This window comes from Hydrogenophaga intermedia (genome assembly GCF_023715105.1).
GTDB classification, from domain to species: Bacteria; Pseudomonadota; Gammaproteobacteria; order Burkholderiales; family Burkholderiaceae_C; genus Hydrogenophaga; species Hydrogenophaga intermedia_A.
Window position 1 is genome coordinate 1 of the sequence record NZ_JAMBNO010000024.1, and the last position, 46,960, is coordinate 46,960.

The 46,960-nt window shown below is 68.6% G+C and carries 42 protein-coding genes, 1 pseudogene and 1 riboswitch; of the genes and pseudogenes, 24 read left to right on the top strand and 19 right to left on the bottom strand.

Annotated features, from left to right (window positions below):
- Nucleotides 1–127, top strand: a 127-nt coding sequence (locus tag M3149_RS18795) for an integrase core domain-containing protein (RefSeq protein ID WP_251711062.1), incomplete at its 5' end; no start/stop codon positions are given.
- 62 nt (nucleotides 128–189) lie between these two features.
- Here the strand turns inward: M3149_RS18795 and M3149_RS18800 are convergent.
- From M3149_RS18800 to M3149_RS18810, 3 genes are all read right to left on the bottom strand, one after another.
- Nucleotides 190–1,767 (bottom strand): FG-GAP repeat protein, encoded by a 1,578-nt coding sequence (locus M3149_RS18800; protein ID WP_251711024.1) that lies wholly within the window; start codon nucleotides 1,765–1,767, stop codon nucleotides 190–192.
- A 465-nt stretch (nucleotides 1,768–2,232) separates the two neighbouring features.
- Entirely contained in the window at nucleotides 2,233–3,471 is a 1,239-nt protein-coding gene (locus M3149_RS18805) for an FG-GAP repeat protein (protein WP_251711025.1), read from the bottom strand.
- Nucleotides 3,472–3,628: 157 nt separating this feature from the next.
- Nucleotides 3,629–4,339, bottom strand: coding sequence for a hypothetical protein (locus M3149_RS18810; RefSeq protein ID WP_251711026.1), 711 nt, complete (start codon nucleotides 4,337–4,339; stop codon nucleotides 3,629–3,631).
- 25 nt (nucleotides 4,340–4,364) lie between these two features.
- On the opposite strand from M3149_RS18810, the gene M3149_RS18815 reads away from it, so the two are divergent.
- On the top strand, nucleotides 4,365–6,638 hold the full coding sequence (locus M3149_RS18815) for an ATP-dependent DNA helicase (protein WP_251711027.1): 2,274 nt from the start codon (nucleotides 4,365–4,367) through the stop codon (nucleotides 6,636–6,638).
- Nucleotides 6,639–6,643: 5 nt separating this feature from the next.
- Here M3149_RS18815 and M3149_RS18820 read toward each other — a convergent pair whose 3' ends face one another.
- Nucleotides 6,644–7,966, bottom strand: a complete 1,323-nt coding sequence (locus M3149_RS18820; RefSeq protein ID WP_251711028.1) for a hemolysin family protein — start codon at nucleotides 7,964–7,966, stop codon at nucleotides 6,644–6,646.
- A gap of 9 nt (nucleotides 7,967–7,975) precedes the next feature.
- Between M3149_RS18820 and M3149_RS18825 the strand changes: the two genes are divergently transcribed.
- Nucleotides 7,976–8,812 carry a symmetrical bis(5'-nucleosyl)-tetraphosphatase gene (locus M3149_RS18825; RefSeq protein ID WP_251711029.1) on the top strand — a complete coding sequence of 279 codons (837 nt, stop codon included), beginning with the start codon at nucleotides 7,976–7,978 and terminating at the stop codon, nucleotides 8,810–8,812.
- Between the two features lie 15 nt (nucleotides 8,813–8,827).
- Here M3149_RS18825 and M3149_RS18830 read toward each other — a convergent pair whose 3' ends face one another.
- The 3 genes from M3149_RS18830 to dcd all read right to left on the bottom strand — a co-directional run bounded on the left by M3149_RS18830 (nucleotide 8,828) and on the right by dcd (nucleotide 11,889).
- A complete protein-coding gene (locus M3149_RS18830) occupies nucleotides 8,828–10,279 on the bottom strand; it encodes a DEAD/DEAH box helicase (RefSeq protein ID WP_251711030.1) in 1,452 nt (483 codons plus the stop codon).
- 106 nt (nucleotides 10,280–10,385) lie between these two features.
- Entirely contained in the window at nucleotides 10,386–11,270 is an 885-nt protein-coding gene (gene ypfJ / locus M3149_RS18835) for a KPN_02809 family neutral zinc metallopeptidase (RefSeq protein WP_251711031.1), read from the bottom strand.
- A 52-nt stretch (nucleotides 11,271–11,322) separates the two neighbouring features.
- Nucleotides 11,323–11,889 carry a dCTP deaminase gene (gene dcd / locus M3149_RS18840; RefSeq protein WP_251711032.1) on the bottom strand — a complete coding sequence of 189 codons (567 nt, stop codon included), beginning with the start codon at nucleotides 11,887–11,889 and terminating at the stop codon, nucleotides 11,323–11,325.
- 116 nt (nucleotides 11,890–12,005) lie between these two features.
- Between dcd and M3149_RS18845 the strand changes: the two genes are divergently transcribed.
- The 10 genes from M3149_RS18845 to M3149_RS18890 all read left to right on the top strand — a co-directional run bounded on the left by M3149_RS18845 (nucleotide 12,006) and on the right by M3149_RS18890 (nucleotide 21,709).
- A complete protein-coding gene (locus M3149_RS18845; protein WP_251711033.1) occupies nucleotides 12,006–13,997 on the top strand; it encodes a bifunctional metallophosphatase/5'-nucleotidase in 1,992 nt (663 codons plus the stop codon).
- A 58-nt stretch (nucleotides 13,998–14,055) separates the two neighbouring features.
- Nucleotides 14,056–14,268, top strand: coding sequence for a hemin uptake protein HemP (gene hemP, locus M3149_RS18850; protein WP_251711063.1), 213 nt, complete (start codon nucleotides 14,056–14,058; stop codon nucleotides 14,266–14,268).
- Nucleotides 14,269–14,399: 131 nt separating this feature from the next.
- Nucleotides 14,400–14,993 carry a GbsR/MarR family transcriptional regulator gene (locus tag M3149_RS18855; protein ID WP_251711034.1) on the top strand — a complete coding sequence of 198 codons (594 nt, stop codon included), beginning with the start codon at nucleotides 14,400–14,402 and terminating at the stop codon, nucleotides 14,991–14,993.
- 19 nt (nucleotides 14,994–15,012) lie between these two features.
- A complete protein-coding gene (locus tag M3149_RS18860) occupies nucleotides 15,013–16,374 on the top strand; it encodes a cytochrome ubiquinol oxidase subunit I (RefSeq protein WP_251711035.1) in 1,362 nt (453 codons plus the stop codon).
- A gap of 19 nt (nucleotides 16,375–16,393) precedes the next feature.
- Nucleotides 16,394–17,392 (top strand): cytochrome d ubiquinol oxidase subunit II, encoded by a 999-nt coding sequence (locus tag M3149_RS18865; RefSeq protein ID WP_251711036.1) that lies wholly within the window; start codon nucleotides 16,394–16,396, stop codon nucleotides 17,390–17,392.
- A gap of 124 nt (nucleotides 17,393–17,516) precedes the next feature.
- Nucleotides 17,517–19,241, top strand: a complete 1,725-nt coding sequence (locus M3149_RS18870) for a ShlB/FhaC/HecB family hemolysin secretion/activation protein (protein ID WP_251711037.1) — start codon at nucleotides 17,517–17,519, stop codon at nucleotides 19,239–19,241.
- Nucleotides 19,242–19,260: 19 nt separating this feature from the next.
- Entirely contained in the window at nucleotides 19,261–19,542 is a 282-nt protein-coding gene (locus M3149_RS18875; RefSeq protein WP_251711038.1) for a hypothetical protein, read from the top strand.
- Nucleotides 19,543–19,791: 249 nt separating this feature from the next.
- A complete protein-coding gene (locus tag M3149_RS18880; RefSeq protein WP_251711039.1) occupies nucleotides 19,792–20,733 on the top strand; it encodes a hypothetical protein in 942 nt (313 codons plus the stop codon).
- Nucleotides 20,730–21,017 carry a hypothetical protein gene (locus M3149_RS18885; protein WP_251711040.1) on the top strand — a complete coding sequence of 96 codons (288 nt, stop codon included), beginning with the start codon at nucleotides 20,730–20,732 and terminating at the stop codon, nucleotides 21,015–21,017. Before M3149_RS18880 ends, M3149_RS18885 begins: the two co-directional genes overlap by 4 nt.
- On the top strand, nucleotides 21,014–21,709 hold the full coding sequence (locus M3149_RS18890; protein WP_251711041.1) for a hypothetical protein: 696 nt from the start codon (nucleotides 21,014–21,016) through the stop codon (nucleotides 21,707–21,709). The genes M3149_RS18885 and M3149_RS18890 overlap by 4 nt, the downstream gene beginning before the upstream one ends.
- Nucleotides 21,710–21,748: 39 nt before the next feature.
- Here M3149_RS18890 and guaD read toward each other — a convergent pair whose 3' ends face one another.
- The 9 genes from guaD to M3149_RS18935 all read right to left on the bottom strand — a co-directional run bounded on the left by guaD (nucleotide 21,749) and on the right by M3149_RS18935 (nucleotide 32,130).
- Nucleotides 21,749–23,038 carry a guanine deaminase gene (guaD, locus tag M3149_RS18895; protein ID WP_251711042.1) on the bottom strand — a complete coding sequence of 430 codons (1,290 nt, stop codon included), beginning with the start codon at nucleotides 23,036–23,038 and terminating at the stop codon, nucleotides 21,749–21,751.
- A 90-nt stretch (nucleotides 23,039–23,128) separates the two neighbouring features.
- Entirely contained in the window at nucleotides 23,129–24,226 is a 1,098-nt protein-coding gene (locus M3149_RS18900; protein WP_251711043.1) for a BMP family ABC transporter substrate-binding protein, read from the bottom strand.
- Between the two features lie 113 nt (nucleotides 24,227–24,339).
- Nucleotides 24,340–25,356, bottom strand: coding sequence for an adenosine deaminase (locus M3149_RS18905; protein ID WP_251711044.1), 1,017 nt, complete (start codon nucleotides 25,354–25,356; stop codon nucleotides 24,340–24,342).
- Nucleotides 25,353–26,366, bottom strand: coding sequence for an aromatic ring-hydroxylating oxygenase subunit alpha (locus tag M3149_RS18910; RefSeq protein ID WP_251711045.1), 1,014 nt, complete (start codon nucleotides 26,364–26,366; stop codon nucleotides 25,353–25,355). Before M3149_RS18910 ends, M3149_RS18905 begins: the two co-directional genes overlap by 4 nt.
- A gap of 63 nt (nucleotides 26,367–26,429) precedes the next feature.
- Nucleotides 26,430–27,584: a BMP family ABC transporter substrate-binding protein gene (locus tag M3149_RS18915; RefSeq protein WP_251711046.1), complete on the bottom strand. Its 1,155-nt coding sequence runs from the start codon at nucleotides 27,582–27,584 to the stop codon at nucleotides 26,430–26,432.
- Between the two features lie 89 nt (nucleotides 27,585–27,673).
- Nucleotides 27,674–28,594: an ABC transporter permease gene (locus M3149_RS18920; protein ID WP_251711047.1), complete on the bottom strand. Its 921-nt coding sequence runs from the start codon at nucleotides 28,592–28,594 to the stop codon at nucleotides 27,674–27,676.
- Complete coding sequence (locus M3149_RS18925; protein ID WP_251711048.1) at nucleotides 28,594–29,649, bottom strand: ABC transporter permease; 1,056 nt, start codon at nucleotides 29,647–29,649, stop codon at nucleotides 28,594–28,596. Before M3149_RS18925 ends, M3149_RS18920 begins: the two co-directional genes overlap by 1 nt.
- Nucleotides 29,636–31,180 carry an ABC transporter ATP-binding protein gene (locus tag M3149_RS18930; RefSeq protein WP_251711049.1) on the bottom strand — a complete coding sequence of 515 codons (1,545 nt, stop codon included), beginning with the start codon at nucleotides 31,178–31,180 and terminating at the stop codon, nucleotides 29,636–29,638. Before M3149_RS18930 ends, M3149_RS18925 begins: the two co-directional genes overlap by 14 nt.
- On the bottom strand, nucleotides 31,177–32,130 hold the full coding sequence (locus tag M3149_RS18935) for a LysR family transcriptional regulator (protein ID WP_251711050.1): 954 nt from the start codon (nucleotides 32,128–32,130) through the stop codon (nucleotides 31,177–31,179). Before M3149_RS18935 ends, M3149_RS18930 begins: the two co-directional genes overlap by 4 nt.
- 94 nt (nucleotides 32,131–32,224) lie before the next feature.
- On the opposite strand from M3149_RS18935, the gene xdhA reads away from it, so the two are divergent.
- The 3 genes from xdhA (at nucleotide 32,225) to M3149_RS18950 (ending at nucleotide 36,706) form a co-directional block, all read left to right on the top strand.
- A complete protein-coding gene (gene xdhA, locus M3149_RS18940; RefSeq protein ID WP_251711051.1) occupies nucleotides 32,225–33,712 on the top strand; it encodes a xanthine dehydrogenase small subunit in 1,488 nt (495 codons plus the stop codon).
- Complete coding sequence (xdhB, locus tag M3149_RS18945) at nucleotides 33,709–36,021, top strand: xanthine dehydrogenase molybdopterin binding subunit (RefSeq protein ID WP_251711052.1); 2,313 nt, start codon at nucleotides 33,709–33,711, stop codon at nucleotides 36,019–36,021. The genes xdhA and xdhB overlap by 4 nt, the downstream gene beginning before the upstream one ends.
- 106 nt (nucleotides 36,022–36,127) lie before the next feature.
- Nucleotides 36,128–36,706: a mechanosensitive ion channel family protein gene (locus tag M3149_RS18950; protein WP_251711053.1), complete on the top strand. Its 579-nt coding sequence runs from the start codon at nucleotides 36,128–36,130 to the stop codon at nucleotides 36,704–36,706.
- Nucleotides 36,707–36,709: 3 nt separating this feature from the next.
- On the opposite strand, the gene M3149_RS18955 is transcribed toward M3149_RS18950, so the two are convergent.
- Both M3149_RS18955 and M3149_RS18960 read right to left on the bottom strand, forming a co-directional pair.
- Nucleotides 36,710–37,537, bottom strand: coding sequence for an SAM-dependent methyltransferase (locus tag M3149_RS18955; RefSeq protein WP_251711054.1), 828 nt, complete (start codon nucleotides 37,535–37,537; stop codon nucleotides 36,710–36,712).
- A gap of 10 nt (nucleotides 37,538–37,547) precedes the next feature.
- The gene (locus M3149_RS18960; RefSeq protein ID WP_251711064.1) at nucleotides 37,548–38,888 is read right to left on the bottom strand and encodes an APC family permease; all 1,341 of its coding nucleotides are present in this window, start codon (nucleotides 38,886–38,888) and stop codon (nucleotides 37,548–37,550) included.
- A gap of 178 nt (nucleotides 38,889–39,066) precedes the next feature.
- A riboswitch (TPP riboswitch) is annotated at nucleotides 39,067–39,177 on the top strand.
- Nucleotides 39,178–39,254: 77 nt separating this feature from the next.
- Between M3149_RS18960 and thiC the strand changes: the two genes are divergently transcribed.
- From thiC to M3149_RS19000, 8 genes and pseudogenes are all read left to right on the top strand, one after another.
- Nucleotides 39,255–41,144 (top strand): phosphomethylpyrimidine synthase ThiC, encoded by a 1,890-nt coding sequence (gene thiC, locus M3149_RS18965; protein WP_251711055.1) that lies wholly within the window; start codon nucleotides 39,255–39,257, stop codon nucleotides 41,142–41,144.
- Between the two features lie 3 nt (nucleotides 41,145–41,147).
- The gene (locus tag M3149_RS18970) at nucleotides 41,148–42,227 is read left to right on the top strand and encodes an FAD-dependent oxidoreductase (protein WP_251711056.1); all 1,080 of its coding nucleotides are present in this window, start codon (nucleotides 41,148–41,150) and stop codon (nucleotides 42,225–42,227) included.
- Nucleotides 42,220–42,429, top strand: coding sequence for a sulfur carrier protein ThiS (thiS, locus tag M3149_RS18975; RefSeq protein WP_251711057.1), 210 nt, complete (start codon nucleotides 42,220–42,222; stop codon nucleotides 42,427–42,429). Before M3149_RS18970 ends, thiS begins: the two co-directional genes overlap by 8 nt.
- 3 nt (nucleotides 42,430–42,432) lie before the next feature.
- Nucleotides 42,433–43,239, top strand: coding sequence for a thiazole synthase (locus tag M3149_RS18980; protein ID WP_251711058.1), 807 nt, complete (start codon nucleotides 42,433–42,435; stop codon nucleotides 43,237–43,239).
- 5 nt (nucleotides 43,240–43,244) lie between these two features.
- Nucleotides 43,245–44,312, top strand: coding sequence for a thiamine phosphate synthase (locus M3149_RS18985; protein ID WP_251711059.1), 1,068 nt, complete (start codon nucleotides 43,245–43,247; stop codon nucleotides 44,310–44,312).
- 25 nt (nucleotides 44,313–44,337) lie between these two features.
- The gene (locus M3149_RS18990) at nucleotides 44,338–45,231 is read left to right on the top strand and encodes a universal stress protein (RefSeq protein WP_251711060.1); all 894 of its coding nucleotides are present in this window, start codon (nucleotides 44,338–44,340) and stop codon (nucleotides 45,229–45,231) included.
- Between the two features lie 2 nt (nucleotides 45,232–45,233).
- A pseudogene (locus M3149_RS18995) lies at nucleotides 45,234–45,476 on the top strand (DUF1653 domain-containing protein); the annotation flags it as partial.
- A gap of 6 nt (nucleotides 45,477–45,482) precedes the next feature.
- Entirely contained in the window at nucleotides 45,483–45,755 is a 273-nt protein-coding gene (locus M3149_RS19000) for an oxidoreductase-like domain-containing protein (protein ID WP_435370764.1), read from the top strand.
- On the opposite strand, the gene M3149_RS19005 is transcribed toward M3149_RS19000, so the two are convergent.
- Nucleotides 45,712–46,803, bottom strand: a complete 1,092-nt coding sequence (locus tag M3149_RS19005) for a PA0069 family radical SAM protein (RefSeq protein ID WP_251711061.1) — start codon at nucleotides 46,801–46,803, stop codon at nucleotides 45,712–45,714. The genes M3149_RS19000 and M3149_RS19005 overlap by 44 nt on opposite strands.
- Nucleotides 46,804–46,960: the final 157 nt, after the last annotated feature.

Consider the following 46,960-nt stretch of genomic DNA (forward strand, 5'->3'; position numbering starts at 1 on the left):
AGAGCGCACCGCCTGGCTTCCATCCTTCTTGAGCTACTACAACACCCGCAGGCCTCATTCGGCCCTCGGTCATCGCCCTCCGGCTTCCCGCCTCGGTGGGAATAACCTATTGCAACTCAACACCTAGGTCGCAGCCAGCGCCGGCGCCTGCGCCGCAGCGGACTGGCCGCTCAAGGCGCTGCAGCGCGTTCAGTAGATGAAGATGGCGCCCCCCAGATCGTCACGGGCTTCCGACCCGACGGCGATGAAATCGCCTTCGCGATCAACGGCGAGAGACAGGCCCAGGCGGGCGTCGATGGTGGGGGTGGGAGCTTTCAAGCGGGCTTTGAGCTTCCACTCGCTCGCGACGTACTGGTACCGATAGACCGACCCCGATCCGGCGCGGCTGTCACTGGTGTCAGCGCTTGTTTCCGCAGGCCGTTGCAAGCCCGCCAGGGCACTGCGATCACCAGGCACACCCACCGACAAGTGCTGTCCGTCCGGACCGTTCAGCGCGACCACGCTGCCGAAGCGGGCGTACCTCGCGGGATTCTCGGCATTCAGCGTGGTATGGCACATCCAGGTGGTGCCGGCGCGTGACATCAGATGAACGATCCCGGCCTCCGGCACACCCTCTGCAGAAGCACCGGGATCGCCGATGGCGAGCAGGTCTCCCACGCGATTCAGGGACACCGCCGCACCGAAGCGGCGCTGGGTCGGTGCTGGCGATGCGGCTTGGTTGACGCAGGTGCTTTCATCGGTACTGGGGTACACCTCGTACTGAAACGCCCAGGACGCATCACGCTGGAACACCTGGACCGAACCGCCATTGGCGGCGCCGCGCGACGAGCCGGGCGCCCCCACCGCCATGTGCGAACCCACACCGCTGAACGCGATGGAGGACCCGAAATAGCTGCGCGAGCGAGCGTCCGGCGATGCACCTGCCAGGGTATTCACGGGCTTCACATAACGCTGCAGCGCCCACGCCGTGCCAATGCGCACAAAGCCGTACACCGCACCAAAGTCATACCCTTCGGTGGACGCACTGGCGTCAGCGTACTGATCCACGGCATCGGTGGCGTTGAAGCTGCCTTGCGCTTTGCTGTCTTCGAACGGCGCGCCCACAGCCATGAATTGGCCTATCGCGTCCATGGCCAGGGCACTGCCGAACGCGTCGTCACGTCCGGGGTTGGGTGGATAGATCACACTGCGAAAGGTCAGCACGTTGTCCGGCTGCAATTCGTAGAAGTACACCGCGCCGGCGTCGTGGGCTTGCACACCGGGGATGTCCGGCACCGTGTCGTCGCCGGGAGCACCCACTGCCAGCCAACGGCCGTCCTGCGAAAGGGCCAGGCTGTGGCCGAAACGGTCACCCACCGCGCCCGCGCCCTTGGTGAGACTGGGCAAGGCCACCCATGCGTTGCTGCTGTCGCGCGTGAACACTTTGACCATGCCCGCAGTCCCGTTGGCCTCGGGAATGCCCAGCACCAGAATCTCACGGGTGACGTCGCGCCTCGCGTAGGCCATCGACTCCACGGCCACCCGCTGGGCCATGCCCAGGCCGGCGATCGATTCGATGGAAGTGGCCAGATTGCCGGTCACCTTGAGGTCGGCGGTGACGGTGCACGAACTTGCGAGCGTCGAGGTGCAGGGGTGCACGCGAAAGGTCTGGTGCAGCAGGTCGGCCAGACTCAGGTTTGACAAGGCGTGGGTTTGTGTCGGCGCATCCACCGACGTCAGGATTCCCATGGACGCGGGCCCGAAATCACCATCGCGGTCGCCTTCCACGCTGTAGCGGGTGGCACCGCTCCAGGCGTCCCAATCGATGCGCAGGGACCGGTTCGCCAGCGCCGTGAGCGTGGCGGTCCAAGGCGGTGGTTCGGTGTCCGTGCCACCTGTGCCACCTGTGCCACCTGTGCCACCTGTGCCACCTGTGCCACCTGTGCCACCTGTGCCACCGCTACCGCCTGTACCGCCCGTGTTCAGACCCGAACCAGCGCCCGCGGACGCGGTGCCCGTCGGTTCTTCACCGCCCCCGCCACACCCTGCAAACAGGGCCACGGCCACGAGCCATGCAAGGTGCCTGCCCTTTGCCCACCCGATGAAAACGTTCATGTCCGCACTCCGTTGCATGGCCCCACGATAGGGGGGCAACCTGCGTCTGCCCATCGTGAGATTGTTCTAGGACGGGCCGGCTGTACGGCCGATGCAGCCGGGCCGACATCGGGCGTGGTGCCCGTGCCAGTGCACGTATCAGGCGGGGGAGAACAAGTGCACTGCGCCAGCGGCGGGCAACGGCGCCATGGGCCAGGGCCAGCGGCTGCGGGGTTCGAAGCGCGAACCCACGGCCAGCGTGCTGCCGTCCGGCGACAGTGCGATCGCCGAGCCGAAGGGCCGATCGTGCGATGGGCCGGGCAGCAGCGACGTCATGGCCTGCCACTGCCCGTGCTGGCGTCGAAAACGGTAGATCGTTGCCGCGTCGCCCGCGGCGATCGCGGCCAGGGTGCCGCCATCGGCCGAGAGCGTCAGGCGCTGCCCCAGCGCGGGGGCGTCAGGGGCCGCCCGCAGATGGGCCTGTGGTGTCCAGCCTGTGGCTGGGGTATGCGCGTGCACGTCGATGCGGCCCTGCGCATGGGCCACGGCCAGCGTCTGCCCGTCGGCGGAGAAGGCCAGCGCGAGCGCCGGGTCGTGCTCCGCGGGAGGCGGGCTCAGGGCATCGAGCGCCAGCGCCCAGCCGTCGCCAGCGGGTTCGAACAATCTCACCGCCGTGGCCCCGTTGGCCAGGGCCAGCAGGCGACCGTGGCCCGCGAGCGCGACGCGGGGAACGACTTCGGCACCGTCCGCAGCCCGGTGCGTCACCACACCGTCCAGAGCCCAGCGACGGGCGCGCCAGGTGAACACATGCGCCTGGGCTTGCGCGGCCGGACCCACCGCCGCCACGGCCAGCTCCGCACCGCTGTTCGAAAGGTCCATATCGACACCAAAGCGCTCGACGCCCTCGGGCGCCTGCAGGTGGGCCACCGGGGTCCATTGCGACCCGCTGCCCCGGAACACATGCACGCTGCCCAGCCCTGCACCCGGCTCGAAAGGCGCAGAGACGGCGATCGTCTGTCCGTCGTCGGACACGGCGACCGCGAAGCCGAAGCCACCGCCGGACGTGGGCGTGGATGCCTTCAGGTAGGCGATCTGGCGCCAGCCATCCCCATCGCGCTGGAACACATAGGCCGCTCCTGCGCCAGGCAACGCGTTGTCGGCACCGTCAGCGCTGCTGCGGCTGGCCTCCAGGTCGGCGCCGACCACGAGCACCTGCCCGTCGCGCGACAGCGCCACCGCAGAGCCGAACAGATCACCGCCATCACCGTTGTGCGACTGCACCCGCGCCAAGGCGCCGGGTGGCGACGACACCGCCGTGCGGGCCGAACCGAACGACCAGAGGGCAACCAGAACGAGCAACTTGAGGGCGATCAGTGCCCGAAGCGAGATGGGAGTCATGAGGAAAGCGGTAACGTGTTTGGACGGGGCTGCGCAGGCACAAACGCGCATCCTCGCGAGCCAACCCATGGCTCGCCATACCGCAATGGCGCTAGAAGCCGCGCGCCGTCGTCCTGGCAGTGACATTTGTCACGCTGGCGAACGCACTCAGCCCAGGTCAGAGCAAGGCTTGCAGCGGTTCGTCGGCGGGCACCGGCGTCGCTTGCGCCAGCGCGAGCCATACGTGGTGCGGCAGGGCAGGCACCGCACGCCGCGGCGCATCGCGCAGCACCTGCCAGCCTTCAGGTGCTTCAAGCAGCACGCCGCACTCGGGGGGCACGTCCCCGGCGTCGCCGATGGCGCGGCCTCGCGCGTCGCGCCCAAGCACGTACCACACCGCGCCAGCCATGCCGAGGTAGGCCTTTCGCTTGTTCTCGCGCCGCAGATCGGCACGCAGGTCGGCTCGACTGACCTTGATCTCGTGCACCACGGGCTCGAGCCAGTCCGCACGCGAACTGCGACGGATCGAGAACACATCGGGGCTGGCCAGGACCCACTCATTGCCACCATCGTCGCGCGCTAGCGGTGCACGCAGCGACAGGCCGCACCAGGCAATCCGGCCCTCGCGGCGCTGGGCCTGCGCCACGCGCCATACCAGTTGCTCGTGCGCCTCGCGCCGGGCACGGTTTCGCTGCTGTGCGTGTGCCAGCAAAGTGATGCCGGCGTCTGTGACTCGCAGGGTCTCGCGGCCGACGGCGTCGAAATGCCGTTCAAGAAACCCACTGGCGAGCAGGTCGACCTCGATCGCATCGTGGCAGGGCCAGCCGGCCGAGCGATGCATTTCGCGCAAGCGCTGGTGGTGCGTCCGGGTCAGGGGCAAGGCGTCCATCACGCCCCGTATGATGCCTCGCGCTGTGACCCCGAGACCACCCGATCCTGCCGACGAACTGCCCCGCGTGGGTGTTCGCAGCCTGTGCGCGTTCGCCGCGCGTGTGGGCGACCTGGACCACCGGTTCACGCCGGCGCCCAGTGCACTGGCCGGCATCGAGGGGCATGCCACGGTGACGGCGCGCCGGCCCGCGCACTACCAGCGCGAGCGCACGCTGGCAGCAGCTTGCGCGGGGTTGTGGCTGCAGGGTCGCGCCGACGGATGGGATCCGTTGGCCCAGCGCATCGAGGAGATCAAGACGCATCGTGGCGACCCGGTACTCGTCGCCGACAACCAGCGCGCCCTGCACTGGGCGCAGGCCATGGTCTATGGCTGGCTGCTGTGCGAAGCCGAGTCGCTGGACACGATCGAGGTGGCGCTGGTTTACTTTGACGTCGACAGCGCGCGCGAGACGATGCTTACGCAGCATTGCACACGCGAGGCATTGGCCGCGCACACGCAGGCGCTGTGCGAGCGCTACGCGCAGTGGGCGCATCAGGAGCAGCAGCATCGGCGCGCACGCGACGCCGCGCTGGCGCGATTGCCATTTCCGTTCGATGGCTATCGCGCCGGCCAACGTGAACTCACCGAAGCGGTGTTTCGCGCGCAACGCGCCGGACGGCACTTGCTGGCACAAGCGCCCACGGGCATTGGCAAGACAGCCGCGACGCTGTTCGGCGCGCTGCGCGCCATGCCGCTCAACGCAAGCGACCAACTGCTGGTGCTCACGCCAAAGGGCACCACGCGAACCGTGTCGCTCGACGGCCTGCGCGCACTCGGTGCACAACCCCTGCGTGTGCTCGAACGCATGGCGCGCGACAAGACCTGCGAACATCCCGACAAGGCATGTCATGGCGAAGACTGCCCGCTGGCGCGCGGCTTCTACGACAGACTGGCTGCGGCGCGCAGCGCTGCCGTGCAGCGTGGCTTTCTCGGCCGCGAAGCCTTGCGCGAGATCGCGCTGGCGCACGGCATCTGCCCCTACTACCTGGCGCAGGAGATGCAGCGCTGGGCCGACGTGGTGGTGGGCGACGTCAACCACTGGTTCGACCTCAACGCACAGGCGTGGGCCATGGCGCAAGCCGAGGGCTGGCGCGTGCAGTTGCTGATCGACGAGGCGCACAACCTGGTCGAGCGCGCGCGTGCGATGTACAGCGCCGAGCTCGATCCGATGCGCTTTGCGGCCTGGCGCGCGCAGGCACCGCGCACGCTGACCGTAACGATGAACGCGTTGCACCGTGCCTGGGGCGCTCTGGCGCGCGACTGGGCTGGCGACACCACGATCGGCGATGAGCTGCCCGGCGAATTCGTGCACGCCTTGCGACGCCATGTGAGCGTTCTTGTCGATTTCCTGGCGCAGCACCCGCAGGCGGGCGTCGCACTGCAGCCCTGGTTGTTCGAGGCCTTGCACTTCCTGCGCGTGGCCGATCGTTTCGGCACGCACTCGGTGTTCGAACGCAGCCCCGGCATCGCTGCGCGCCGCGGTCGTCCGCGCCCGCGGCTGGCGCTGCGCTGCCTGCTGCCGGCCGAGCTGCTGCGCCCGCGCTGGGCCGCTGCTCACGCGGCCACGATGTTCTCGGCCACGCTCGCCCCCATGGCCCACGCGCAACGACTGCTCGGACTCGACGAGCGCACCGCGCAGATCGACGTGCCCTCGCCCTTCAGTGCCACGCAGTTGTCGGTGCGCATTGCGCACGGCCTGTCCACGCGTTGGGTCGATCGCGCGCGCACGCTGCCGCGGCTGGTGGATGAGCTGGTGGCCCAGGTGCGTGCCACGCCTGGCAAGCACCTGGCCTTCTTCAGCAGCTTCGATTACCTCGAGCAAGCGCTGGCCGCCTTCCAGGCCGCGGCCCCCGAGGTGCCGGTGTGGGCACAAGCGCGCAGCATGGACGAGGCGGCGCGCGCGGCCTTCCTCGCGCGCTTCACGCCGGGCGACACGGGCCTGGGCTTCGCGGTGCTGGGCGGCGTTTTCGCCGAGGGCATCGACCTGCCGGGTGAGCGGCTGGTGGGCGTGAGCGTGGCCACGCTGGGCCTTCCCCCGCCCGATCCGCTGACCGAAGCGCTGCGGGAGCGGCTGGAAAAGGCCGGGGGCGCCGGCTGGCGGGATGCCTACCTCATCCCCGGCCTGCACAAGGTGGTGCAGGCCGCGGGCCGGCTCATCCGCACGCCCGAGGACCGCGGCGCTCTGCTGCTGCTGGACCGCCGCTTTGCCGACGCCGAGGTGCGCGCGTTGCTGCCCGCCTGGTGGGGCCTGGGCTGAACCGCTCAGCCGTCATCGCCGTTGAATTCGCTGTCGGCATCCACCGGCGCCGGTGGGCGCGTGACGAGCACGCGGTCGATGCGCCGGCCATCCAGCGCGAGCACCTCGAAGCGCCAGCCCGCGCCGTCCACGTGCTCACCGCGCTGCAGCAGGGTGCCTGCCATTGCGTGCATCAGGCCAGCGACCGTGGCATAGCGGCCCCGGTCTTCATCGGGGAAGGCGTCGATCTCCAGCCGCGACTTGAGCTCGGCCACCGGCATCGCGCCCTCGATCTCCCAGGCGCCGTCCTCGCGCTGGCGCGCCCACGCATCCACCGGTCGCTCGGGTGAGAGCTCTCCGGTGATGGCCTCGAGCATGTCCCGCGGCGTGAGCAGGCCCTGCACCACGCCGTATTCGTCGACCACGAACACCATGCGCGTGGCACGGGCGCGAAACTGCTCAAGCAGTTCCATGCCGGTGAGCGTCTCCGGCACGAACACGGCCGGCTCCACGTGTTCGCCGATCGGCCCCGCTTCGCCGCGCGCTTGCAGTGCCAGCAGCTGCGGCACGTGAATCACACCCACCACGTCCTCCAGGCCGTTGCGGCACACCGGATACCAGGAATGGCCGCTGCCCCAGGCCTTGCGCAGGGCCTCGTCGACGCCGTCGCGCGCGTCCAGCCATTCGATCTCCGAGGCCGGCAGCATGATGGAGTTGATCTGGCGCTCATCGAGGCCGAACACATTGCGCACCATGCGGTGTTCCTGCGCCTCGATGATGCCGGCATCGAGGCCTTCGGCCAGGCTGGCACGGATCTCCTCTTCCGTGACCACCTGCGCCGCAGCGTTGTCCACCCGCAGCAGTTTGAGCATCCATTGCGTGGTGTGCGTGAGCAACCAGACGAATGGTTTCGCGCCGGTGGCCACCGCAGCCATCGGGCGCGATACCCAGCGCGCCACCGCTTCGGGGTAGAGCTGGCCGATGCGCTTGGGCACCAGCTCGCCAAAAACGATGGTGATGAAGGTGATCACGGTGACCACGATGGCCGTGGCCAGCACGCTGGAGGTGGTGTCGTCCAGCCCCATGCCGAGGAACCACTGGCCGAGGTCGTCGCTGAACGCGGCCTCGCCCACGATGCCGTTGAGCATGCCGATGGAGGTGATGCCCACCTGCACCGAAGAGAGGAACTGCGTGGGATTCTCGAGCAGCACCAGCGCCGTGCTGGCGCCTTTGTCCCCTTCCTCGGCCATGGCGTTGAGCCGCGCCTTGCGGCTGGAGGCCAGCGCCAGCTCCGACATCGCGAACGCGCCGTTCAGCAGGGTGAGAAAAACGATCAGGACAATATCCATAATGCCTGTATGTCACTGTATCTGATAGGCGATGTGCAGGGCTGCGACGAGGCACTCGGTCGACTGCTCGACACGGTGGGCTTTTCGCCCAGCCGGGATCGCCTCGTGGTGATGGGCGATCTGGTCAACCGCGGCCCCGCTTCGCTGGCCGCCATGCGCCGCATCATGGCGCTCGGGCACAGCGCGCAGACGCTGCTCGGCAACCACGACCTGCACCTGCTGGCCACCGCCCACGGCGTGCGCAAGCCGCACCGCCACGACACGCTGCAAGAGATCCTCGCCGCGCCCGACCGCGATGCCCTGCTCGACTGGCTGCGCCAGCGCCCGCTCGCGCTGATGGAGCGCGGCTGGCTGCTGGTGCATGCGGGCGTGCTGCCGCAATGGAGCGCCACCGACGCGCTCGAACTCGCCCACGAGGTCGAGACCGTGCTGCAGGGGCCCGACTGGGTGGACTTCCTGCACCGCATGTACGGCAACACGCCCGCGCGCTGGGTGCCCACGCTCGACGGTGCCGACCGGCTGCGCCTGATCGTCAACGCGTTCACGCGGCTGCGCTTCTGCACGCCGGACGGGACCATGGAGTTCGCCACCAAGAGCGCCGCGGCCGCGCCGCCCGAGGGCCACCTGCCCTGGTACGCCGTGCCCGGCCGACGCACGGCCGACGTGCCCGTGGCATTCGGCCATTGGTCGACGCTGGGCAGCCTGCGGGAGCCGAACCTGCTGGCACTGGACACCGGCTGCGTCTGGGGCGGCTGCCTCACCGCAGCGCGCATCGGCACGGTGCGTGGCGAGTTCGAATGCATCGAGGTGCGCTGTGCGCAGGCGCAGGCGCCGGGCGCCGACTGAAGCGCCCGCTCTCGCTCAGCCGCCCTCGGCGGGGCTGGGTGCCTTGAACAGCGCGGGCACCTTGCGTCGCGTCTTGATGTTGGGCGACACGCTGCGCGGTGCCGCGCTGCGTTGCGCGGTCTCCCACGCGGGCGGTGCGTCACCGCTGGCCTTGGCCTCGTAGGGCTGGTCGAACAACGGGTCGGCCGGGGCGCGGGGTGCGCGCGGTGCTGCGGGTGGGCGCGGCGCACGTGCCTCGCGCACCGGCTGCTCACGGCCGGCCGGCTCGTCGCCCCGCTGCCACGCGCGCTGGCCGTCATTGAAGCGGCCCGCCGGACGGCGGTCGGCTTCGAGCTCAAGCGCCTCGATCTCAAGCTTCTTGCCCAGCAGCTTTTCGATATCGGCCACCAGCCGGGTATCGCGCGCGCTGACGAACGACACCGCCAGCCCCGAGGCCCCGGCGCGGCCGGTGCGCCCGATGCGGTGCACGTAATCCTCGGCGTTGAACGGGATGTCGAAGTTGAACACCGCGGGCACGTCCTTGATGTCCAACCCACGTGCAGCCACGTCGGTGCACACCAGCAGATCGACGGTGCCCTGCTTGAACGCGTCGAGCGCCTTCAGGCGCTCGTCCTGGCTCTTGTCGCCGTGCAGCGCGGTGGTGTTGAGGCCGTCGCGCTCAAGCGAGCGCGCCAGGCGCGCACAACCCAGCTTGCTGTTGACGAACACGAACGCCTGCTTGAGATCGCGCTCGCGCAGGATCTGGCGCAGCGTGGCGCGCTTGTCGTCGTCGTCGACGCGGTAGAAGTGCTGCTCCACGGTGGACGCGGTGGCGTTGGAGCGCGCCACTTCCACGGTGATCGGGTCCTGCAGGTAGCTGTTGGCCAGGCGCTTGATCTCGGGCGAGAACGTGGCCGAGAACAGCAACGTGGTGCGCTGCTTGGGCAGGTAGGAGAGGATGCGCTGCAGATCGGGCAGGAAGCCGATGTCGAGCATGCGGTCGGCCTCGTCGAGCACCACGTACTCGACCTGGTTCAACACGCAGTTCTTGGCTTCGATGTGATCCAGCAGGCGCCCCGGCGTGGCCACCAGCACCTCCACGCCCTTCTTGAGCTCGGCGGTCTGGGGCTTCATGTCGATGCCGCCGAACACCACGGTGCTGCGCAGCTGCGTGTACTTGGCGTACAGCTTGACTTGCTCGGCCACCTGGTCGGCCAGTTCGCGCGTGGGCAGCAGCACCAGCGCGCGCACCGGGTGGCGGGCGGGCGAGGTGGAGGCGTTCTCGTGCTTGAGCAGGCGTTGCAGCAACGGCAGGCTGAAAGCCGCCGTCTTGCCGGTACCGGTCTGGGCCGCGCCCATGACGTCGCGCCCGGTGAGCACCTGCGGGATCGCCTGGGCCTGGATGGGCGTCATGGTCTCGTAGCCCATTTCGGCCACGGCCCTCGCGAGCGCCGGCGCGAGGTTGAGTTCGGAGAAGCTTTGGGTCATGTCGGGTCGGTGGGTGACCCACCCCGGCAACGCCAGGGCAGACCACGAATTAGCCCGCTATTGTCGCATCCGGGCCGTTTTGAGGCGCCAACACCCACCGGAACGCTCAAAGTGTCGCCGCCTTGAAGGTATCGCAGGCGCGGACATCGCCCGTTTCCAGCCCCTTGTGGAACCAGCGCTGGCGCTGCGCGCTGGTGCCGTGGGTGAAGCTGTCGGGCACCACGTGGCCCTGGCTCTTGCGTTGCAGCGCGTCGTCGCCGATGGCCGCGGCGGCGTTGAGCGCCTCCTCCACGTCACCCGGCTCGATCACGCCGCCCGTCTTGTGGTTGTGGTGCGCCCAGATGCCGGCGAAGCAATCGGCCTGCAACTCCAGTCGCACCGACAGGGCGTTGTATTCGCGCTCGCTCACCCGCCGGCGCGCCTGCTCCATCTGGTCGGTGATGCCCAGCAGGTTCTGCACGTGGTGGCCGACCTCGTGCGCGATGACGTAGGCCTGCGCGAAGTCACCCGGTGCGCCGAGCTGGCGGCGCAGCGTGTCGTAGAAGCTCAGGTCGATGTAGACCTTCTGGTCGCCCGGGCAGTAGAACGGCCCCATGGCCGACTGCCCGGTGCCACAGGCCGTGGGCGTGGCACCGCGAAACAGCACCAGGCGCGGCTTCTGGTATTGCACACCGGCCTGCTGGAAGATCGGGCCCCAGGCGTCTTCGGTGCCGCCCAGCACCGCCGCCACGAAACGGCCCATCTCGTCGTTAGGCGCTCCGGTCTGCCCTTGCTGTTGCTCGACAGGGGCTGGCGCCTGCAGGCCGCCGCCGTCGAGCGCGCCGAGGATGGTGAGCGGGTTGATCCCGAACAGCCAGCCCGCGATCAGCGCGATGACGATGGTGCCGAGCCCGATGCCCCGCCCGCCGCCGATGCGCGGCATGCGCCCGCCACCCGGACTGTTGCGGCGGTCTTCGATCTGGTCGGACTGCCGGTTGTTTTCCCACTTCATCGCGCGCCTCCTGGGCCGGTGGACCGGCATGGGCGCGATGGTAGGCCAGCTTTCAGGCCTTGGGCAGCGTGACCCCGACCTGGCCCTGGTACTTGCCGCCGCGGTCCTTGTAGGACACGTCGCAGACCTCGTCGCTCTCGAAGAACAGCACCTGGGCGCAGCCCTCGCCGGCGTAGATCTTGGCCGGCAGCGGTGTGGTGTTGCTGAACTCCAGCGTCACGTAGCCTTCCCACTCGGGTTCGAACGGCGTGACGTTGACGATGATCCCGCAGCGCGCATAGGTGCTCTTGCCCAGGCAGATGGTGAGCACGTTGCGCGGGATGCGGAAGTACTCCACCGTGCGCGCCAGCGCGAAGCTGTTGGGCGGGATGATGCAGTGGTCGCCATGGAAGTCGACGAAGCTCTTCTCGTCGAAGTTCTTGGGGTCGACCACCGTGCTGTGGATGTTGGTGAACACCTTGAATTCGGGCGCACAGCGGATGTCGTAGCCGTAGCTGCTGGTGCCGTAGCTGATCACCCGCCGGCCATCGACCTGGCGTACCTGCCCGGGCTCGAAGGGTTCGATCAGGCCGTGTTGCTCGGCCATGCGGCGGATCCACTTGTCGCTCTTGATGCTCATGGGGCGCGATTGTAGGCAGCAGCGCGGCGCCTTACCCGAGTTGTCATCGGGCCTACACGCGAGTGACATGGGGCGCCACAAGACTGCGCGCGTCCTCAACCTTCGCTTCTGCCACCATGACGCCCCACTCCAGCTTGCGCCGTCGCGCCATGACCAGTCTTGCCGCCACCCTGGCCTCTGCCTTGCTCATCGCCTGCGGCGGCGGCAGCGACGCCGCGCCGCCCTCGCCCGCCAGCCCACCGGCGCCTGCCGCCGCCTTCACGCTGCAGGTGCTGCACGTGGCCGACATGGACAGCGGCGGGGACCTGGTGACCAATTCCAAGGGTCTGTCGGCACTGGTGAACACCTTCCGCGCCGCCTACCCGTCCAACACGGTGTTCCTGTCCTCGGGCGACAACTTCATCCCGGGGCCGTTCTTCAACGCGTCCGACGACGCTTCTCTCGCGCCCGAACTGGGTGCGGCGGGCGCCGGCCGCGGCGACATCGAGATCCTCAACCTCATGGGCCTGCAGGCGTCGGCCGTGGGCAACCACGACCTGGACCTCGGCACCAACTTCTTCAACGCGCTCATCAACGCCGGTGGCGGCTGGCGCGGCGCGCAATTCCCATACCTCTCGGCCAACCTCGACTTCAGCACCGACAGCAACCTCAACGCGCGCGTGGTGGCCGATGGCGGCGACGCTGCCACCCAGGCCAACCGCCTGGCGGGCAGCACGGTGATCACGGTCAATGGCGAGCGCATCGGCATCGTGGGCGCCACCACGCCCACGCTCGCCAGCATCACGTCCACCGGCAACATCACCGTGCGCCCGGCCGGCACCGATATCGATGCCCTGGCGGCCGAGATCCAGCCGAAGGTGGACGCACTCACCGCGACCGGCATCGACAAGGTGATCCTGCTCGCGCACATGCAGCAGATCAGCGTGGAGCAGGCCTTGGCCACGCGCCTGCGCGGGGTCGACCTGATCGTGGCGGGCGGCTCCAACACCCGCCTGTTCGACGCCGACGACCGCATCCGCCCCGGCGACACCAGCCAGGGCACCTATCCGCTGCGCTACACCTCGCCCACCAGCGAACCGGTGCTGGTGGTGAACGTGGACGCCGACTACAAGTACCTCGGGCGCATCGTGCTGCCGTTCGACGGCGCGGGCCGCATCATCCCCGCCCGCCTGGACGCCGCCCTCAACGGCGCCTGGGCCACCGACAGCGACGGCCTGTCGCGCGCCGGCACCAGCCTGGCCAACGCCACGGCGGGCGTGGTCACCATCGCCGACAAGATCGCCGCGGTGATCGCCGCCAAGGACGGCAACCTCTTCGGCGCCGCCAGCGTGTACCTCGAAGGTGACCGCAGCTTCGTGCGCAACGAGGAGACCAACCTCGGCCATCTCAGCGCCCAGGCCAACCTGCGCTACGCCCGGGCCAATGGCGAGCCGTCCACCGCGGTCTCGCTCAAGAACGGCGGTGGCATCCGCGCCTCGATCGGCGCCTTCGACATCGCGCCCGGTGCCACCAGCGGCACCAAGGGGCCCACGCGCGCCAACGCTGGCGTGGGCAAACAGGCCGGCGACATCTCCCAGCTCGACATCGAGTTCGCGCTGCGCTTCAACAACGGTCTGAGCGTGCTCAGCGTCACCGCGGAAGAGCTCAAGGCACTGCTCGAACACGGCGTGGCCGCCCTCGGCAACCAGGGTCGCTTCCCGCAGGTGGCAGGCCTGCGCTTCAGTTACGACCCGGCGCAGCCCGCGGGCTCGCGCATTCGCACCCTGGTTGTGGACGACCCGGACGGCAGCGGCCCGATCAACACGCCCGAGGTGGTCTACAGCGCCGGTGCGCTCGCCGTGGCGCCCGGCACCGCCTACCGCCTCGTCACGCTCGGTTTCCTGGCCGATGGCGGCGACGGCTACCCGTTCGCAGGGCTGTCGGCCCCCAACCGCGTGAACCTGCTGGTGGGCAGCGGCTTCACCGCGCCGGGCAGCGAGCAAAAGGCCCTGGCCGATTTCCTGATCGCCACCCACCCGCGCGCCACCCCCTACGCCGAGGCCGACACCCCGGCGGCCCAGGACACGCGCATCCAGAACCTCTCGCTGCGCGCCGAAGCCCTGCCCTGAAGACACTTCATCCGCGAGCATCGGGCCTTCGGGCCCCTTGTTAGCGTCTTGGATGGGAATGGTTCGCATTTGTGTTTATACTGGTGATGTGAACCGGAACGCCTCACCCACTGCGCCCCCCCCAGCACCCACCGCGACGCCGGCATCCCTCGCCCCGCGCGTCGCGTTCGCAACGCTCAGCGACGGGCGGCGCGAGGTCTACATCGAGCATGCCGGGCAGGTATACCGCCTCAGCCTCACCGCGCAGAACAAGCTGATCCTCACCAAGTAGGCATCGCGTGCCGGCCATGCCCTGTCCGGTTGTCGACGGCCGGGCGACAACGGCTGGATGACCCTGCACCGCAGTTTCCCAATTTTCAGTAATTCCTGAAATTTCAGGCCGATGCGGCTACAGTGCCGACCATGCCGCTGCAAGACCACCTCCCACCCCTCAACCGCGAGTTCGTTGCCCACTTCGGGGAGATGGGCAGCCGCTGGGGCATCAACCGCACCGTGGGGCAGATCTATGCCCTGCTCTACCTTTCGTCCGAGCCCCTGTGCGCGGACCAGATCGCCGAGACGCTGGAGTTCTCGCGCTCCAACGTGAGCATGGGCCTGAAAGAGCTGCAGGCCTGGCGCCTGGTGCGGCTGCGCCATTTCCCGGGCGAGCGGCGCGAATTTTTCGAGGCGCCAGCCGATGTGTGGGAAATCTTCCGGGTGCTGGCCGAAGAACGCCGGCGCCGAGAGATCGAGCCCACGCTGTCGATGCTGCGCACCGCGCTGCTGGAGACGCCGGGCAATGACGCCGAGCGGCACGCGCAGCAGCGCATGCGCGAGATGCACGACCTCATCGACCGCCTGATGACCTGGTTCGATGACGTGCAGAAGCTTGCGCCCGAGACGGCCTTGCAACTCATGGGTATGGGCGCTACGGTGACGCGTGTGCTCGAACTCAAGGACCGACTGACCGGCAAGGGCGCGGCCGCACGCGCCGCGCGGGAAGACAAAGCCGCCTGACTCCACGAAAGATCGCCCGATGGACCTCGACACCCTGCTGCTCTCGCGCATCCAGTTCGCTGCCAACATCAGCTTTCACATCCTGTTCCCCACCATCACCATCGCGTTGTGCTGGTTCCTGCTGTTCTTCCGCATTCGCTTCGTGCAGACGCGCGACGAGGCCTGGGAGCAGGCCTATTACTTCTGGACCAAGGTGTTTGCGCTCACCTTCGCGCTGGGCGTGGTCTCGGGCATCGTGATGAGCTTCCAGTTCGGCACCAACTGGCCCGGCTTCATGGAGAAGACCGGCAACATCTCCGGCCCGCTGCTGGGCTACGAGGTACTCACCGCGTTTTTCCTCGAGGCCAGCTTCCTGGGCATCATGCTGTTCGGCCGCGGCCGGGTGAGCGAACGCGTGCACCTCATCGCCACCTCGCTGGTGGCACTGGGCACCACGCTGTCGGCGTTCTGGATCCTGAGCCTGAACTCGTGGATGCAGACGCCCGCGGGCTTCGAAATCGTCAACGGCGAGTTCGTGCCGACCGACTGGCTCGCCATCGTCTTCAACCCCTCGTTCCCCTACCGGCTGGCGCACAAGCTGCTGGCCTCGGCGCTCACCGCCTCGTTCCTGATCGCCGGCCTGTGTGCCTGGCAACTGCTCAAGGGCTCTGCCACCCGCGGCACGCACAAGGCACTGCGCACCGCCGCGTTCGCCGCGATCATCGTGGCGCCGCTGCAGATCTTCGTGGGCGACCTGCACGGCCTGAACACGCTGGAGCACCAGCCGGCCAAGATCGCCGCCATGGAAGGCATCTGGGAAACCGAGAAGGGTGCGCCGCTCACACTGTTCGGCATTCCCGATGAAGAGGCCGGTACCACGCACTTCGCGGTCAAGATCCCCAAGCTCGCGAGCCTTATCCTGACGCACGAGTGGGACGGCGAGATCAAGGGCATCGCCGATTTCCCCGACACGCACCCGCCGGTGGCGCCGGTGTTCTACGCCTTCCGCGTGATGGTGGGCATGGGCTCGCTGATGCTGCTGGTGGCGCTCTGGAGCGCCTGGAAGCTCTGGCCGCAGCGCCACGCCACGCAGACCAGCCTGCCGCGCCCGCTGCTGTGGACGCTGGCCGGCATGACCTTCTCGGGCTGGCTGGCCACACTCGCGGGCTGGTACGTCACCGAGATCGGCCGCCAGCCTTTCATCGTCTACGGTGCGCTGCGCACCGCGGACGTGGCCACGCAGATCGCGCCGCCCTACGTGGCCGTCACGCTCACCGCCTACCTCATCGTCTATGGCCTGCTGCTCGTCACTTACGTGGGCGTGCTCAAGCACATGGCGGAAAACCCGGTGAAGCCCGCCCCGGAAGCGCCCCAGGGCGAACTCGGCAAGGCCGGCGTCTGAACACGCGGAGACACACACGATGACCTGGGCCGAATTCCTCCCCCTGTTCTTCATGGCCGTGATGGGCCTGACCCTGCTGGCCTACGTGGTGCTCGACGGCTACGACCTCGGCGTCGGCCTGCTGCTGCCCCTGGGCACCGACGCGCAGAAGGACACGATGATCGCCAGCATCGGCCCGTTCTGGGACGCCAACGAAACCTGGCTGGTGCTGGGCGTGGGCGTGCTGCTGGTGGCCTTCCCCAAGGCACACGGCATGGTGCTGCAGGCGCTCTACCTGCCCGCGGCCATCATGCTGATCGGCCTCATCCTGCGCGGCGTGGCATTCGACTTCCGCGTCAAGGCGCCGATTCAATACAAGGCCTTCTGGAATGGCGCCTTCTTCACCGGCTCGCTGGTGGCCAGCATGGCGCAGGGCTGGATGCTGGGCAGCTACATCACCGGTTTCGACAACGGCGGCATCGGCTGGCTGTTCAGCCTGGGCATCGCCATCACGCTGCCCGCGGCCTACACACTGCTCGGCGCGGGCTGGCTGATCATGAAAACCGAGGGCGACTTGCAGCGGCGCGCGGTGTACTGGGCGCGGCGCGTGCTCTGGCCCATGGGCGCCGCACTGCTGGCGATCTCGGCGGCCACGCCGCTGGTGAACGCCGCCGTGTTCGACAAATGGTTCGGCGTGCCGCAGATCTTTGCGCTGCTGCCGGTGCCCCTGATGTGCGCCGCCGCCTTCTTCGCGGTGCGCTGGGTGGTCACGCGCCCGAACGTGGTGGACGCCGGCTACGGCTGGCTGGTGTTCGTCAACACGGTGCTCATCTTCGTGCTGGCGTTCTTCGGCCTGGCCTACAGCATCTTCCCGGACATCGTGATCGGCCGCCTCGACGTGTGGGAAGCCGCCGCAGCCACGGGTTCGCTCACTGTCATCTTCATCGGCGTGGCGATCACGCTGCCGGTGATCGTGGCCTACACGATCTTCATGTACCGCGTGTTCTGGGGCAAGGCGCGCGAGCTGAGTTACAGCTAGATCGCGTCCGTCATCAAACGTGCACAAGCGCACACCTGACCCGCTGATCTAGTGCGAACGCTGTAGCGACAAGAGCACCCGCGTTTTCTACGCTGCCTGTTGGTTTTCGACACAACAGGCAGGGATGGGATTCGATCGGTTCATTGCGCGCGCTTGCACCGCGGCGCTGGTGTGCATGGCAGCGCCTGGCGCTGCGTGGGCACAAGCCCCTGGCGACCTGGGCGACGCTGCAGCACGCGACAACGCAGAACAGCGCCGCGCTGCGGAGCGTGAGCGCCGCCAGCGCGAGGCGCTGCAACCGGGTGTCGATGTGCTCGGCCCGCCCGCGACGGCCCCCGACGCCCGCGATTGGCCAGCACACGAGTCGCCTTGCTTCTTCATCGAACGCGTGCTGCTTCGGGGTGATGCAGCGGCCTCGTTCGGATGGTTGCTGATCGATCTGCAGGATGGTCCTGACGCCGCTGTGGGGCGCTGCCTCGGCACGCAAGGCGTCTCGCTGGCGGCGGCACGCGCGCAGCAGTGGCTGATCGAGCGCGGCTTCATCACCTCACGCATCCTGCTCGAATCGCAGGACCTCTCGCAGGGTACGCTCGCGCTCACGCTGCTGCCCGGGCGCATCAGCGCCATCCGCCTTGCTGAGGGAACGTCGACGCGCGCCACGCTGCACAACGCGCTGCCGGCGCGGGTGGGCGACATCCTCAACCTGCGCGAGATCGAGCAAGCGCTGGAGAACCTGCGGCGTGTGCCCACGGTGCAGGCCGACATCCAGATCGCCCCGGGCGCCGAGCCTGGCCAGAGCGAATTGATCGTCCGCTGGCAGCAGGCGCTGCCGCTGCGTTTGAACCTGTCACTGGACGACGGCGGCTCCCAGGCCACGGGCCGCTACCAGGGCAACGCCACGCTCAGCCTCGACCACGCACTGGCGATCAACGACCTGTTTTATCTCTCGTTGGGGCGCGACCTGGGGGGCGGCATGCCAGGCACGCGTGGAACGCGCAACGCCAGCCTGCACTACGCACTGCCCATGGGCCACTGGGCCCTGGCACTCAACGCCAGCCGCTACCGCTACGTCCAGACCGTGGCCGGGCTGAACCAGGACTATCGCTACAGCGGCCGCGGCGCGCAGCAGGACGTCACGCTCTCGCGCGTGGTGCGCCGCAACGGCGCCAGCAAAACCTCGCTGCAGCTGCAGGTCTTCGCGCGCCAGTCGGCCAACTTCATCGACGACACCGAGATCGCGGTGCAACGCCGGCGCACCGGCGGCTGGGAGCTCGGTGCGCAGCACCGCCACCACGTTGGACGTGGCGAGCTGAATCTGAGTGCCGCCTTCAAGCGCGGCACCGGGGCCTTCGGCGCACGTCCCGCGCCCGAGGAGGCGTTCGACGAAGGCCGCTCGCGGTTTGCGTTGGTGAGTGTGGACGCCGGGTGGTCACAACCGTTCGAGGTGGCGGGCCTCTCGCTGCGCTGGCGCAGCCACTGGCGCGGTCAGCGTGAGCGCACGCCGCTCACCCCGCAGGACCGCTTCGCCATCGGCGGGCGCCACAGCGTGCGCGGCTTCGATGGCGAACGCAACCTGCTCGGCGAGCGCGGCTGGTGGTGGCGCAACGAGTTGAGCGTGCCGCTGGGCAACACGGGGCAGCAGCTCTATGCGGGCATCGACCAGGGCCGCGTGGGCGGCCCCAGCGCGCAGTGGCTGGCTGGCCGGCGACTGGCCGGCGCGGTGCTGGGCCTGCGCGGTGGCTGGGCAGCGCTGCAGTACGACGTGTTCGTCGGCACGCCGCTGCACCGGCCAGCGGGATTTCAGGGTGCGGGCTCGACCGCCGGTTTCCAGCTGCACGCGAGTTTCTGAGCACAGGGAGAACCAGCGCATGAACCGGGGTCGATACAAGGAAGCGGTATCAACTGCCTTCGAGGGATACAAGCGTGAGATGAGTACCGTGAGCATTGCCGCTGAGGAGGGGCCAAATCCGCTCGTCACGCTGTGCGAGAACGTCTTGAAGACTCTTGGACAGCGACCAGGTCGAATTTACGAGGGACGGCATGATGACATCACCGTCATTACCCCCGTTGTGGACGCCGCAAGGGCCATGGGAGAGGCGGCATCCGACACACTCAAGAGCAAATTGCCACCTGCTGCGCCACAAGCGTAGGCTCTATGAGCGCCGTTGGTGCGATGCGGCTGGACATCGGCGAATCGCGCAGCAACCGCCACGCCGGCACCCAGGCCGGCACATTCGCGTGGACCAAGCCACAAATCACCGAGAACCGCGGCCAGTTCGGCGGGGGAGTGCGTGGCAGCACACGCACTGGTGGGCGGCCTCAGCGGGGGCGCGGGCGGGGCAGCTGGCGCTGGGCTGGGCTCGCTCTCGGCCAACACGCTCAATGAACTCACCGCGGACATGCCCGATGGCGTCAGGCAGCTGGTGGGCGCGGGCCTAGCCGCGGGCATCGGCGTCATCGCCGCTGGCACTGCGGGCGCCGCTGCGGCGTTCAACGCGGACGTGAACAACCGGCAGTTGCATCCGGGTGATCGCGAGCTGGCCAGGGACCTCGCCCGAAAGAGCGCGGGAAAGTACTCGGTGCAGCAGATCGAGGAGCAGATGCGCCTGATGGGCAACCGGGCCTACAACGCTGAGCCCAACACCGCCGAGGTGCTCACTGACATGAACGCCATCGTGGATAGCCTCAACAAGGACCCGGGCATGCCCAAGACCAGCGATGGCCGCGCGGTGGTGGAAGTACCGGGCCAGCCCAACGCGCAGATTCAGCAGTTCATCATGAGCAACACCACGGACAACGCGGGCTACATTCCGGGCGTGTCGCCTTATGTGGGCAGCAAGACCGAAGGCCAATCTCTGCCATACGGGTCGAATACACCAGCGACGACGGCCGCGCGCTGCGCCAACGGCGATCTGGCGTGTATCTCGGGGGTGGGGGCGCAGCAGTCGAGCATTCCGGAGTTGAGTGATGCGGCGAGAAATACGATCGCCAGTGGAGCGGAGGCTACAAGTCGGGCAGCAGGGGTTGTGGCGGCTGGGGCAACGGCTGTTGCTGCACGGGGAGGGCCCTACGGGAGGCCTGCCCAAGCTGCAGCGGTAGGAGCTACGGCCATTGGCACCGCGGCGGACGCAATTGGGCAGATCGTGCGCCCAAATGTTGGGGAGGCATTGCAAGACGCCATGCTCACCACATTTCAAGAATGGGCAGATAGAAAAATGCCAGGAATCGCACCCGCAACGAATGAAGTAGTCGAGGCGTGGAAAGCTTCTGGAAGTTCTAAGTCGCTTGATTCCTGGGTCAACGAACAGTGGAAAGCGTTTCTTGAAAGGACCGCGAAATGAGGCTTCGACTGCTCAACAAAGGGCGACTGACGGGAGTGGGCACGCTCGCGTGTGTAATTCTTTCCGCTGCTCTACTCGCGTACACGTTCTTCGTAACTGAAATCCGTTGGCTCGGTGTTGCAAGCCTGATTCTGGCGTTGGTGCTTCTGGGTATTGCCGGCCTTAGCAATTCAGCAGCCTCAGTGGGAATTCCACCACCGTTCGAAAAAGACCCGCTCGGCTGGCGCAAGGCAAAGAGGACCTACGAAGAGCCACAAAGCCCAAACAAGCCGAACGAGCATTGAAAACCGCCCGCACTGGCGACGCCGAGAGCGGCATCGCGCCGATCTTCGACAAGGAGCGGGTGAAGGATGAAGTCGATGCCCAGGTGCACATCACCAAGGCGTTCGGGCAGCAGGCGAGCAAAGCGATCGGCGATTACGCGGGCAAGAAGTACAACGAGCTCAAGGACACCGACCCCGAAGAAGCCGCCAAGTGGGCCGAGGGCGGCACCTACCGCGTGGCAGCGCACACACTGGTGGGTGGCCTCTCCGGGGGTGCGGGCGGCGCAGCGGGCGCTGGGCTGGCTTCGCTCTCGGCCAACACGCTCAATGAATTCACCGCGGACATGCCCGATGGCGTCAGGCAGCTGGTGGGCGCGGGCTTGGCCGCGGGCATCGGCGCCATCGCCGCTGGCACTGCGGGCGCCGCTGCGGCGTTCAACGCGGATGTGAACAACCGGCAGTTGCACCCGGGTGAGCGCGAGCTGGCCAGGGACCTCGCCCGAAAGAGCGCGGGAAAGTACTCGGTGCAGCAGATCGAGGAGCAGATGCGCCTGATGGGCACCCGCGACAAGGTCTGGTTCGAAGGGCTCTACAGCCAGGGCGAAGGCGGCGAGGTGAGCTTCGCGCAATACAAGCTCGCGGTGCAGACCTACGTGCGCTTTCTGGCCGACCCCGAAGGCAAGACCATCGAAGTGGCGTTTCCGGATCGGTGACGGATTGCGGACATGGGCAGGCCCAGCCCGCTCAACCTGTCAACGCGATTGGCCTGCCACCACCGTGCGCTGCACCACCCGGTCATCGCCCAGCACGATCAGCGCAAACAGCAACTCGTCCAGGCTGTCGGCCTGCGCCGTCTTGCGCGCCAACAGCGGCGTGGCCTGCGGGTCGAGCACCACGAAGTCCGCCTCGCAGCCGGGCAGCAGGTTGCCGACCACGCCGTCGAGCCCGAGCGCACGCGCCGCGCCCGCGGTGTGTTGCCACCACAGCTGGCCGGGCGTGAGGCTCAGGCCGGGTTTGGTCTGGCCTTCGCGGCCCACCACGTAGGCCGCGAGCATGGTGCGAAAGGGCGAGAAGCTGGTGCCGCCGCCCACATCGCTGGCCAGGCCGTAACGCATGCCGGCGGCGTCAGCGGCCTGATAGTCGAAGAAGCCACTGCCGAGGAACTGGTTGCTGGTGGGGCTCACCGCCGCCGCAGCGCCGGCGCGCGCCATGTGCTCGCGGTCGGCGCGGTCGAGGTGGATGCAGTGCGCGTAGATCGCGCATTCGCGCAGCAGGCCGAAGTCGTCGTAGACGCCCAGGTAGCTGCGGCTGTCGGGGAACAGCTCGGCCGCCCAGCGCACCTCGTCCAGGTTCTCGGCCACGTGCGACTGGATCCACACGCTCGGGTACTTCGCGGCCAGTTCACCCGCGCCGCGCAGTTGCGCGGGCGTGCTGGTGGGTGCAAAGCGCGGCGTGATGGCGTAGCCCAGGCGGTCCACGCCGTGCCAGCGCTGGATCAGCGCCTCGGTGTCGATCAGGCTCTGCTCGGTGTCGTCGCGCACGCCGTCGGGGCTGTGGCGGTCCTGCAGCACCTTGCCGGTGATGAAGCGCAGGCCGCGTGCCTGGGCCGCTTCGAACATGGCGTTCACGGACGACGGATGCGAGGTGGCGAACGTGAGCGCGGTGGTGACGCCGTTGCGGGCGAGTTCGTCGAGGAAGAACTCGGCCACGCCGCGCGCGTAAACCGGGTCGGCGAAGCGCGCCTCGTGCGGGAAGGTGTAGTTCTCCAGCCAGGGCAGCAGGCCCGCAGCGGGCGCGCCGATCACGTCGGTCTGCGGGTAGTGGATGTGCAGGTCCACAAAGCCCGGCGCGATGAGAAAGGGCCGCAGATCTTCCACCGCCACACCGGGGTAGCGGTCGATGAGGGCAGCATGCGCCCCTGCGGCCCGCACCACGGCACGGCCTTGGGCATCGGGGCCGATGACCAGCAGGCCGTCGTCGTCGTACAGGGGTTGGCCGCTGGCGTCGTCGAAACGCAGCAGCCGGGCGCGGTAGGCTTTCATGGGCGCGAGCTTATCGCTGGGCGCGCGCGGCAGCATATGACAGCGCCGATGACGGCCATCGCAGACCGCGACGACGCTCGGCGGCGGCCATCAGCGGCCGAGCTTGCCCTGCACGCCGTCCACCAGCCAGCTCATCTCGAGGATCTGCGCGTCCGTGAGGGCCTGACCGGGCGCGATCACGACCTTGCCGGTGTTGTCGCGCACCGCCTTGCCCTTGGCGGCGAACACCGGCAACCGGCCCGCGGCCATGTCGGCCTGGCGCGCGTTCACCTCTTTCTGCACCGCTTCGGGCACCTTGCGGCCGAAGCCCTCCACGCGGATGAAGCCCGCGCCCACACCACCCCACACCTGCTCGCTGCGCCAGCTGCCATCCAGCACCGCCTGCACGCGGCGCGTGTAGTAGTCGTCCCAGCGGTGCGTCACGGCCACCACCTGGGCGTCGGGCGCCACGCTGCGCATGTCGGAGTGGTAAGCCACGGCAAGGCGGCCGCGCTCCTGCGCGGCCACCATCACGGCGGTGCTGCCGGTGTGAAAAGCCAGCACCTCGACGCCCTGGTTCATGAGCGTCATGGCCGCATCGCGCTCGCGCGGCGGGTTGAACCACTCGCCCAGGAACACCACCTTCACCGTGGCCTTGGGGTTCACCGATCGCATGCCCAGGGTGAAGGCGTTGATGCCCTGGATCACCTCGGGAATGGGAAAGCCCGCCACATAGCCGGCTTGCGTGGCCATGCGGCCTGCGGCCACGCCCGCCAGATAGCGGCCCTCGTAGTAGCGCGCGTTGGCGGTGGCCACGTTGGGTGCGGCCTTGTAGCCGGTGATGGATTCGAACTTCACGTTCGGGAACTCGCGCGCCACCTTCAGCGTGGGCTCCATGTAGCCGAAGCTGGGCGTGAAGATGATCTGGTTGCCCTGCTGCGCGAGATCGCGGATCACACGCTCGGCGTCGGCGCCTTCGGGCACGTTCTCCACATAGGTGGTCTGCACCTTGTCGCCCAGCGTGGCCTGGACCGCCAGGCGGCCGATCTCGTGCTGGCGCACCCAGCCCGCGGCGGTGAGCGGCGCCACATAGACGAAAGCCGCCTTCACCGGCGGGGTGACGGGCTGCTGTGCGTGGTTGATCGGAGAGAAAAACAAGGCGGCCAGAGCCGGCGCAAAGGCGCGCCAGGCCGCGAGGTTTTTGTACATGGTGTTCCTCGACATGGCTTCCGGTGAATGAAAAACGCGAGCCGGGGAAGCACCGGCTCGCGTGGGGCGTATTGTAGATTCACCGCAGAGCACGCGGTGAATCGAGCCAGCATTCACCGCACGAGCGCCTCCAGCCGGGCCAGGTGCTTCGCACGCGTGGCGGCGTCGATGAAGCTGGCCTCGAAGCTGTTGCGCGCGAGCGTGATCACGTCGTCGCGCGAGAGGTTCAGTGCCCCGACGGTCTGCACGAAGTTGGCGTTGAGGTAGCCGCCGAAATAGGCCGGGTCGTCGCTGTTCACCGTGGCGCACAGGCCGGCGTCCAGCAGCCTCTTCATGGGGTGGTCGCGCAGATCGTTCACCACGCAGAGCTTCAGGTTGGAGAGGGGGCACACGGTGAGCGGCGTGCGCCGGCGCGCGAGTTCGGCCACCAGCGCGGGGTCGTCCAGGCTGCGCACGCCGTGGTCGATGCGCTCGGCCTTCAGGTCATCGAGCGCCTCCCAGATGTAGGGCGGCGGGCCCTCCTCGCCCGCGTGCGCCACGATGCGCAGACCGAGCTCCCGGCAGCGCGCGAACACGCGCGAGAACTTGGATGGCGGGTGGCCAACCTCGCTCGAGTCGAGCCCGACGCCGATGAAATGCGCGCGGTGTGGCAGTGCGGCTTCGAGCGTGGCAAAGGCGTCTTCCTCGCTCAGGTGGCGCAGGAAACACAAGATGAGCGCGCTCGTCAGGCCGAACTCGGCCTGCGCCTTGTCGCAGGCGCGCTTGAGGCCCGCGATGACCACGCCGATGTCCACGCCACGTGCGGTGTGGGTCTGCGGGTCGAAGAAGATTTCGGCGTGTACGACGTGGTCAGCATGCGCGCGCTGCAGATAGGCCCAGGCCATGTCGAAGAAATCGGCCTCGTGCAACAGCACGCTGGCGCCCGCGTAGTAGATGTCGAGAAAGCTCTGCAGGTCGGTGAAGGCATAGGCCTGGCGCAGCGCTTCCACACTGGCGTAGGGCAGCTTCACGCCGTTGCGCTGCGCGAGCGCGAAGATGAGCTCGGGCTCGAGCGAGCCTTCGATATGGATGTGCAGTTCGGCCTTGGGCAAGGCTGCGGCGAGTTGGGCAGGGGACAGGGACACGTTCAACAGGTTCCGAGGGTGATGGCCAGACGTTGCAGGTGGCGACGATAAGCGCTGCTCACGCGGTCGGCCGGGCCGTGCACTTCCGTCACGGGGCCGGTGCGGCCGATCGGCAACGCCTTGGGTTGTTGCGACTCCACCACCGGGCGGTCCTGCGCGAAGACGGCATCCTGGAATTCCACCAGCGATTCCACGCTCGCAGGGTCGTTCTGGGTGGCCATCACGAACCACGCGGTGCAGGCCTCGTGGCCGTCGGGGCGGATGAAGAGCGCTATGGCGTTGCGCACCGGGTCGCCGACGCTCGCGTCCTTGCGCAGCACGGCGGCAAAGGGGTGCGGCACGGTGTAGCCGTAGTCGATCCAGGCGCCGCCCTCGGCCTCGGCGTACGCGCGCGGTTGCCAGGCCCGGGCCCCGTTCACGTGCAGCCCCGCGCCGTCCTCCGTCACCAGGCCCACCTGCACCTGCGCATGGCCGCGCTCGCCGAGCCAGCCCTCGTGCACGAAGCCGAAATGGCTCAGGTCGAGGAAGTTCTCCACCAGGCGCGGTGCGCTGGTGGCCACGCTGTAGGGGCCGCAGACAACGCGCCGCCACGCCGGGTCGTCGGCTTCGGCAAACGGTGGTGGCGCATCCAGCGGCGGCGCCAGGGGCACATCGCCGGCCTGCAACCGCACCCAGATCAGGCCGTGCTGCTCGCGCGCCTCGAAGGCCGTCGCAGCATGGCCCGCGGGCGGGTTGAAGTCGGGCGCGGCGGGTACGTGCCGGCAGCGCCCACCCTCCTTGCCGCCGCCGAACTGCCAGCCGTGGTACGGGCATTCCAGCCGCGGCCCATGCACGGTGGTGAGCACGCGCCCGAGCGAAAGCCGCGCGCCGCGGTGCGGACAACGATCCAGCCAGGCATGCACCCGGCCGTGGTCACGCCACAGCACCAGCGGCTCGCCCAACAGGCTGGCGGCCAGCGGCGCGTCGCGCAGCATGTGCGCATCGGCCACCGGGTGCCAGAGTTGTCGTTCGATCATGAGCGTGATTCAAACAAAAAGGGCTGCACGCCGGCAGCCCTCCGGTCACCGAGCGGTGTCCATTTATTGCGGTACTTTGCCTTCCACGCCCTTGACGTAGAACTTCACACCGCCCAGGAAGGCGTCGTCGGCCTTCTGGTCCTTGGCCAGCACTTCCTTGCCGCTCTGGTCGACGATGGGGCCGGTCCAGGGGTGGAAGCTGCCGTCCTTCAGGCCGGCCTTGATGGTGTCGATCTTGGCCTTGATCTCAGCCGGCACGTCGTCGGCGATGGAGACCAGGTCGATCGCGCCTTCCTTGTGACCCCACCACACGCCGCCGGTGGTCCAGGTGCCTTCCAGGGCATCCTTGGTGGCCTTGATGTAGTACGGCGCCCAGTTGATGATGGCCGAACCCAGGTGGGCCTTGGGGCCGTAGGCGGTCATGTCCGAATCCCAGCCGAAGGCACGCTTGCCGGCCTTCTCGGCGGTCTGCAGCACGGCCGACGAATCGGTGTTCTGGAACAGCACGTCGGCGCCGCCGTTGAGCAGCGACGTGGCGGCCTCGGTTTCCTTCGGCGGGTCGAACCAGCCGTTGACCCAGACCACCTTGGTCTTGATCTTCGGGTTCACCGACTGCGCGCCCATGGTGAAGCTGTTGATGTTGCGGATCACCTCGGGGATCGGGATCGAGGCCACCACGCCGAGCGTGTTGGTCTTGGTCATCGCGCCCGCGATCACCCCAGCCATGTACGCGCCCTCGTAGGTGCGGCTGTCGTAGGTGCGCATGTTCTCGGCCGTCTTGTAGCCGGTGGCGTGTTCGAACTTCACGTCCTTGAAGTCGGCAGCGACCTTGAGCATGGGCTCCATGTAGCCGAAGGTGGTGCCGAAGATCAGCTTGTTCCCGTTGGCCGCCATGTCGCGGATCACGCGCTCGGCGTCGGCACTCTCGGGCACGCTTTCCACGAAGCTGGTGACCACCTTGTTGCCGAACTCGGCCTCGATCGCCTTGCGGCCGTTGTCGTGCGCGAAGGTCCAGCCACCGTCGCCCACCGGGCCGACGTAGGCGAAGGCGATCTTCAGCGGCTCGGGCGCGGGCGCCGGGGCGGCGGCCGGGGCCGGCGCGGGGGCTGCGGCCGGGGCAGCCGCCTCCTCCTTCTTGCCGCAGCCGATGAGCACGGCGCCGGCCAGCGCGCTGAGTGCGGCGGCCTTGATCAGGGATCTCTTGTTCAGGTCGGTCATGGTGTCCTCGGGTTTGGAGGTGGGTGGTGAGCGGAGGCGGTTTGGCCCGGTCGATGGTTTACCCAGCAGGGTATCCAGACAGAAGCAAATTATGAACCGGGGTAGAACGGTTTCCCGATCGACGACGGCATGTTGATGCGGATCCACGTCGGGTTTCGCGAGATCAGCACCAGCACCACCACCGTGGCCAGGTAGGGCAGCATGGTGAGGAACTGGCTCGGCACCTGTACGCCGATGGCCTGCAGGTGGAACTGCAGCATGGTGACGCCGCCGAACAGGTAGGCGCCCAGCAGCACGCGCGCGGGCCGCCAGGTGGCGAAGGTGGTGAGCGCGAGCGCGATCCAGCCCTTGCCGGCGATCATGCCCTCCACCCACAGCGGGGTATAGACGGTGGCCACGTAGGCGCCCGCGAGGCCGCACAGGGCGCCACCGGCCATCACCGCCATCAGGCGGATGCGGCGCACCGGATAGCCCAGCGCGTGCGCCGATTCGGGGCTTTCGCCCACGCTGCGCAGCACCAGACCGGCGCGCGTGCGGTAGAGGAACCAGATCAGTCCCAACGCGATGGCCACGCAGCCATACACCATGGGGTGGTGGCGAAAGAGCGCCGCACCGAGCACGGGGATGTCGGCCAGCACCGGAATGGCCCAGCGAACCTGCTCGGGCAGCGTCTCCTGCACGTAGCGCGTGCCCGCAAAGGCCGAGAAGCCGGCACCGAACAGGCTGAGCGCCAGCCCGGTGGCGTACTGGTTGGTGTTGAGCCAGATCACCAGCACACCGAAGATGGCCGCGAGCAACGCGCCCGCACCCATGCCGGCCAGAAAGCCCAGCGCCGTGCTGCCGGTGTGCACCACGGTGGCGAAACCGGCCAGCGCGGCGCACAGCATCATGCCTTCGGCGCCCAGGTTGACGACGCCCGCTTTCTCGTTGATGAGCAGGCCCAGCGAAGCGATGGCCAGCACGGTGCCCGCGTTGAGCGTGGCGGCAAAGAGCAGCGCGTAGGACTCCATCACTTGCTCCACTTCAAACGATAGGCGATCAAGGTGTCGCAGGCCAGCAGCGAGAACAACAGCAGGCCCTGGAACACGCCGGTGATGGACTTGGGGAGGCCCAGGCGCGACTGGGCGAGTTCACCGCCGATGTAGAACATGCTCATGAGCAGCGCCGAGAACACGATGCCCACCGGGTGCAGCCGTCCCACGAAGGCGACGATGATGGCCGCGAAGCCGTAGCCCGCGGGCACGTAGGGCGTGAGCTGGCCGATCGGCCCCGCGACCTCGAATGCACCGGCCATGCCGGCCGCGCCACCCGAAATCAGCAGGGCCACCCACAGCGCCTTGCGCGATGAAAAACCGGCGTAGCGCGCGGCCATCGGCGCCAGGCCGCCCACGATTTGCGCATAGCCCGAGACGGTGCGGAACAGGAACAGCCACACGGCGGCCACGCCCAGCAGCGCGAACAGCAGGCCGATGTTCACGCGCGAGCCGTCCATCAGGCGCGGCATCTGCGCCACGCGCTCGAAGGTCTTGGTCTGCGGGAAGTTGTAGCCCGCCGGGTCCTTCCAGGGGCCGTAGACGAGGTAGTTCAGGATCTGCACGGCCACATAGACCAGCATCAGGCTGACCAGGATCTCGTTGGCGTTGAAGCGGTCGCGCAGCAGCGCGGTGATGCCGGCCCACAGCATGCCGCCCACCATGCCGGCCAGGATGACGGCGGGCACGATCCACACACCCGTGGTCTTGTCCGCCATCAGCGCGACGCCACCCGCGAAGATGGCGCCGATGATGTACTGTCCCTCGGCACCGATGTTCCACACGTTGGAGCGAAAGCACACCGCCAGGCCGAGGGCAATGATGAGCAGCGGGGTTGCCTTCACCAGCAGCTCGGAGATCGCGTAGCCGCTCTTGATGGGCTCCCAGAAGAAGATCTGCAGCCCGCGCACCGGATCCTTGCCGAGCGCGGCGAACAGCGCGATACCGATGACCACGGTGATGAGCAGCGCCAGCAGCGGCGAGGCGTAACCCCAGAAAGGGGATGGCTGGGGGCGGACTTCAAGCCGCAGCATGCGTGGTCTCCTGGTTGTTCTTGTCGTTGTGGTCCCACAGGCCCGACATCCATTCGCCGATGCGCTCCACCGTGGCATCGGCGCGGTCCAGACTGGGCGAGAGCCGGCCCTTGGCGATGACGTGCAGGCGGTCGCTGATCTCGAACAGTTCTTCGAGTTCTTCGCTGACCACCAGCACCGCGCAACCGGCGTCGCGCAACGCCAGGATGGCGCCGCGGATCTGCGCCGACGCGCCGACGTCCACGCCCCAGGTGGGCTGGCTCACGATCAGCAGCTTCGGGTTTGCCTCGATCTCGCGCCCGACGATGAATTTCTGCAGGTTGCCGCCCGAGAGCGATTTGGCCGCCGCGCCCGGCCCGTTGGCCTTGACCTGGTAGCGCGCGATGATGGCCTGCGCCTGCGCCTTGAGTGCGCCCACGCGCACCCAGCCCAGCGGGCCCACGGCGTCGCGGCGCGACAGCAGCAGGTTCTGCGCCAGCGAGAGCGTGGGCACGGCGCCGCGGCCCAGGCGTTCCTCGGGCACGAAATGCAGGCCCAGTGCGCGCCGCCGCCCCGGGCCCAGGCGCGCCACGTCCTGCGCGCCCAGCAACACGCTGCCGGCGGGTGCGCGCGTGTCCTCGCCCGACAGCGCGCGCAGCAGCTCGCCCTGGCCGTTGCCGGACACGCCCGCAATGCCCACCACCTCGCCCGCGCGCACCGTGAGCGCGATGTCGGCGAGCGCAGTGCCGAAGGGGTCGTCGCTCGCGAGCGTGAGGCCGTTGACCCGCAACACGGCCTCGCCCGCATGCAACGGCCGGTGTTCGAGTTCGGGCGGCTCGGCGCCGATCATCAGGCGGGACAACGAGGCGTTGGATTCCTCACGCGGGTCGCACACGCCGGTGACCTGGCCGCCGCGCAGCACGGTGCAGGCGGTGCACAGCGCCCTGATTTCGTGCAGCTTGTGGCTGATGTAGAGGATGCTGCAGCCTTCGCTGGCCAGTTGCTTGAGCGTGAGAAACAGCTTTTCCACCGCCTGCGGCGTCAGCACCGAGGTGGGTTCGTCCAGGATCAGCAACTGCGGGTTGGTGAGCAGCGCGCGGATGATCTCGACCCGCTGCATCTCGCCCACCGAGAGCGTGTGCACCGGGCGCTCGGGGTCGATAGGCAGGCCGTACTCGTCGCCTTTGGCGCGAATGCTCGCCGCCACCTCCGCCAGGCTCAGGCTCTTGTCGAGTCCGAGCCACACGTTCTCGGCCACGGTCAGCGTGTCGAACAGGCTGAAGTGCTGGAACACCATGCTGATGCCCAGCGCGCGTGCCATCTGCGGGTTGCGGATGTGCACCGGCTGGCCGTTGAAGAGCACGGCGCCTTCGTCGGGCTTGACGGCGCCGTAGATGATCTTCATCAACGTGGATTTGCCGGCGCCGTTCTCGCCGAGCACAGCGTGGATCTCACCAGGCTGCACCGTGAGCGAGACGCCGTTGTTGGCCACCACGCCGGGGTAGCGCTTGGTGATGCCGGTGAGTTGAAGTCGGTGGCTTGAAATCGTCATGCAGCGGCTCGCTGGGCTTCGGGCGCGCGCAGCGAGGCGGCGACGGATTTGATCTGCTCGCGCAGCCAGCGCGCCGCGTTGGACGCGTGGGTGCGCTCGTGCCAGAGCTGGTAATACATCATGCGCGGGAAGGCAACAGGCGGGGTCAGGATGGTCACGGGCAGGCCGCCCACGTAGCGTTCGCAGTACTGACGGCCGGTGGTGAGCACAAGCAAGCTGCCTGCCACCATGGCCGGGATCAGGCCGAAGTGCGGGCAGCGCGCGCTGATGCGGCGCGCCAGGCCCAGGCTGGCCAGGTGGTCGTCGATGAAGCCGCGCGCCCCCGGGTGGGTGGGCGTGGGCGCGATGTGCTCGGCCGCGAGCCAGGCGGCCTCGTCCCAGCCCCGGCGCACCGCCGGGTGGTGGTTGGCCACCAGGCACACCACCTCGTCGCCGAACAGGCGGCCCAGGTGCAGGTCGTCCGGCGGCTGCGTCCAGTTGCCGATCACCACGTCGACCGCGCCCTGCGCCAGGTGGGTGCGGTAGTCGGCGTCGCGCGAGAGCGGGTGAATGTCGATCACGCAGTTCGGTGCCGCGGCCTTCACCTGCGTCACGAGCTGCGGGAGGAAAAAGGGGTCAAGGTAGTCGCTCGCCGCCAGGCTGAAGGTGTGGCTGGCGGTGGCCGGATCGAAGGCGCGCGCGTCGGAGAACAGCACCTCGGCGCTGCGCAGGATGGCCGCGGCCGGCTCGATCATGCGCAACGCGGCCTCGGTGGGCACCATGCCGGAGCCCGAGCGCACCAGCAGCGGGTCGCCCGCCAGCTCGCGCAGTTTCTTGAGCGCCGCGCTCACCGCGGGCTGGTACATGCCGAGCTTGATGGCCGAGCGCGAGACGCTGCGTTCGGTGAGCACGGTGTGCAGCACGCGAATCAGGTGCAGGTCGATGCGGTCGAACATGGGCCCGTATTTCATGACGGTCTCATCCGCAGTGGCATCGTGGACAGGGCATCGGCGACATATGCAAACCCATATGATGCCCTGAACCCCGGTGGGTATGCTGACGCGCATGAGCCTTTCCATTCCCAGCCAGCCCCTCACGTTCTGGCGCCGCGGCCAGCCCGTGACCCTGCCCGCCGTGCCCGCCGACCGCCCCCTGCTGCAGGTGCTGCGCGAAGACCTGCACTGCACCGGCACCAAGGAGGGCTGCGGCGAGGGCGATTGCGGCGCCTGCACCGTGGTGCTGGGCGAGGCCGTGGCGGGCCGGCTGGCGCTCAAGGCGGTCAACGCCTGCATCAAGATGGCGCACGCGGTGCACGGCCAGGCCGTGTTCACGGTGGAAGACCTGGCCGCGCCCGACGGCGCCCTGCACCCGGTGCAGGAGGCCCTGGTGCAGTGCCACGGCAGCCAGTGCGGCTTCTGCACCCCGGGCTTCGTGATGAGCCTGTACGCGCTGTACGAAACCACCGGCGGCGGCCAGGGCGTGACGCGCGAGTCCGCGCAGGCCGCCCTTTCAGGCAACCTGTGCCGCTGCACCGGTTACCGGCCGATCCTGGACGCCGCCGAACGCATGGGCGAACTCCCCTGCCCCGACGCCAGCCGGCTGGACGAAGCGGCCGTGTTGCGCGGCCTGCGCACCCTGGGCCCGGCGCCGGTGGACGGGCCTTATCAACGCCCCACCACGCTCGAGGCCTTGCTCAAGGCACGTGCCGCGCACCCCGGCGCCCAGGTGATCGCCGGCACCACCGACGTCGGCCTGTGGATCACCAAGCTGCACAAGCAGTACCCGCAACTGCTGGACGTGACCGGCGCGGCCGAACTGCGCCGCGTGGAAACCTACCCGCACCACATCGCCATCGGCGCGGGCGTGAGCCTCACCGACGCTTATGCCGCGCTCGTGGCCGAGCGCCCACAGCTTGGATCCTTTGCCCGCCGGTTCGCCGGCCTTCCCGTGCGCAACGCCGGCACGCTGGGCGGCAACGTCGCCAATGGCTCGCCCATCGGCGACTCGATGCCGTTGTTGATCGCGCTGGGCGCCAGCGTTGTGCTGATGCGCTGGGATGCGAAGCGCCGCGCCATCGCTCACCGCGAACTCCTGCTCGAAGACCTCTACAGCGGCTACCGCCAGAACGTGATGCGCGCGGACGAGTTGCTGTGCTGGGTGAAGGTGCCGCGACCCACGGCAAGCGAGTTTCTGCGCGTGGACAAGGTGAGCAAGCGCTTCGAGGACGACATATCGGCCGTGTGCCTGGCGGTTCGCTTGCACATCGAACACGGCGTGGTGCGGGAAGCCCGCATCGGTGCCGGCGGCGTGGCCGCCACGCCGGCGCGGGCACGCCAGACCGAAGCCGCGCTGCGCGGCCAGCCCTGGAACGCCGACACCGTGATGGCCGCCGCCGCCGTGCTGCGCGCCGAGTTCCAACCCATCAGCGACATGCGCGCCAGCGCCGACTACCGCCGCGCGGTGCTGGGCAATTTGCTGCGCCGGCTCTGGCTGGAACACCGGGGCGTCAAGGGCCTCAGGCTGGAAGCGGCGGATCTGGAGGCACTGTCATGAACGCGCCCGATACTGCCCTGCTGAAACAACCCGCCGCGGCTGGCCTGGCCGCTGGTGTCTCACGCGCCCACGAAAGCGCCCGCGCCCAGGTGGCCGGCGCCGCCACCTACATCGACGACATCCCCGAGGTGCGCGGCACCCTGCATGCCGCACCGGTGTGCTCGCCGGTGGCGCATGGCCGCCTGCTCGGCATCGACACCGCGGCCGCGCTGGCGATGCCTGGCGTACGCGGCTTCGTCGGCGCCGACCAGGTCCCCGGCGACAAGATCCTCGCCGCGTTCGCGCACGACGAGCCGGTGTTCGCGCAGGGCACGGTGCAGTTCGTTGGCCAGGTACTCGGCCTGATCGTGGCGGACGACGTGATGACCGCGCGCCGCGCCGCGCGGCTGGTGACACCGCGCATCGAGCCGCTGCCGGCGGTGCTCACGGTGCATGAAGCGCACGAACGCCAGAGCTACGTGCTGCCCCCCGTGCGCGTAACGCGCGGCGATGCGCTCGCCGCGCTCCAGCGCGCGCCCCACGTGCTCGACGGCGAGTTCGAGGTCGGCGGGCAGGAACACTTCTACCTCGAAGGCCAGATCGCCTATGTGCTGCCGCTGGAGCAGAACCAGTGGTGGGTCTACAGCAGCACCCAGCACCCGGGCGAGGTGCAGCACTGGGTGTCGCACGCGCTGGGCATCGCCAGCCACGCCGTCACCGTGGAATGCCGGCGCATGGGTGGCGGCTTCGGCGGCAAGGAAACGCAGGCCGGCCACCTGGCCGTGTGGGCCGCCATCGCGGCCAACCACCTGGGCGCGCCCGTGAAGCTGCGACTGGACCGCGACGACGATTTCCTGATCACCGGCAAGCGCCACCCGTTTGCATACCAGTACCGCGTGGGTTTCGACGACACCGGTCTGCTCAGCGGCCTGCAGTTACAGATGCTGGTGAACTGCGGCTTCAGCGCCGACCTCTCCGGCCCGGTGGCCGACCGCGCCATCTTCCACTGCGACAACGCCTATTTCCTCGAAGACGTGGCGGTGGACTCGTTCCGCTGCAAGACGAACATGCAGAGCCACACCGCGTTTCGCGGCTTCGGTGGCCCGCAGGGCGTGATCGCCATCGAGCGCATCCTGAGCGACATCGCGCGCCACCTCGGGCTGGACCCGCTGCAGGTGCGGCTGCGCAACCTCTACGGCACGGGCCAGCGCGACGTGACGCACTACGACATGAAGGTCGAGGACAACATCCTCGAGCCGCTCATGAGCACGCTGGCGCAAACCTCGAACTACGCGCAGCGCAGCGCCGCCATCGACGCCTTCAACGCGAAGAGCCCGGTGATCAAGAAGGGCATCGCGCTCACGCCGGTGAAGTTCGGCATCAGCTTCACCGCCACGCTGTTCAACCAGGCCGGTGCGCTGGTGCACGTGTACACCGACGGCAGCGTGATGGTGAACCACGGCGGCACCGAGATGGGCCAGGGCCTGAACACCAAGGTAGCGCAGATCGTGGCTGACGAACTGGGCGTGCCGTTCGAGCGCGTGCTGGCCACCGCGGCCGACACCAGCAAGGTGCCCAACGCCAGCGCCACCGCCGCCAGCAGCGGCACCGACCTCAACGGCCGCGCCGCCCAGTTCGCCGCGCGCAATGTGCGCGACAACCTGGCCGCCTTCGTCGCCGGGCTCGACGGCTGCGGCGCGGGCGCGGTGCGTTTCGCGGGTGGCCAGGTCATCACCCCCAAGAGCACACGCACCTTCGAGGCCGTGGTGCACGCCGCCTACGCCAACCGCATCCAGCTCTGGAGCGACGGCTTCTACCGCACGCCCAAGATCCACTACGACAAGACCACCATGAAGGGACGCCCCTTCTACTACTTCGCCTACGGGGCCGCCTGCAGCGAGGTTGCCATCGACACCCTCACGGGTGAGAGCAAGGTGCTGGCGGTCGACATCCTCCACGACGTGGGCCACAGCATCATCCCAGCCATCGACATCGGCCAGATCGAGGGCGGCTTCATCCAGGGCATGGGTTGGCTCACCACCGAGGAACTGGTGTGGAACGCCAAGGGGCAACTGCAGACCCACGCCCCGAGCACCTACAAGATCCCCACCGCGGGCGATTTGCCGCCGCGCTGGAAAGTGGCGCTTTGGCCCGAGGCCAACCGCGAGGACAACGTGCACGGCAGCAAGGCGGTGGGCGAGCCGCCCTTCATGCTGGCCATCAGCGTGCACGAGGCGCTGCGCGACGCGGTGGCGCGCGCGGGCGGCAGGCCCGACGACGTGGACGCGCCGGCCACATCAGAGGTGGTGCTGAGGGCCCTGGGCGGCTGACAATGGTGGGGGTGGTCGCGGAACATCCGCGACCGCAACGCCTCCATCAGGCTTTGCGTACCCGGCCTTCTGCGAGGCCCGTCCTGCCACCCGCATGCTCAAACCCATGAAATCCGTCCTGCCCGACTGGGCCCACCCCTGGATCGAAGCCATCACCGTCGGTCTGCAGATCGCGCTGATCATCCTGATCGCGATGCTGCTGCGCTCGCTGCTGCACCGCTTCATCACGCGGCTGGCGGCCGACAAGAACCTGCCGCTGGAGTTCAGCGTCGGCAGCAAGCGGCTGGTCACGCTGGTGCTCACGGTCGCCGCGTTGCTGTGGATCCTGGACCGCATGGGCGTGTCGGCCGGCCTGATCTGGACCGCCTTCACCGGCTTCATCGCCGTCGCTGCCATCGCTTTCTTTGCGGCCTGGAGCGTGCTCTCCAACATCTTCTGCTCGGTGCTCATCTACACCTCGCGGCCATTCGGCCTGCACGACCACATCGAGATCCTGGAAGGCGGCGACAAGCCCGGCCTGGCCGGTGAGGTGATGGACATCACCCTGGTTTTCACCACGTTGAAGGAGGACGCGCCCGAGGGTCAGGAGCCCACCTACCTGCGCGTGCCCAACAGCCTGTTCTTCCAACGCACCACGCGCCTGAAGCGCAGCCAGCAGCCGCTGGTGGGGTCGGTGCTGGACTGAACATCAGCGTCGCGTGGCGCGCCAGGGCTTGCCGTCCACCGTGCCGCGAATGCGCGAGCCGTCCACCTCGCCGCTGAAGCGCTGCCCGCCGACCACGAAGCCGATGCGCGCACCGTTGACATGGGCCTCGCTGATGGGCCGGGCGCTGCCCGCTTCGCGCAGCGTGCCCGCGATCTTCTGGAAGGTCTGGGTGAGCACGAGTTCGCTGTCACCGAAACGCCAGGTACCGGCCACCTTGGCGGGCACGGTCCACTTGTAGGCATTGCAGTAGGTGCTGCAGTCCTCCTTTACGGCCACGGTTTCGTCGGGCTCCCAATCGCCCATGCCGAAGGAGTTGGAGACGATGCGCGTGCCGGGTTTCATGTCGAGCAGCGTGGGGCGCAGCCGCATGTTCAGGTCGGGCAGCAGGAACATCGTGATCACCGTGGCCTTGGAGAAGTCGGACTCGAAAATGTCCGCCTTCTCGAACGTGGCGCGATCGCTCACGCCGGCGCTGGCCGCAGCGCGCTGCGCGTAAGCCACAAGGTCGGGGTTGTATTCGATGCCGTGCGCGGTGGCCCCGCGTTGCGCGGCCGTGATCACAAGGCGCCCGTCGCCAGAGCCGAGGTCGATCAAGTGGTCCCTGGGCGTGAGTTTCGCCAGTGCCAGCATGCGCTCGACCAGGCTTTGCGCGGTGGGCAGCCAGATCACGTCCTTGCCGGGCTGGCCTTCGTCGGGCACGTAGTCGGCAGCGGCCGCACCGGGCGGCTCGCTCAGCTGTGACCAGGCCGGGCTTGCGCACGCCATCAAGGACAGCGCGGCGGCGGCAAGGGAGCGGCGATGCAGGTTCATGGGTTTCTCCTCAGGTCGGCGGGTTGGAACGCGTCGCGCCCGGTGCATCGCGCGCGACAGCGCGATGCTTGGGAGAACGCTGGAAGTACAGCACCGGGATTCCCGACGCCAGCACGGCCAGGCCGATCCACGCGGCCGCGCCGGTGTACACGAGACTGGCGTACAGCATGTACAGGCAGGTCAGACAGAAGATGGCGGGTGTGAGCGGGTACCAGGGCACGCGATAGGGCAGCACCCGCAGCGGCTCGCGCCAGCGCAGCACGAACAGCGCACCGCCCACCAGGAGCAGGAACGCCCAGAACACAGGAGCGGTGAAATCCACCATCGCCTTGAAGCCGTCGCGCGTGAAGGCACCCACCGCGATGAGGACGAGCGCGAGCGCGCCCTGCACGATATGCCCGTTGGCGGGCGAGCGCCCGCGTTCGTTCCACACACCCAGCCAACGCAGCGCGGTGATGTCGCGCCCCATGGCGTGGAACGCGCGAGCCCCGGTGAAGATGGTGGCATTGAGCGTGGAGATCGCCGCCACGACGACCGCCAGCGTGACGATCAACTCGGCCGATGGGCCCGCAGCGGCACGCATCATGTCGGTGGCCACCGCATCGGAGGCGCGCAGGCCGTCGAGCCCGAGCACCGAGAGCAATGCGAGATTGGTCAGCACGTAGAACGTGACCAGCACCAGGGTGCCGATGGTCAGCACGCGCGCGATGTTGCGGGGGGCATCGCGCAACTCCCCACTGAGGTAGGCCGCCTCGTTCCAGCCACCATAGGTAAGGAGCACGAAGATCATGGCCACGCCCAGTGCCGCAGTTCCTGGCGGCACCGCCAGGGTCCCGTGGTTTGGGGGCGCAGTCGGGCCGACAAGCCCGAACACGATGATGGCGGCAATGATCGCCAAATGCAGAAAGGTGACCACGATCTGCAGGTTCTTGCCTTCGGCCGTGCCGATGGCATTCACCCCCGTCAGCACGATGACGGCAAGCGCCGCGTACAGCGCCGACCCATGCGGGCCCAGCGGCATCACCTGCGTAAGGTAGTCACCCAGCAGAAAGGCAACCGCCGCAATGGCGCCCGTCTGGATGACGGTGCAACGCGCCCACCCGAACAGCATGGCGAGGGGCCGTCCGTATGCCCGCGACAGGAAGTGATACTCGCCCCCGGTGTCGGGGTGCGCGGCCGACAACTCGGCATAGCAGAGCGCGCCCACCAGTGTGACCGCACCGCCGATCACCCAGACCAGCATGAACATCCACTCTGAACTCACGCTGTTGGCCACGATCGACGGCGTGCGAAAGATGCCGATGCCCACCACCAGGCCGACGAGGATGATCACGGCGTCGAACACCGACAGCGTGGCGCGCGATGGGGCTGCGGCCTGGACGCCCTTGTGCGCGCCCGGCTCTGCCTGTGCGGGAAGCGACAAGCGTGTCTTCTGACTCGGGTTGTGGGTCTGACAAACCCGCAGGTGGAGCGCGTCTCGGTCAATTGGTTACGTCAATCGCGTCGCGTCGGCGATCGGCGTACACTTCGCGGCTGCTCCGGGGTGCACAGACGTTGGTCTGGCGCTGAGATGGCCTGACGGCCGAACCCGTGAACTTGATCCGGCTAGTACCGGCGAAAGAAGAGCGTTGCCCGACGGCCCCATACCGTCCGGCGGTCCTCCGGAGCAAACCACCACTGCCGTGTGTTTGTTTGCCGCCACCCAGGAGACCGCCCCATGAACGCCCCCGACAAGTTCGCTCCGCTGCTCACGCTCACCCGCGAGCCCTTCCCCGCGTCCACCAAGGTGTTCGTGCCCGGCACGCTGCCGGGCGTGAACGTGCCCATGCGCGAGATCGCGCTCACCAATGGCGAGCGCGTGACGGTGTACGACACCTCGGGCCCCTACACCGACCCGACGGTGGCGATCGACGTGAAGAAGGGCCTGGCGCCACTGCGCGCGGCATGGATCGAAGCGCGTGGCGACACCGAGACCTACAGCGGCCGCGAGCGGCAGGCGGTGGACGACGGGGTGAAGCACGAAGCGCGCGAGGCCGAGCGCATCGATGCGCTGCGGGCGGAGGCGGCTGCGCTGCAACGCACACCGCGTCGCGCGAAATCGGGTGCCAACGTCACGCAGATGCACTACGCCCGCCAGGGCATCGTCACGCCCGAGATGGAATACATCGCCATCCGCGAGAACGGCAAGCGCGAATGGATGCAGGAATACCTGGGCGACGCCGAACGCGAGGTGCGCCTGCGCGGTAACCCGATGGGTGCGCGCATTCCCGAGATCATCACGCCCGAGTTCGTGCGCGACGAGGTGGCGCGCGGGCGCGCCATCATCCCGGCCAACATCAACCACCCCGAACTCGAGCCGATGATCATCGGCCGCAACTTCGGCGTGAAGATCAACGCCAACATCGGCAACTCGGCGGTTACCTCCAGCATCGAGGAAGAGGTGGAGAAGCTCGTGTGGTCCATCCGCTGGGGCGGCGACACGGTGATGGACCTGTCCACCGGCAAGAACATCCACACCACGCGCGACTGGATCGTGCGCAATTCGCCGGTGCCCATCGGCACGGTGCCGATCTACCAGGCGCTGGAGAAAGTGGGCGGCGTGGCCGAAGACCTCACCTGGGCCATCTTCCGCGACACGCTGATCGAGCAGGCCGAGCAGGGCATCGACTACTTCACCATCCACGCCGGCGTGCGCCTGCCCTTCATCCACCTCACCACCAAACGCCGAACCGGCATCGTCTCGCGCGGCGGCTCCATCCTCGCCAAGTGGTGCATCACCCACCACAAGGAGAACTTCCTCTACACGCACTTCGAAGAGATCTGCGAGATCATGAAGGCCTACGACGTGAGCTTCTCGCTCGGCGATGGCCTGCGCCCCGGCAGCGGGGCGGATGCGAACGACGAGGCGCAATTCGCCGAATTGCGCACGCTGGGCGAACTCACGCAGATCGCCTGGAAGCACGACGTGCAGACCATGATCGAAGGCCCGGGCCACGTGCCCATGCATCTGATCCAGGCCAACATGGACGAGCAGTTGAAGCACTGCCACGAGGCGCCGTTCTACACCCTGGGCCCGCTCACCATCGACATCGCACCCGGCTACGACCACATTGCTTCGGCCATCGGCGCGGCCATGATCGGCTGGATGGGCACCGCCATGCTGTGCTACGTGACGCCCAAGGAACACCTGGGCCTGCCCGACCGCGACGACGTGAAGCAAGGGATCATTGCCTACAAGATCGCCGCACACGCGGCCGACATTGCCAAGGGCCACCCCGGTGCCCGCGCGCGCGACGACGCCATGAGCAAGGCGCGCTTCGAGTTCCGCTGGCGCGACCAGTTCGCGCTTGGCCTCGACCCCGACACGGCAGAGGCCTACCACGACGAAACCCTGCCCAAGGATTCGAGCAAGGAAGCACACTTCTGCTCCATGTGCGGCCCCAAGTTCTGCAGCATGAAGATCACGCAGGACGTGCGCGATTACGCCGCGCAGAAGGGGCTGGACGAGGCCGCGGCGCTGGAGCGCGGCATGGCCGAGAAGTCGGCCGAGTTCAAGGCCGCGGGCGGCGAGTTCTACGTGCCGCTCGATTCGATCAAGAAAGGCTGAACGGTGGCGCGCATCGGCATTGCGGGCGCGGGCGTGCTGGGCCGTCTGCTGGCCTGGCGGCTCGCGCGCGCCGGCCACGCGGTGAGCGTGTTCGACCCCGCGGCAGGCCCGCAACCGCCGGTGGTGGGGCAGATCGGCGCCAGCGCGCCGCATGCGGCCGGCTTCACCGCGGCCGGCATGCTGAGCCCCATTGCCGAACTCGACAACGCCGATGCCGGCATCGCGCGGCTGGGCTGGCGCTCGCTACCGATGTGGCGTGTGATCGGTGCGGCGTTGGGTGGTGCCGAACCGCTGGTGCGCGTGAACGACAGCCTGCTGCTCGCGCACGGCAGCGACCGCGGCGCCGCGCAACGCGTGCTCGCGCGGCTGGACGCACTGCCCGAAGCGCCGCGCGCCGAGGTGCTGACCGCCGCGCAGCAGCACGCCCTGGAGCCCGCGCTGGCCACCGGCCTGCTCGCCTGGCGGCTGCCCGGTGAAGGCCAGGTGCTGCCGCGCGAAACACTGCTCGCACTCGCGCAACAGGCCGAGGGCGTGCGCTGGCACTGGGGCACGCCGATCACCGACGTGTCTTCCGGTCGGCTGGTGCAAGCCGACGGTGCGGCGCACCGTTTCGATCTCGCGATCGACACCCGCGGTCTGGGCGCGCGCCCGCAAGTCGCGCTGCGCGGCGTGCGCGGCGAGGTGGCGTGGCTGCACGCACCTGGCGTGGTCCTCTCGCGCCCGCTGCGCCTGCTGCACCCGCGCCACCGCGTGTACCTGGTGCCGCGCCCGGGCGGGCGCATCGTGGTCGGCGCGAGCGAGATCGAAAGCGAAGACCGCTCGCCGGCCAGCCTGCGCAGTGTGCTGGAGTTGCTGAGCGCCGCACACAGCGTGCTGCCCGAGCTCGCGGAAGCGCGCATCGAACACCTGGAGAGCAACCTGCGCCCCGCGCGCGCCGACAACGCGCCCTTCATCGAACACGCCAGCGGCCTGCTGCGCATCAACGGCCTGTTCCGCCACGGCTGGCTGATCGCGCCCGCGCTGGTGGACGACGCGCTGGCTGCCGCGCACATCGCGGCGCCGCTGGAGACCACCCATGCCTGAACCGACGATTCGATTCAACGACCAATCCCGGCCCTGCCCCGCCGGCCTCACGCTGACGACGCTGCTGCAACGCGAAGGTGTGAACGCCGAGCGCGTGGCCACCGCGGTCAACGCACGCTTCGTGCCGCGCGAGGCACGCGACGCCACGCCGCTGCATCCCGGTGACGAAGTGATCACCTTTGAAGCCATTGTGGGAGGCTGAACCATGTCATTGCCCGAACCCCAGGCCTGGACCGTATACGGCGAAACGCTGCACAGCCGATTGATGATCGGCACGGCGGGCTATCCCTCGCCCGCGGTGCTGCGCGACGCGATTGCCGTCAGCGGCGCGGGCGTGGTCACCGTCGGCCTGCGCCGCACCCTGGCCGCGGCCGGCGACAACGGCTTTCTCGCCGAGCTGCTGAAAGACCTGAGTGCACGCGGCGTGCACCTGCTGCCCAACACCGCGGGTTGCCGCAGCGCGCGCGAGGCGGTGGCGCTGGCGCACATGGCGCGCGAGCTCTACGGCACGCGCTGGATCAAGCTCGAGGTGGTGGGCGACGAGCACACGTTGCAGCCCGACCCCTGGGGCACGGTGGAGGCCGCGGCCGAGCTCGTGCAGGCCGGCTTTGCCGTGTTCCCCTACTGCACCGACGACCTCGTGACCTGCCAGCGCCTGCTCGACGCCGGCTGCGAGGTGCTGATGCCCTGGGGCGCGCCGATCGGCTCGGGTCAGGGCCTGCTCAACCCCTGGGCGCTGCGCACGCTGCGCGCGCGCCTGCCCGGTGTGGCGCTGGTGGTGGACGCTGGCATCGGCGCCCCCTCGCACGCGGCGCAGGCGCTCGAACTCGGCTTCGATGCCGTGCTGCTCAACTCCGCAGTGGCGCACGCGCGCGAACCGGTGGCCATGGCGCGCGCCTTCGGCGACGCGGTGCGCGCCGGGCGCCTGGCCTTCGAGGCTGGGGTGATGGCGCCGCAGGACATGGCCGTGGCCAGCACGCCGGTGGCGGGGCGGCCGATGTTGATCGGATGAGCGCCATGGCCCACGACACCTTGCGGCTCACCGCCGCCGAGGCCGCGGCGCGCCTGGGGCTACCGCCCGGGGTGCACGACGCGCCCGAGCTCGCCCGGCGCCTGCGCGAACAAGGCGCGCTCGCGGTGGTGATCACCAGCGACCCGCACGACCCACGCGATCGACACGACTGGCTCGACACGCCACACGCGCGCGGCTGGCTCACGCGGCCGCATGGGGGTCCGTCGGACCACGCGGCGCGCTTTCAGGATGCGCTTGCACAAGGTTGGGTCGCGGCCGACGCCGCCGTGCTGGCGCGCCTGCCCGACCGCGCCGACGCGGCCGATCTGCCCGTGCTCTCGGCCGACGAAACGCCCGCAGCCTGCACGCCTGCGCGCGATACCGCCACAGACCTCGGTGTCTACGCCATCGTGGACAGCCCCGAGCGCGTGCGGGCCTGCGCCGAAGCCGGTACCCAGCTGATCCAGTTGCGCGTCAAGGTGCCGCGCGACGACCCGGCCATGGCCCCGCAGATCGCGGCCGCGCTGCAGGCCACGCGCACGCACGGCGCCACGCTGGTGGTGAACGACCACTGGCGCACCGCGCTTGAACTCGGGGCGCCAGCCATTCACCTCGGCCAGGAGGACTGGATCGAGCTCGACGCCGACGATCGCGCACAGATTGCAGCCGCGCAGACGCAGGGCCTGCAATTGGGCCTGAGCTCGCACAGCCTGTGGGAACTGTGCCGCGCGCGCGGCGCGGGCGCAGACCTCATCGCTTGCGGCCCGGTCTGGCCCACGCTCACCAAGGCCATGCCCTGGCACCCGCAGGGGTTGGACAACCTGGCGTGGTGGGTTCGCATGGCCGGGCGACCGGTGATCGCCATCGGCGGCATCCTCGCGCACGCGCAACTGGCGGAGGCGGCGCGCACGGGCGCGGCCACGGCATGCGTGGTGCGTGGCCTGGGCGACGACCCGCGCGCCACCCTGCCCGCCTGGCAGGCCGCGTGGCAGCAGGGCCGGCACGGCGCGCCACTCGTGCCACCCGCGCGGCCCCGCCCCACGCTGGACGCCGCGCACCGCGCCGGCCCCTGAAACGGCTTCCTACAATGGCCCGGCCATGACCGAGCCGACCCCGACCCCGCGCTGCCTGCTGGCCGCCACCGATTTTTCGGCGCCGGCCACCCTCGCGCTGCAGCGCGCCGCGCTGCTTGCACGTGAACACGGCGCCGCGCTGCACCTGGCGCACGTGCTCAATCGACGTTGGCTCGACGAGCTGCGCCAGTGGTTGCGCGCCGACACCCCCTGGGCCGCGCAATTGCACGACGCCGCGCAGGCTCAGCTACAGGCATCCACCCAGGCGCTCGGCACGCCGGCGCAGACCACGCTGCTCGACGGCGAGCCCGTGCCCGCGCTGTGCGCCCTGGCGCAGGATCTGCAAGCCGAACTGCTGTTGATCGGTGCACGAAGCGACCCGCCGCTGCACCAGCGCGTGCTCGGCGGCACCGCCGAGCGCTTGCTGCGCCAGAGCGGCGTACCTCTGCTGGTGGTGCGGCAAGCCGCGGCGCAGCCCTACCGTCGCGTGCTGGTGCCGGTGGATTTCTCGCGCTGGTCCTTGCCCACGTTGCGCCTGGTGCAGGCGCTGGCACCCAGGGCCACGCTGGTGCTGCACCACGGGTTCACAGTGCCCTTCGAAGAAAAGCTGCGCTTTGCCGGCGTGAGCGACGACCTGCTGAGCGACTACCGTGAGCACGCGCGCGTGCAGGCGCGAGACGCCTTGCTCGCGCTGGCGCGCGAGGCCGCATTGCCCGACACGGCCTGGCAGCCCAGCGTGAGCGAAGGCGACACCCCGCAACGGATACTGGAAGTGGCGGTGGCACAGCGTTGCGACCTGATCGCCATCGGCAAGCATGGCCGCCAGGCCGCCGAGGAACTGCTGTTGGGCAGCGTGACGCGCCACGTGCTGGAAGAGGCCGAAGGCGACGTGCTCGTGTCCACCGCGCACGGCAGCTGACCATGGCCAGCGATAACGACCTGCCGCCGCTGCACGCCACCCGCCCCGGGCTGTACCGCCATTACAAGGGCGGCTGGTACGAGGTGATCGACACCGTGCGCTGCAGCGAGACGCTGCAGGGCATGACGCTGTACCGCGCGCTGTACGGCGACGGCTTGAAGGGCGGCGGCCTGTGGGTGCGCCCGAGCACCATGTTCAACGAGACCGCGGTGTTCGTCGGCCGCGAGCAACCGCGCTTTCGCCGCGTGGGCGTGGCCGATCTGCAGCCCAGCGACTTGCCCACGGCGCAGGCGCTGATCGCGCACCTGCAAGGCCGCGCGCAACGCGCGGGGTTGGACCTGACCCGTGCGCTGCGCACTCCACCGCCCGAACCCACCACCTGCTGCGGGCGCGGCTGCAACGGCTGCGTGTGGGAGGGCTACTACAACGCGGTGCGCTACTGGGCCGACGACGCGCTGGAGGCGATCGCGCAGGCGAGCACTACGCAAACAGATCGCCCTGCGCCGACAACGCCCGCGGGTTGAAGCGGGTGGTGTCGAACGGTGTGCGCTCCTGCGCGTAGCCCAGCCGCGCGCAGGCCTTGTGGAAGCGCTGGCGCAGCAGCTCGGCCCAGGGCCCGCTGCCCTTCATGCGGGTGGCGAAGTCGCTGTCGTAGTCCTGGCCACCGCGCATGTCCTGGATGCGCGCCATCACCCGGCCCGCCCGGTCGGGGCAGTGCTGCATGAGCCACTGGCGAAAAATGGGCGCGAGCTCCCAGGGCAGGCGCAGCACCTGGTAGAAGGCGCGCCGCGCGCCAGCCTCACGCGCGGCCGCCAGCACCTGCTCCATGTCTTCGTTCAGGAACGGAATCTGTGGCGACACACTCACGCCCACGGGAATGCCGGCCTCGGCCAGCGTGCGAATCGTGCGCAGCCGCCGGTGGGGTGCGGCCGCGCGCGGTTCCAGCACACGGGCGAGCTTCGCATCGAGCGTGGTGATGGTGACGTAGACCGCCGCCAGGCCCTGCGCGCCCATCGGTGCCAGCAGGTCGATGTCGCGCTCCACGCCGCTGCCCTTGGTGACGATGGCCAGCGGATGCTGTACGCGCGCCAGCACCTCGATGCAGTCGCGCGTGAGTTTGAGTTCACGCTCGATCGGCTGGTAGGCGTCGGTAACGGTGCCGATGGCAATGTGATCGGGTGTGTAGCCCGGGCGCTGCAGCTCGCGCGCCAGCACCTGTGCCAGACCGCGTTTGGCGATCAGCTTCGTCTCGAAATCCAGCCCGGGCGAGAGATTGAGGTAGCTGTGGCTCGGCCGCGCGTAGCAGTACACGCAACCGTGCTCGCAACCGCGGTAGGGATTGAGGCCATGCAGGAAGCCGATATCGGGCGAGGCGTTGGTGGTGATGGCGCTCTTCGGATCCTCCCAGCTCACCTGGGTGGCGGGCGCGGTGTGTTCCTCGGCCTGTGCAGCGTCAAGCGTGCCCCAGCCGTCATCGAAGGCGCCACGCGCAGTGGCTTCGAAGCGATGCGGCTGGGCAAACGACACGCCGCGGCCCTTGAGCAGCGCGGCGGGAAGGGTGAGTTCGCTCATGGGTGACCATGTAGAAATACTGTATAAACATAAGGGGTATCCGCTTAGCTCCAGTTCGGATACCATCACTGGATGAATATCCAGCATATCGCATCACCGGCAGCTGGCAAGGACTACCCCAGCAACTGGAACGAGTTTCTGGACTGGTTCGCCAGCG

Coding starts and splice junctions, on each gene's coding strand:
- thiC (WP_251711055.1), top strand. CDS start 39,255: ATGAACGCCCCCGACAAGTTCGCTCCGCTGCTCACGCTCACCCGCGAG.
- M3149_RS18825 (WP_251711029.1), top strand. CDS start 7,976: ATGTCACTGTATCTGATAGGCGATGTGCAGGGCTGCGACGAGGCACTC.
- M3149_RS18910 (WP_251711045.1), bottom strand. CDS start 26,366: ATGATCGAACGACAACTCTGGCACCCGGTGGCCGATGCGCACATGCTG.
- M3149_RS18955 (WP_251711054.1), bottom strand. CDS start 37,537: ATGAACCTGCATCGCCGCTCCCTTGCCGCCGCCGCGCTGTCCTTGATG.
- M3149_RS18980 (WP_251711058.1), top strand. CDS start 42,433: ATGTCATTGCCCGAACCCCAGGCCTGGACCGTATACGGCGAAACGCTG.
- M3149_RS18920 (WP_251711047.1), bottom strand. CDS start 28,594: ATGGAGTCCTACGCGCTGCTCTTTGCCGCCACGCTCAACGCGGGCACC.
- M3149_RS18915 (WP_251711046.1), bottom strand. CDS start 27,584: ATGACCGACCTGAACAAGAGATCCCTGATCAAGGCCGCCGCACTCAGC.
- M3149_RS18985 (WP_251711059.1), top strand. CDS start 43,245: ATGGCCCACGACACCTTGCGGCTCACCGCCGCCGAGGCCGCGGCGCGC.
- dcd (WP_251711032.1), bottom strand. CDS start 11,889: ATGAGCATCAAGAGCGACAAGTGGATCCGCCGCATGGCCGAGCAACAC.
- M3149_RS18925 (WP_251711048.1), bottom strand. CDS start 29,649: ATGCTGCGGCTTGAAGTCCGCCCCCAGCCATCCCCTTTCTGGGGTTAC.
- M3149_RS18830 (WP_251711030.1), bottom strand. CDS start 10,279: ATGACCCAAAGCTTCTCCGAACTCAACCTCGCGCCGGCGCTCGCGAGG.
- M3149_RS18990 (WP_251711060.1), top strand. CDS start 44,338: ATGACCGAGCCGACCCCGACCCCGCGCTGCCTGCTGGCCGCCACCGAT.
- M3149_RS18855 (WP_251711034.1), top strand. CDS start 14,400: ATGCCGCTGCAAGACCACCTCCCACCCCTCAACCGCGAGTTCGTTGCC.
- ypfJ (WP_251711031.1), bottom strand. CDS start 11,270: ATGAAGTGGGAAAACAACCGGCAGTCCGACCAGATCGAAGACCGCCGC.
- M3149_RS18805 (WP_251711025.1), bottom strand. CDS start 3,471: ATGACTCCCATCTCGCTTCGGGCACTGATCGCCCTCAAGTTGCTCGTT.
- M3149_RS19005 (WP_251711061.1), bottom strand. CDS start 46,803: ATGAGCGAACTCACCCTTCCCGCCGCGCTGCTCAAGGGCCGCGGCGTG.
- M3149_RS18875 (WP_251711038.1), top strand. CDS start 19,261: ATGAACCGGGGTCGATACAAGGAAGCGGTATCAACTGCCTTCGAGGGA.
- xdhB (WP_251711052.1), top strand. CDS start 33,709: ATGAACGCGCCCGATACTGCCCTGCTGAAACAACCCGCCGCGGCTGGC.
- M3149_RS18860 (WP_251711035.1), top strand. CDS start 15,013: ATGGACCTCGACACCCTGCTGCTCTCGCGCATCCAGTTCGCTGCCAAC.
- M3149_RS18820 (WP_251711028.1), bottom strand. CDS start 7,966: ATGGATATTGTCCTGATCGTTTTTCTCACCCTGCTGAACGGCGCGTTC.
- M3149_RS18950 (WP_251711053.1), top strand. CDS start 36,128: ATGAAATCCGTCCTGCCCGACTGGGCCCACCCCTGGATCGAAGCCATC.
- thiS (WP_251711057.1), top strand. CDS start 42,220: ATGCCTGAACCGACGATTCGATTCAACGACCAATCCCGGCCCTGCCCC.
- M3149_RS18930 (WP_251711049.1), bottom strand. CDS start 31,180: ATGACGATTTCAAGCCACCGACTTCAACTCACCGGCATCACCAAGCGC.
- hemP (WP_251711063.1), top strand. CDS start 14,056: ATGGTTCGCATTTGTGTTTATACTGGTGATGTGAACCGGAACGCCTCA.
- guaD (WP_251711042.1), bottom strand. CDS start 23,038: ATGAAAGCCTACCGCGCCCGGCTGCTGCGTTTCGACGACGCCAGCGGC.
- M3149_RS18810 (WP_251711026.1), bottom strand. CDS start 4,339: ATGGACGCCTTGCCCCTGACCCGGACGCACCACCAGCGCTTGCGCGAA.
- M3149_RS18870 (WP_251711037.1), top strand. CDS start 17,517: ATGGGATTCGATCGGTTCATTGCGCGCGCTTGCACCGCGGCGCTGGTG.
- xdhA (WP_251711051.1), top strand. CDS start 32,225: ATGAGCCTTTCCATTCCCAGCCAGCCCCTCACGTTCTGGCGCCGCGGC.
- M3149_RS18880 (WP_251711039.1), top strand. CDS start 19,792: ATGCCCGATGGCGTCAGGCAGCTGGTGGGCGCGGGCCTAGCCGCGGGC.
- M3149_RS18935 (WP_251711050.1), bottom strand. CDS start 32,130: ATGAAATACGGGCCCATGTTCGACCGCATCGACCTGCACCTGATTCGC.
- M3149_RS18900 (WP_251711043.1), bottom strand. CDS start 24,226: ATGTACAAAAACCTCGCGGCCTGGCGCGCCTTTGCGCCGGCTCTGGCC.
- M3149_RS18865 (WP_251711036.1), top strand. CDS start 16,394: ATGACCTGGGCCGAATTCCTCCCCCTGTTCTTCATGGCCGTGATGGGC.
- M3149_RS18885 (WP_251711040.1), top strand. CDS start 20,730: ATGAGGCTTCGACTGCTCAACAAAGGGCGACTGACGGGAGTGGGCACG.
- M3149_RS18845 (WP_251711033.1), top strand. CDS start 12,006: ATGACGCCCCACTCCAGCTTGCGCCGTCGCGCCATGACCAGTCTTGCC.